This window comes from Sphaerisporangium sp. NPDC049003 (genome assembly GCF_043197795.1).
In the GTDB taxonomy this organism is placed as follows: domain Bacteria; phylum Actinomycetota; class Actinomycetes; order Streptosporangiales; family Streptosporangiaceae; genus Sphaerisporangium.
Genome location: NZ_JBICTU010000009.1, coordinates 55,502 through 111,844, shown reverse-complemented (window position 1 = coordinate 111,844; position 56,343 = coordinate 55,502). Strand labels below are relative to the sequence as shown.

Sequence of the window (56,343 nt, the reverse complement as noted above, 5' to 3'; positions counted from 1 at the left end):
CCCCACCAGGAGAGCTGCCGTGCCCAAGTCTCACACTCGCAAGAAGGCGGTCTACACCCCGCCGCAGAAGTCGCAGCAGGTCAAGGTGAGCCCCCGCTGGCTGGCACCGGTCATGGTCGGTTCGTGGATCGTCGGCATCCTGTGGATCGCGGTCTTCTACATCGCGCCGAACGCTCCGGGCATCGCCACCCTGAGCAACTGGAACCTTCTGGTCGGGTTCGTCTTCATCATCTTCGGCGTGGTCCTGTCCACACGCTGGCGATAACTCCTCACGCGCCGCCACGCCCAGCAGGTGGCGGACATTTTTCCACAGGTTTTATCCACAACCTGGGGAAGTAGCTCCGCCGGAGGGCCGCCTAGCCGCTCAAAGGCGTAAGCAACATCACGACCAGCACGTAGACGGCCAGTACCGCGAGAGCCGTGCCGAGCTGGACGGCGTTGCGGTTCTTGCTGGGCGCGTAGGCGAACAGGGCCGTCACCAGCGCGCCCGAGACCAGGCCGCCCAGGTGGCCCTGCCAGCTGATCCCCGGGATCACGAAGGTCAGCACCACGTTGATGCCGATCAGCCAGAGCACCCCGCGCACGTCGAACCCCAGGCGGCGGGCGACCACGAACATCGCCCCGAACAGGCCGTAGATCGCGCCCGAGGCTCCCACGGACGCGGAACCGGTCAGGTAGACCGCCACCGAGCCACCGAGCGCCGCCAGCAGGTACACGGCCCCGAACCGCAGCGAGCCGAGCATCCTCTCAAGCTGCGGGCCGATGACGTACAGAGCCCACATGTTGAACAGGATGTGCCAGTAGGACGGCGGCGGCGCGTGGAGGAACGCCCCGGTCAGCAGACGCCACCACTCGCCGGCGGCGACCCCGTACGCCGACATCTCGAACCGGCCGACCAGTGACGCGTTGACCACCTCGCCGAGGTAGAACAGCACGTTGATCGCCATCAGGGTCCACGTCACCACGGGCGTGGTCACGGGCCTGCCCCCGAACGGGGCCTCGGCCTGGCGGATGGTCCTGCCGCCCTCGCGCACGCACTCGACGCACTGGTGGCCGACCGAGGCCGCCCGCATGCAGTCGGGGCAGATCGACCGGTCGCAGCGCTGGCAGCGCACGTACGTCTCGCGGTCGGGATGCCGGTAGCACGTGGGGACCTCGCCCGCGTGCGGATCAGGCCGCGCCTGCCCGTGAGGCCGGTCGGACTGGTTCGGGTGATCTGGCTGAGTGGTCATCGCCTGTTCGAGGCCCCTTCGCCGGTGCGCCTATCAACAGACTGCCACCCTATTCACGCCTCCGGGTGCCCCGCGCCATGCGCGCCCCGGGGAAATCGTGGCTCCGGGCGGCCCCGGAGCTCCGGGGCCGCCTTCGGAAGCCATGGCGTGAGGACCGGCGGCTTGCCGGCCCGCGCGGCCTCAGGACTGGACGCGCTCGATGGTGACCTCCTGCAGGACGATCTCGGGGACCGGGCGATCCTGCCGGGTCTGGGCCTTGGAGATCGCGTCGACGACGTCCGCCCCCTCGATCACCTCGCCGAAGATGGTGTGCTTGCCGTTGAGGTGCGGCGTCGGGACGACCGTGATGAAGAACTGGGAGCCGTTGGTCCCCCGGCCGAAGCGCTTGCCGGCGTTGGCCATGGCGAGCAGGTAGGGCCGGTTGAACTGCAGGTCCGGGTGGATCTCGTCGTCGAAGTCGTAACCGGGGCCACCGATGCCCTGACCCAGCGGGTCGCCGCCCTGGATCATGAAGTCCTGGATGACCCGGTGGAAGATCGTGCCGTCGTACAGCTTGGCGTTGGTCTTCTCCCCGGTCTCCGGGTGGGTCCACTCCCTGCCGCCTTCGGCGAGCTCGACGAAGTTGCGCACGGTCTTGGGCGCGTGGTCAGGGAAAAGGCGGAGCTTGATGTCTCCGAGAGTGGTCCGCAGTTTCGCGATGAGATTCTCAGCCATGAGAGGACTGCCCCCTTCGATATGTCCAGTTTTTTGGGTGGATTCGTGATGTTTTGACGGCTATGGCGTATTGACCTACCACGCATCCTCCCATGCCGCGTCAGGATTGAGCCGCCTTCGAGCGGGAAGGTGAGCGTGCAGGGCCCCGAGGACAGGGGAGGTAATCGTGTCCCTGACACTGAGAAGACGCCGTGTGAAGCTGGTCATGCCCAGCACGCGGATGGGTCAGATGAAGACCCAGGCCATCCGGACGGCAGAGCAGGTCCGGCCGATGGCGAGCACCGCCCGTGAGGTCGCCGCACACCGGATCGAGGACGCTCGCGTCTGGGCCGCACCCAAGCTCGATCGTGCGGCTCACTCGGTCGAGGAGCAGATCGCGCCGAAGGTCAGCGCGTTCCTCGTCCAGGCGGCCGAGAAGATCGATCCCGCGCCGTCGGTCAAGCGAAGAGGTCGCTGGTCGACCGTCGCGTTGCTGGCCGGGTTCGCCGCGTGCGCGGTGGGCATCGTGCTCTATCGGAACAACGCCCGCCAGTGGGCCGACTCGATGAAGGACACCACGGCCGACGCCAGCAGGTGGTCCGGCGACAGGGTGGAGGACGGGAGCGAGACCGGCAGAACGGACGACACCTCGCGCAAGATGTATTGATCTAAATCGCGGAACGCGCCTCCCGAGTCCGACTCGGGGGGCGCGTTTCCGTTGTTGACGGGTGCCCAAGGCTTGTTAGAACGTGTTCCACATCACCGAACCGTGGAGCACCGATGACGCTGTCGCCGCTCGATGACTATCCGGTCCACCAAGCCCCCGAGGTGATGCGTCACGTCACCACCTCCGACCGCAACTTCTACGACCGTTACTACTTCAACTGCCACGCCGGATCCGACGAGCTCATGTTGATCATCGGCCTGGGCCAGTACCCGAACCTGGGCGTGACCGACGCGTTCGCCTGCGTCCGCCACCGCGATCTCCACCGCGTCGTCCGCGCGTCCCGCGAGCTGGGAGCCGACCGCATGGACACGCGCGTCGGCCCCTTCCGCGTCGAGGTCGTCGAAGGGCTCAAGCGCGCCGGTGGACCGGTCACATCATGGTCGGCGACGAGCGCGTCGAGGTCACCCCCGAGCGCTGGCAGGGCACCAGGGACCGATCCTGGGGCATCCGGCCCGTCGGCGAGCCCGAACCTCCCGGCATCCAGGCGCGGAACGCCGGCACCTTCTACTGGCTCTACGCCCCGATGAGGTTCGACGACCACGCCATCCTGTGCATCGTCCAGGAGGACGAGAAGGGCCGCCGGGTCCTGGAGGAGGCCGTGCGCGTCTGGCCCTCAGGCGAGGAGGAGTACCTGGGCAGGCCCGACTACCGTCCCGTGTACGCTCCCGGCACCCGGGAGGTCACCTCGGCCACGATCACCTTCTCTCCCCCGGGCGGCAAGCCGTTCGACCTGCTGTGTACGCCCTTGCTGCCCGTACACCTCATGGTGGGCACGGGGTACGGCCTTGAGCCCGGCTGGAAGCACGGCATGTACCAGGGCCCGGAGCCGGTCGTGCAGGGCGTGACCTACACCCTCCCGGAGGACGCGGCGAAGATGTGGGGGATGGTCGACGCCGTGGGCCGGTTCGAGTACGAGGGCAACGTCGGTTACGGCCTGTACGAGTACTGGGCACTCGGCCCGCATCCGTCCTTCCCCGCGTGACGCCTGAGGTCGCCGGCAGTACTGCCCTCCCAGATCAGGATTTTTCGTGACTTATCAGGACTGGAACGGCGACTAGAAGCCCTTCTGGTGGGCAGCGGGGACCCGTGTCCGAGACAGGCGGTTCCGAACGCGCGGAGATCTCCAGCGTGTTCCCCTCGTTTCCCGGCGGCGACGACCGCGCCGCCGACCCGACCGGCGACGACGACGGCGCCCACGCGACCGCCGGCAGGGGCCGCGAGAACGGTACGGCGGCGGCCGGGCTCGCCCCGAGCGACCGTCCCGCAGGGCCCCAGGTGGCCGAGCGGGAGGCGCCCGCCACCGGCACGACGCCGGACGACGATCTGCCTGCCGGGACGCGCAAGGTCGACCAGAAGGAGTACGAGCAGCCGTTCGGCCGCCCTGGACGCCCTCTGCGGAGCAACCCGTTCCTGTTCGGCCTGACCGCCGCGCTCGGCGTGCTGACCGCCTGGCTGCTGGTGCAGTCGATCGCCAGCGCCGGCTCCGCGCTCGTCCTGATCGTGGTGTCGCTGTTCCTGGCGATCGGCCTCAACCCCGCCGTCGAGGCGCTGCAGCGCCACAACCTCTCCCGCCGCCTGGCGATCACGATCGTGTTCGGGGCGGTCATCGCGTTCTTCGTGGGCTTCGGGCTGGCGATCGTGCCCCCGCTCACCGAGCAGACCACGGGGTTCTTCCAGCACCTTCCGGAGTACATGCAGCAGCTGCAGAACCACCCGCTCATCAAGTCGGTCGACGAGCGGTACCAGATCCTGGAGAAGCTTCAGCAGTACGTCAGCAGCGGCAGCCTCGCGAGCCAGATGTTCGGCGGCCTGCTCGGCGTGGCGAGCGTCGTGATCAGCGCGGTGTTCAGCGGCCTCACCATCTTGGTGCTGACGCTGTACTTCCTCGGCTCCCTGAACTCGATCAAGGAAACCGCCTACCGGCTCGTGCCGCGTTCGCGGCGCACCCGCGTGCGGCTCCTCGGGGACGAGATCATCAAGCAGATCGGCGGCTATGTCGCCGGCAACCTGATCATCTCCCTCATCGCGGGGGTCGTGACCTTCGTCTTCCTGGTCATCATGAAGGTGCCGTACGCCCTGGCGCTCGCCATCTTCGTGGCCATCACCGACCTCATCCCCATGGTGGGCGCGGTGGTCGGCGCCGTGGTGGTGTCCGGCGTGGGCTTCCTGACCTCGGTGCAGGTCGGCATCGCGTGCGTGATCTTCTTCGTCGTGTACCAGCAGATCGAGAACTACGTGATCTCGCCCCCGGTGTTCAGGTCATCGGTCGCCGTACCGCCCATCGCGACGATCGTCGGCGCGCTGCTCGGCGGGGCCCTGCTCGGCATCGTGGGCGCCCTGCTCGGCATCCCGCTGGCGGCCGCCGTCCTGCTCCTGGTCAGAGAGGTGGTCTTCCCCCGCCAGGAACGGCTGTGAGCCCGTACCGCCTCACTCCTGCCGGGGCGCTGGTGGTCAGAGCTTCCAGCGCTGGTTGCTCCAGCGGTTGCAGTCCCACAGGTGCACGCGGGTGCCGTTGCTGCCGACGCCCTTCAGGTCGGCGTCCAGGCAGCGCCCGCTGGCCAGGTTGTAGATGGTGCGGCTCTTGCGGTCGTACACCCACTGCTGGTTGGGGCGCCCGTCGCACTCCCACAGCTGGACGCGGGTGCCATTCCTATGGAGGTTCTGGCGGTCGGCGTCGAGGCAGCGGCCGTTGGACAGGCTGCGGATCATGTGGGTGGCCGGATCGTAGGTCCACGACTGGTTGGCCCAGCCGTTGCAGTCCCACAGTTGGATGCGCGTGCCGTTGGTGCCGATGCGTCCGAGGTCGGCGTCGAGGCAGCGGTCGTCGGCCCGGCTGTGGATGGGACCCGTCCCGGCGACGCCGGCCGAAGCGCCCATCGGATCCACGACGGCCGCCGCGCAGCCGGCCGCGATCGTCAGCACCCGGACCGCCATGGTGAAACTCCGTCGCATCGTGCCCGATCCCCTCTGCGCACGCCCGCAAACTACTCTGTGTAGTCGAACCTACACGGGCGGCAGGGGAGTCCAGGGGCCCGACACGACGGAGGGAACCGCACCCGGCGGCGCCGCGTCAGACCGTCCACTTCTGGTTGGCCCAGCCGTTGCACTCCCACAGCTGCACCTTCGTGCCGTTGGTGCCGATGCCGCCGAGGTCGGCGTCAAGGCAACGGCCGTTGTACATGCTGTAGATGGTGTGGCTGATCGCGTCATAGATCCACTTCTGGTTGCTCCAGCCGTTGCAGTCCCACAACTGCACCTTCGTGCCATTGCTCCCGATCGTGTTGAGGTCCGCGTCCAGGCACCGGTTGTTGTACTGGCTGTGGATCGTGTGCGTTTTCACGTCGTACGTCCACTTCTGGTTGTTCCAGCCGTTGCAGGTCCAGAGTTGGACCTTGGTGCCGTTGGGCTGGATGGTGTTCAGGTCGGCGTCCAGGCAGCGCCAGTTCGAATGACTGCGGATCGGGCCGGGGGAACCGGCCGCGGCCGACACGCCGGTTGATCCGACGACGAGCGCGGCGCATCCCGCCGCGACCGTGAACGCCTGAGTCGCCCTGGTGAAGTTCCGTCGCATCGTGCCTGGTCTCCTCTTCGCGTGACGTGCCCGACCCGAGGAGCACGTCTGACAGCTACTCTCCGTAGCTGAACTTATACGCGAAGTTAGAAGGTCGGGTGGGTTGACACGACGGCGAGCCGCTCAAGCCGTGGCTTCCGCGAGTTTCCGGAACGCGGCGGGAGGGGGAAAGACGGGGCGTCACATGTTGATCATGTGACCCGCGAGGCCGTGGATCGCCTCCTTGACCGCCTCGCCGAGCGTCGGATGCGCGTGTACGTTGCGCGCCACCTCGTTGACCGTCAGATCCCACTGCTGGGCGAGCGTCAGCTCGGGCAGCAGCTCGGTGACCTCGGGGCCGATGAGGTGGGCGCCGAGCAGCTCACCGTACGTGGCGTCGCTGAGGATCTTGACGAACCCGACGGGGTCTCCCAGACCGTGCGCCTTGGCATTCGCGGTGAACGGGAACTTCGCCACCTTCACGTCGAAGCCCTTGTCACGCGCCTGGGCCTCGGTGTAGCCGAAGCTGGCGATCTGCGGCTGGCAGTAGGTCGCCCGCGGGATCATCACGTAGTCGAGCTCCATCGTCTCCTCGTCCGCGATCGTCTCCGAGGCGATGATCCCCATGGCCTCGGCCGCGTGAGCGAGCATGAGCTTGGCGGTGACGTCCCCGATGGCGAAGATGTGCGGCACGCTGGTGCGGCACCGCCCGTCGATGTCGATGGCACCCCGCTCGGTCAGGCGCACCCCGGTCTTCTCCAGGCCGTAGCCCTCGACGCGCGGCTGGAAGCCGATGGCCTGCAGCACCTTGTCGGCTTCCAGGGTGCGCTGCTCTCCGCCCTTCGACACGGTCACGCGCACCTTGTCGCCCGACTCGTCGATGGACTCGACCCGGGTCGAGGTCAGGATCTCGATGCCGAGCTTCTTGTAGCGTCGTGCCAGCTCGGCGGAGACCTCCTCGTCCTCCAGGGGGACGACGCGGTCGAGGAACTCCACGATGGTCACCTGGACCCCGTAGTTGCGCAGCACGTACGCGAACTCGACGCCGATGGCGCCCGCGCCGGCGATGATGATGCTCTCGGGGAGCCGGTCGGTGAGGATCTGCTCCTCGTACGTCACGACGCGCTCGCTGACCGACGTGCCCGGCAGGAGCTTCGTCGTCGCGCCGGTGGCGATGACGCAGTGGTCGAACGTCACCGTCTCCGTGCCGCCGTCGACGACGGCCACCTGCAGGGTGTTGGCGTCGGTGAAGGTGCCACGGCCGTTGTACTCCGTGATGCCGTTCTTCTTCATCAGGTAGTGAACGCCCTTGACCCGGCCGTCGGCGACCTTGCGGCTGCGCTTGTACGCCTCGGCGTAGTCGAAGGTGACCTTGCCCTCCACCTGGATGCCGAACGTCTTCGCCTCCTGGGTGAACAGGTAGGCGAGCTCGGCGTTGCGCAGCAGGGCCTTGGAGGGGATGCATCCCACGTTGAGGCAGACCCCGCCCCAATAGCGTTCCTCGACGATCGCCGTGGTGAGCCCGAGTTGGGCGGCCCGAACGGCCGCGACATACCCACCGGGGCCGGCCCCGACAACCACGACGTCATAATGAGCAGTCATGCACCGGACCATATGGGGTGCGAGCGCGCGGCGCAGCACCGGGTCCTCGGGATCCCGGCAGCGCGGGACGTGGCCGCGTGCCGTCCAGTGGACGACCGGCCGCTCATTTCTCACCTGAAAGCCACCTGTAACCATCCGCAACGGACACAGGTCTGGAAACAGGCTCTATGAGGATTAAAGCCCAAGTTCGCGAAATGGATCTCGACTTGGGCTTTTCCCTTCAAAGCACCCATTCCCGGGGTGTCTGACCTGCGGAAGAGCCGCCAGGGACGGCGGTTATAGCAAGATCAAGACGAGCATGTCGGGGGAAGTCGGGAAATATCGAACCGAAGACCACAACAAGAGATTAAGCACATAGCAAAACTAGAAGTTATTCGTTTGTCAGGCGTCGGGCTAGGAAAAAAGACAAGCAGGCAGACTCACTGAGTCAACACAGCAATCACCGACAATCGCGGTGAAGCGACTATTAGTAACCCGAAGTCGTCCAAGGGGGATACGCAATGCCCGAGTTCAGGAAATTGGTGGGCACGCTCACGATCGGCGCCGCACTCGCCGGGGGCTTGGTCAGCCTGGGTGCCGTGACCACGACGAGCAGCGCGAGCGCGGCGAGCACCATGACCATGTCGCCTATGGGGGACTACAGGGACTACGACCGGGCCCGTAACCGTAACCGCAGCTGGAACCGCACCCTGGCCAGGAACTGGACGCGCAGCTGGGCCCGCAACTTCGCGCGTCACTGGAACCGCAGCCACAGCCACAGCGCCAACCGTCAGGCGCAGGCCATCAACATCAGGCTGATCTTCCCGAACCAGCTGGGTACACCGGTGACGGCCTCCGCCACCGCGACCACGCCGACGGTGACGTCGACGCCCAGGAGCTGACGACCTGAGTGCCCGTGTTCCCCGCGGTCCGCGATCCTTCCCCCGAGGACACGGTCATGCCGGGAACACGGGCCCTCGGTGCAAAAGTCCATAACTCCGGTACATGCGGTCCTAATCCGGTTTGCGGTGATAATTCATTCTTCAGGCATACGTATAGCCTTATGAACGTTAACCGCGTGCAGTTCGGCACGACGGCCGGGGCCGCCACAATCTTGCTGTTCTCCAGCCCTTGCACCGAACACGCAAGGGCTTCACTATGCCCTTATACAAGCCTTTCGTGCGACCGCACGGGCGACCCTTTTCGTACGGCTGAACGAGCCGTTCGAATGACCGCGCGGGCGGCCCGGCCGTCTGTACGGTCGCGCGGGTGAAGCGTGGCCCGGATCGGCGGTGGCACGTCCGGGCTGGGCAAGCCGACGCGTCGGGGACCTGCGCGTCCCTCCGCGCTTCGGTCGTTGGCGCGCTCGCCACGAATGCCCCCACAAGCTTTGCCGTTCCGACAAATTACCGCGTCTTGACAAGTTATTCTGTCGGTGCAATGGTTGTGGCATGTTGGATGTAGCGGTGATCGAGGATCCGGCCGCGGCCGAGGTCTCGCTGGACCCGATCAGGGCCCGGCTGCTGGCTCAGCTGGCCGAGCCCGCATCGGCCACCACCCTGGCCGCCAAGGTCGGCCTGCCGCGGCAGAAGGTGAACTACCACCTCAAGGCCCTGGAGCGTCACGGCCTGGTGGAGCTGATCGAGGAGCGCCGCAAGGGCAACGTCACCGAGCGGGTGATGCGCGCCACCGCCGCGTCGTACGTGATCTCGCCCATCGCGCTGGCCGAGGTCCAGCCCGACCCGTCTCGGTCGCCGGACCAGCTGTCGGCGCGCTGGCTGCTCGCGGTCGCGGCCCGGCTCGTACGCGACGTCGGCAGCCTCATCACCGGTGCCGCCAAGGCACGCAAGAAGATCGCGACGTTCGCGATCGACGGCGAGATCCGGTTCGCCTCCGCGGCCGACCGCGCCGCCTTCGCCGAGGAACTGGCCAACGCGGTGACCGAGCTCGTCGGGAAATATCACGATGAGACGGCCGAAGGCGGGCGCGACCACCGCGTCATCGTCGCCGTCCACCCGAGCGTCAAGCATCTGCCGGCCGAGCCCGCCGAGCCCGCCGGGCCTTCGAAGGAGACCTGAGGCACCGCCTGACCCGGCGGGCGCCGATGACCACGTATTCGCAGGCAAGACTGTCGGTGCCTCCTGTCATGCTCGCGCCATGACCCGAATTCCAGCGGATCGCCGAGCGAGCCCCCAGGTTGATCAGTGATGGCCACCTTCGTCTTGGTTCCCGGCGCCGCGAGCGGCCCCTGGTACTGGCACCTGCTGGCAACCGAGCTGCGCGAGCGCGGCCACGACGTCGTGGCCGCCGACGTGCCGTGTGACGACGACTCCGCCGGGCTGTCCGAGTACGCCGACGCGGTGGTCGACGCCATCGGCGACCGCACCGGCCTCGTGCTGGTGGCCCATTCGTTCGGCGGGTTCACCGCGCCACTCGTCTGCGACCGGATGCCGGTCGACCTCCTGGTGATGCTCCAGGCGATGGTCCCGTCACCGGGCGAGCCGCCGGGCGCCTGGTGGGCGAACACCGGCCATCAGCCCGCGAGCCCCGAACCGGCCGAGCACGAGGGCGGAGACACGGGCGGGGGCGACGACGTGATCGCCACCTACTTCCACGATGTCCCTCCAGAGCTGGCGGCCGAGGCGATCGAGAAAGGTCGCGGCCAGTCGGGCACTCCCATGGGCCGGCCTTGGCCGCTCGACAGGTGGCCCGACGTGCCCGTGAAGTTCCTGCTCTGCAGCGAGGACCGACTCTTCCCGGCCGACTTCATGCGCCGCGTCGTGCGCGAGCGCCTGGGCGTCACCCCTGACGAGATCCCCACCGGCCACCTCCCCATGCTCTCCCGCCCGAAGGAGCTGGCCGAGCGCCTGGTCGCGTACGTGAACCATCGGTAGGAGATGCTCCGAGGCCCTGCTAAGGAGTCAGCGGGCGAGCGCCGGTGCGGGCAAGTCGAGAATATCCAGCGTGTCGAGAGCGAGCAGGGCGGCGGCGAGCTCGCGGCGTTGCTCGGGGGTGAGGCGGGCCGAGAGCGTGCCGCGCGGGATGAGGATGACGTCGCCGCCGAGGCACGGAAGGAGGTCGAGCGGGAGGGACATGACCGTCATACTGCCAGGCCGAACCGACAATCCGGGGAGCGCCGCGTTCCCTCGCCTGGAACGCGGCGCTCCCCTCGGCTGGAACGCGGCGCTCCCCGCTGGCGTAGTCAGGCCACCTTGGACGACGCCGCGCTCCACGTGTTGCACGAACCCGGGTCGGCCGACTTGAAGCCTCGATCGGCCCAGTAGGTGATCGACTTACGGCTGCCCTGGTCCTTGCTCGCCCAGTCCCGTATGTAGTAGAGGAGGTCGTCCCAGTCCTTCTTGGTGCGGTCGAGGGAGTCCCACACGCTCGCGATGAAGGCCGCGGAGAAGCACTCGCTCTGCAGGTTGTACCGGCGGTTCTGCTCGGCCAGCTCGGCCTTGTTCCGGTAGGAGATGTTCTGGTAGGCGTTGTCGATGCTGGTGAGCTTCTGCACGTGCTCGGCGTAGTTCACGGCCAGCAGGTTGAACAGGAAGAGGTCGTCAGGCTCCTTCAGGAAGCGCTTCGTGAGGACGATGGTGATCGTCCGCGACTCGCCGCAGTAGTAGCTCGTCCAGTCCTTGAGCCACTTGGCGCCGCAGAACCGCTTCGGAGCCTTCGTGACGAAGACGGCCTTCGCCTTGGAGAAACTCTTACCCGCCTTGCGCACCTGAACGGCCCAGGTCCGGTTGAGGCAGGTGAGCACACCGTTCAGATAGCTCTTGGCAGAGCCGGCGTCCAGCTTCTTGATCGGCTTCTCTGGGCACTTGGTCGTAGGAAGGGCTCCCTTCGCGTACAGAGAATTGCCGGTGAGGGTCTTGTCCTTCACGGGATAGGCGACGGCCGCCGAGGCGGCGCCGATCGGCAGCAGCGCGGCGGCCGTCAGACCCACAAGAGGAATCAAGGTTCGTCTCATGACGCCAAATCTAAGAGCGAGGTAAAGAATGGGAAAGCCTCCCTCGGGAGGCATTCCTCACTGGCATCGAAGACGATTACCGGCGTCGGGGACGTCCGCCCGTCGCCCGTTCAGGCGCGGAAGACGTCGGCGTGTTCGGCGGCCCACTGGGCGAACGTGCGCGCCGGGCGGCCGACGGTGGCGGTCGCTCCGGTCACAAGAATCGTCATTGGGCTCCTCCGCTCGTTCGGACTTCGGAGCAAAGGGTAGGGAGCGTTACGGCCGGTCTCTGGCCCGAATCGCGGTCGGCTCGGCCGCCGACGAGCAAGCCCGCGGACGCCGGCACCATCTGGCATGCGCCTCGGGTCAGAGCGTTGGAAGTGGTGTGATGGTCCATGACACGCCGTACGGTCGTGCCGACGAAACAGGCGATAGCGACTGCGGCGCCGTGGGCGCACTACAGTGTTCCGCCATGACCGAACCGGCCTTCCTGAGCACAACCCGGGCGTTCTACGACGCGGTGGCCGAAGACTACGCCGATCGATTCCAGGACGATCTCCAGCACAACCCGCTCGACCGGGCCATGCTCGCCGGCTTCGCCGAACTCGTGCGGGCCGACGACGCGGGGCCGGTCGCCGACATCGGCTGCGGCCCCGGCCGCGTGGCGGCGCACCTGCACGCTCTGGGGCTGTCCGTGTTCGGCATCGACCTGTCACCTCGGATGATCGCGCTCGCCCGGCGGGAGCATCCGGGCCTGCGGTTCGACGAGGGTTCGATGCTCGCCCTGGACCTTCCGGACGGCGCCCTCGGCGGAATCGTGGCCTGGTACTCGATCATTCACACCCCGCTGGAACGGCTGCCAGAGGTGTTCGCCGAGTTCAACCGGGTGCTGGTCCCGGGCGGCCACCTACTGCTCGCCTTCCAGGTCGGCGACGAGCCTCTGCACCTGGCGCAGCCGTTCGGCCACCCTGTGTCGCTCGACTTCCAACGACGGCAACCTGACCACGTCGCCGAAGTGTTGCGCCAGGCCAAGCTGGTCCTACACGCCCGGTTGATACGCGAGCCCAATGAGGGTACGGAGACGACGCGCCAGGCCTACCTACTGGCCCAGAAACCGACCGACCGCTTGCCTGAAACATAAAGAATTCAATTCTGTGCCACCGGGTGATCCGGTGAACTCGGCTCCCGTCAGGGATCTACGCGGCCGTGCCGGCCTGATTCCCCACTGCTGGAGCCGGCCACACACGGGCCTCCTGTTGCGACTGCCTCTTTGTTATCTGGCACAGCTGTGCGCCAAGGGAGCGGACGTGGCCGCAGAGACGCAGGACCTGGAGGGTGTCGGTAGATTCGGCTGGGTCACCGATCCCGAGGGCAATCGGATCGAACTGTGGCAGCCAGCCTGACCGTGTCTTGCTCGCGCCCGGCATCAACGACACCGTGCGCGGCAACACCATCGTCTGTGACAACAAGGTCACCGGCGGATGCCTCACCAAGAAAAGGGAGTCGCACCTGACACCCCGTGTCGCCTTGGGCGGGCCCTCGTCGGCTCCGTACCGGCTGTAGGCCGTGGCGCGTCACGTGTGGACGCCTCCGGTGAGGGCGTCGTCAGACGGAGATGACGACCTTGCCGGGAACGTGGCCCTCCTCCAGGTAGCCGACTGCCCTGGGGATTTCTTCGAAGGGGTAGTGACGGTCGATGATCGGGATCACTCGTTTGTCGTTCAGGAATGCGCTCAACGTCTGCAGGTTCTGCTTGGGGCTGGGGCACTTAAGGGCGTCTGCCATCGATATCCGCTGGCCGACGAAGCGGGATACCGCCAGGGCGGAGAGCACATGGCCCATGGGTTGTATCCAGCGACCGGGCGGGCCGCCGACCACCACGTAGGCCCCCTTGGGGCGCAGGGTGCGGCGGGAGGCGGAGACCGTTCGGCTTCCGGCGATGTCCAGGAACAGGTCGTAGCGCTGGATCTCGCGGGTGAAGTCCTGGGTGGTGTAGTCGATGACCTTGGTCGCGCCAAGGGAGTGGACCAGGTCCACGTTCCGGGCGCTGCAGACGCCGGTGACCTCGGTGCCGAGGGCGCGGGCGAGTTGCACGGCGAACGTGCCGACCCCACCGGACGCACCGTTGATGAGAACACGCTGGCCGGGCAGGATATGACCCTCGTCGCGCAGGGCGAGGAGGGCGGTGTTGGCGGCCATGGGAACCGCGGCGGCCTCCTCGTACGAGAGGTTCTCCGGCTTCGGAGCGAGGTCGGATTCGCGGACGCAGACATATTCGGCGAAGCCGCCACCGCTGATGACAGCGAAGACGTCGTCGCCGGGGCGGAATTCCGTGACGTTTCTGCCGATGGATTCGACCTGGCCGGAGATGTCGGCGCCCAGGATGGTGACCTTGGGGGTGCGGAGCGCGAGCCCGCCGGGCATCAGGCGGGCCAGGTACGGCTCGCCGCGCATGTTATGCCAGTCGTACGGATTGACGGAGCTGGCACGTACCCGGACCAGGACCTCGTCGTCGCGAGGAACGGGGACGGGGATTTCGGTAAGCGTCAGGACATCGGGTGGCCCGTACGAGCGTGAGACGAACGCCTTCATCGCCATCTCCTTATGCGAGTCAATGCGGGTGGGGAGGCAGTCAAAGGCTAAGAAACGCGGCCAGACCACCGAATCAGCCGAAAGTACGCCTGATCGCTGGACGATCGGCTCACCTGAATCGGGCCGTTCGTGTGATGAGCGGACATGGGCGAAGAAGCCACGATCGCCTCATGACCGAAAGCAGTGTGAGGGCACCAAGCCCCAGAAGGCACAGCCGGCGGACGGGGACGCCAAAGACCCCGGATGAATGGGCCCCACCGGCTTGATCATTCTCGGTGTTATTCCGGTGGTCGCCGGTGCGCTGCGTTGGGAGAATTGGCAGGTGGTGCGGCGGTCAACCCAGCTAACGCGCGATTCTTCGCGACACCCCTACCTGTGGTGTTGCCTATCTTCGGAGCGTCGCTCTACGGCATTGCGGGCGCCTGCCAGTTCGCGAAGAGGTTCCGTCCTCGGAAGCCGGCTGGCACCGCATGGCAGGACGGATTATCGTTGTCCGCGGATTTGCCGCCGCACTCTCCAGCCTGTGGATGACCGTGTTCTATCCTCGCCCGAATGGCGACGGCGATCTCCTCGTGGGTCATCCGCAGACCCTAGTTTCTGACCCGATGGGTCTCGTACGCCCACATGGCGATTTCCACCCGGTTCCGGGCGCCAAGCTTGGCCATCAGGCTGGCGATATGGGTCTTGACGGTGCTGAGTGAGATGTGAAGTTCGTCAGCGATCTCACTGTTGGTACGCCCCCGGGCCACCGTGACGAGAATCTGCTCCTCACGCTCGGTGAGCGCCTCGATGGGACTGGCCGACGGCGCGGCGGGCCCGGCGTGCGCGAAGGCGGTGAGCAGGCGGGCAGTGACGCTCGGAGCGATGAGGGCGTCACCGGCCGCCGCGGCGTGAACGGCCTGGGAGAGCAACTCGGCGCCGGCGTTCTTCAGCAGGAACCCCCGGGCTCCCGCGCGCAGCGCCGCGTAGACGTACTCGTCGAGGTCGAAGGTGGTGATGACCACGACGGCGAGTGGATCCTCGACGGTGGGCCCGGCGAGCATCCGGGTGGCCTCGATGCCGTTGAGCACGGGCATCCGGATGTCAAAAAGGCACACATCCGGCCGATGCCGCCGGGCGAGTTCGACAGCTCGCCGCCCGTCGGCAGCCTCGCCGACCACCTCGATCCCCGGCTGCGCGTTGAGGATCATCACCAGTCCGGTACGGACGATCTCCTGGTCATCGGCGACCAGCACCCGGATGCTCACCTGGCCACTCCGGTACGCGGCAGCACGGCGGTGACACTCCATCCCCGCTCGGGATTGGGGCCCGCCACACAGGTCCCCCCGAGGAGATCAGCCCGTTCGATCATGCCGGTGATCCCGTAACCGGGTGTCCCCGCGGGGCGAACGGGATCGCCGTCATCGCTCACGTACAGACGGACCGACGTGTCGTCGGCGCTGACCCGAACCAGGACGCGGGTCGCGTGCCGCGCGTGGCGCCGAGCGTTGGTGACCGACTCCTGGGCGAGGCGGTAGATCGCGGCCTCGACGGAAGGGGGGAGGCCGACGGTGTCACCCTCGATCTCCACCTGGACGGACGGGCCGGATTGTCCCGGGCTTACGAGCTGGGAGAGATCAGCGATGCTCCCCCCAGGCGCCAGGTCAGCGGGCGCGTTCCGGCGGAGGACGTGAACCATGGCGCGCATCTCGGCGAGCGCCTGGGCGGCCTCGGCCTCGATCACCTGCAACGCCTCGGTGGCGGCGTCCGGCCGCGACGCCGCCGTCGCCAACCCTGCCTGCGCCCGGATCGCCATCGCCGAGACGTGATGGGCGACGGTGTCATGCAGATCTCGGGCCAGTTGCTCACGTTCGAGCAGCTTGACCTGGTCAAGCTCCCGCGTCCGCGCCCTTGTCCGGTACCGGAGCGCCGCTCCCACGGCGATCACCGAGAACGTGACGGCGAAGGCGGCGGCGGTGTCGGCGGGACCTGGATAGTCCATAACCACGGAGAACGTGGCTTTGACGAGAATGATCGTCAACCCGATGATCGCCTCTCGCCCGGACCCCCACCGGAACAGCGCATAGGGCAGGAGAAGCAGATAAATCATGGTGTTGGACTCGGGCGACTCGCCACCCGCCAGCACCTGGGCCACACCTGACACGCCGAACGCGATCACGACCATCAGCAATGGCTGGGTGCGGCGCCACAACAAGGTGGGTACCAGCCCGACCGCGAGGCTCACCGAAATGACCCGTGAGGGCATGTCAGGCCGCACCACTCCTTCGAGCAGCGCGACCGGCAGTAACACCCCCGCGAGCACCCAGTCTCGCCACACCCGCCGCGGTGCGTTGGGGGAACGGGGCTCGTACCACACGGAGCGAATGAGGCCGTGCACGAATTCATGGTACGAGAGCCCCCGCCATCCACAATCAGCCCAAAGTACGAGACATTTCGCTCACAGGACTGGCAGTCGCCGCGGACGACGTCTGAAAAGTGGATCAACCGCTTCGTTGGACGAGGGTGACGAAGCCCAGGATGCCGCGGTAGCCGTTCAGCCTGCACTGCTTCAAAAGTCGTCGCAGGGGACTTGACCTGCGGATCAACCCGAGACGGCGGCTCAGACAAGATCGGTTCTTGCCAGCGGGGCTGCGGGCTCACCGGCTGATGACTCCGGGCACGCCACTGGTCTGGCACCACCACTTGGCCCGACGCCGGTAGACGTATCCGCGCCGGTCCGCCCTCCCTCGGGTGAGCAGGGAGATCTGGGAGTTGGTGGTACGGTTGGCGAAGGGGTACCCCGACGTGGGATATCGCCGGGTGCACGCTGAGCTGCGTCACCCAGCTGGCGCCGCTGCTGGAGGCCATCCCGCTCGTCCGTGACGGAGCGGCCGGCCTCGTCGGCGCCCCGATGTCGTCCTCAGTGACCGCGGCTACGACCGCGAAGAAGTGCCGACTAAAGCGAGAAACCCAGGCAGGGATAAGCATCCCTGACCTGGGTTTTCTTGTCGGTGGAGCCTAGGAGATTCGAACTCCTGACATCCTGCTTGCAAATCGGCCTGATCTTCAGCCGCAACGGCCTCGACCTGCACAGAGACCAGTCCGTGATTGACCGCTGTTCACCGCCCTTAATGGCACGCTAATGGCACGGCGATCACCCCGGCGACCTGCGGGCGGCGTGGCATGTGCGGCCCGTTCCCTGGTCCGCCCCCGTTGCTCCGCACCACAACCGCGACGGCGGATTCTGGGTCGCGGCCCCTGATCCGCTCGCCGCCGAGCAAGCGCTCACCGGAACACTGCCCGCCGACCAGATCCGAGCGGCGGCGCTCCTCAGCGATGGCGCGTCACGCTTCGTCGATCGCTTCGGACTCGCCACCTGGCGGCAAGTCCTCGACATCCTCGCCCAGGACGGCCCCGCCGAACTCATCCGCCAGGTCCGCCAAGCCGAACGATCCGACCTTCACGGCAAGCGCTGGCCGCGTGGCAAGATCTTGACAACGCCATGGCGGCACTGATGGTCAGTTCTCCTGGGAAATGAAAGAAATGCGGTACCGCCGATCAGCCGCGCAAATTGACGTCTGATTCGACGGTACCGTCTGAGTCTTGTTCAGTTGCATCGGCGATTGCTAGGCGCCGACGAGCTTCCAGTGCCAGGTGTTGCTGGGGTACCGGACGCACTTGTAGCGCGTCGTGTGGGCGGCGGCCCGCATGGAGTATCCGTAATCGTTGTACTGGGACTCGGCGCAGAAGGCGCCGGGCGAGATGCAGTCCCAGTGCTTCTTGTGCTTGTAGTAGTACCTGCCTGAGGGTTGCTTTTGTCCGCACCAGCGAGCCGAGGCTGTGTGCGAATGAGTGTCGGTGGCCGCGAAGGCGGGAGTACCGGCGGTGAACAGCAGACTTGCTGCGGCAAGAGCCGCAATGATCGACTTACGCACGGTGATCACACTAGAGCCCTATGTTCACATTTAGGACACTTTCGGGGTGGGCCAGGCGGTCGCCAGGGCAGCTTGAGAGGAGGTGTGCTGCTGTACGCGTCAAAAAGGGCCACTTCCCGATCTTGGGATGTGGCCTTTGAGCTGGGGTGGAGCCTAGGAGATTCGAACTCCTGACATCCTGCTTGCAGATACGTACGCCGATCTTGCTCGGCCCTAGCCGCCGTAGGCCGGTATCTCGGCCTCGGCCCCCTTCCGCCACTCTCCGTCCTCAACTAAAGCATCGAGGGGACGGCCAAGCTGCCGCGTCGATAACGCGTTTGTCTGACCGCTGGATAGCACCGGAGACCGTCCTCACTCCTGCGTAACAGGGAGCCAGCCGACTCGGAAACCTGCGGATTAAGGAAGACGATTCAATCAAGGTCTACGGCTCTCACCTGGGCGTACGGCGTCCGTCATGGTTCGCCGGAATCCGTAGTCATCCGTGCTCTTGGCTGTACCGGTGGCTGTACAGCCAAGCTGCCGAACTAGCAGGTTGGAGGATGTCCATGCGAGATCATGTGAGCTACGCACCGCTACGGAGGAACCAGGAGCAATCGTCGGTTGCGTCCACGGAGGTGGTGTACGAGTTTCCGCTGGTAGTCAGCGTGGCGTCGTGAAATGAGGACGGCCATCGCGTGATCCTTCGAGTGCGAAGATCAAGATCGAAGGAGAACAGGATGGCCGTCAACGACAGTGTGGATCCTGCGAGCTGGCTGGCGAAGCAGATCGAGTCCGGGGATCGGGATCTGTTGCGATCCATGGTGAAGACCATGGCCGAGTCGTTGATGTCGGCCGAGGCCGACGGGGTGTGCGGTGCCGAGTACGGGCAGCGCAGCGGGGAGCGGACCAACCGGCGTAACGGCTACCGCACTCGCGAGTGGGACACCCGCGCCGGCACCGTGGAGTTGGCCATCCCCAAACTGCGGCAGGGCTCCTACTTCCCCGATTGGCTGCTGGAACGCCGGCGCCGGGCCGAGCAGGCGCTGATCAGCGTGGTCGCCACTTCCTATCTGCTGGGCGTGTCGACCCGGCGGGTGGACAAACTGGTCGAGCAGCTGGGGATCAAGCACATCTCCAAAAGCCAGGTCTCGGAGATGGCCAAAGTGCTGGACGGCCAGGTGGAGGCGTTCCGCAGCCGGCCGCTGGACGCCGGCCCGTACTGCTTTGTGTGGCTGGACGCCCTGACCCAGAAGGTCCGCGAGGGCGGCCGGACCATCAACGTGCACGTGCTGGTGGCCACCGCGGTCAACAGCAACGGCAACCGCGAGATCCTCGGTCTGGAGGTCACCTCGGCCGAGGACGGCGCCGAGTGGCTGACCTTCCTGCGTGGCCTGGTGGCCCGCGGACTATCGGGCGTGCAACTGGTGATCTCTGATGCCCACACCGGTCTGGTGTCCGCGGTGGCTGCTGCCCTGCCCGGCGCGTGCTGGCAGCGATGCCGGACGCACTGGAGCCGTCAAGAAATAAGGCGTTGCTTTCCGATCTTTGATTCGTTGGGAGGATATGCCCATCCCGAGCGAGGTCCGCGAGCAACTCTCGGTGAAGTTCGACGTGCTGCTGCCTCATCTGAACGAACGACAGCGGCGGTTGCTGCTGGCGACCGAAGCCCGGCTGCTCGGTCACGGCGGGGTGCGGACTGTCGCCCAGGTGGCCGGTGTCAGCGAGACCACCGTCCGCAACGGCGTGTTCGAACTTGAGGCTGGCGACAATCCACTCCCATACGGTCGAGTCAGGAAGCCAGGAGGAGGACGAAGGGCTGCTGAGGATCAAGATCTGCAGCTGGTTCCGGCGCTACTGGCTTTGGTAGAGCCAGACGAGCGCGGGGATCCGATGTCGCCGCTGCGCTGGACCACCAAGTCGCTGCGGAACCTGGCCGAGGCACTGGCCCGGCAAGGGCATCCGGTCTCCGCCCCGACGGTGGGCAGGCTGTTGAAGGAGCAAGGCTTCAGCCTGCAGGCCAACACCAAGACGCTGGAGGGCAAGCAGCATCCCGACCGAGATGCCCAGTTCGGCTATGTCAACGAGCAGGTCAAGGAGCACCAGGCCGCCGGGCAGCCGGTGATCAGCGTCGATACCAAGAAGAAGGAGCAGCTTGGGCAGATGCCCAATGCCGGGCGGCAGTGGCGCCCCAAGGGCGACCCGGTTCAGGTCGAAGACCACAGCTTCTTCTTCTCCGGCCCGGATGTCCCGCATGCCATCCCCTATGGCATCTACGACCTGTCCGCCGATCGGGGCTGGGTGAACGTCGGGGTGGACCACGACACCTCGGCGTTCGCGGTGGCCTCGATCCGCCGCTGGTGGCACTCCCGCGGCCGAGCAGACTATGCGGACGCCTCCCGGTTACTGATCACAGCAGACTGCGGCGGCTCCAACAGCTACCGCTACCGGGCCTGGAAGGCCGAACTTGCCGACTTCGCCGCCGAGACGGGGTTGACCATCACGGTCTGCCACTTCCCGCCGGGCACCTCCAAATGGAACAAAATTGAGCATCGATTGTTCTCCCACATCACGATGAACTGGCGGGGCAGGCCCCTGACCAGCCACGAAGTCGTCGTGAACAGCATCGCCGCCACCCGCACACGCACCGGGCTGCGCGTCGAGGCCGAACTCGATTCCGGCGCCTACCCGCTGGGCGTGTCGGTCAGCACTGAGCGCATGAACGCACTGCCGATCAGGTCCCACGCCCAGCGCGGAATGTGGAACTACACCATCGGCCCGGCCGCAGACCACAAGACTGCTGTCATCCAAGCCAGTGACCGCGACCAGATCCGGGCCTGCGCCCTGCGCACCCTGGCCGACCCTCGCCTGACCGGCATGAGCCGCCAAGCATTGGGTGAGCTGGCCACCTCCCTGGCCCCGGCGCAGGCGGCCCGTGCCGAACAACGCTACTTCCAGCAGCGCGGCGGCCCGCGCCGCCAAGCCAAGGGCAATCACGGCCGACCCCTGCTCAGCGACGCCGACAAGGTCTTGCTCACCGTCGTCTACCAGCGGCAGATCTGCTCTCAGCGGGTCTTGTCCGAGATGATCGAAGTCAACACCTACTCCATCGGCATGGCGATCGCTGAGACCGCCAAGCTCCTGGCCGAGCATAAGCACACGACCAACCCCACCGTCCTACGCTTCACCAGCGTGGCCGCCCTTCGGGCCTTTCTGGACAGCGACACCATGCCGGCCCGGCCGAACCGGCTGGACGCCCTCGGCGATCCGGCTCTGACCGGCATAAGTCGACCTGAGCTGGAACGGCTGATCAAGCGGTTGTCGAAGCGCCAGGCCGCCGAGGCTGAGCGGCGCAAGCATCGCCAGCGCGGCGGAGATCGACAGCAGACAGCCCGCGGTGGTGTCTTCAACGAGAAGATCACCGACGCCGAGCGTGTCCTCGCGGTCATTCTCGGCCTACGCAAGGTCTGCAGCTGGGATGTGGTGGCGGAATTGTTTCAGGTGAGCAGACGCACCATCGGCAACGCCAGAGCATGGGTCCGCCCGCTGCTGGAGCAGGAAGGCCACCTTCCCGACCGAGCACCTACCCGCTATCGCAGCGCGGCCGATCTCCTCGCTACAGCACCAGAGCACCGCGACACGCCGACAGGTTGATTCCTTACGGCTTCTGTGAAACCAGCAGCGCTGCTGGTCTGCAATCGGATTAAAAGCTCGGACGATCATGGTTCCAGACGGTTCAATGCAGGTCAGTGGGCATGCGCGGTCTGCTCTGAACGCCCCTGGATCACCCTGAACTGCAACCCGCGATGCCCGGACGACTGCTCGGCGACCGCTTCCTTATCAAGACGGACACCAGCCCTCGCCACGCAAAGAAGCGCTGACGTTGACGTCGAATCCCTCGCGGGACTCCTCGCGATCCGTACTGGGGAATTTTACGGAAAGGTATATATCCTTCCCCTCGATGGATTTGATGAAGCAACTCAGTTCCCCACCTTGATTATCCGGGGCCGGACTCCAGCCTTCCTTGATTGCGAAGTCTTGATAGAAGGACAGCAAATCGACTCGCGAGCCAGAGTGGCGGTAGGACTGCCATACAGCCACTACTCGGTCGTCAGTTTCGCAAGCAGAATCGCGTTTCCCTTCGGGGGTCGCCGTCGGCGGATGAACATCGAGGATACCGAGCGTGGCCAGAGATGCGGCGAGCTGGTCGTCATCAGCGGTGCAGCCAGAGGTCAGCAGATGTTTGCGGTAGGAGCGATCACAGCTGTGCCGATTCCCAAGCAAGCAACCACGAGCATCGCGACCGTCGAACGCTTCATGATCAGAACCCTAAGTCGCCGCCTGTTGGGGTGTCCAGAAACCTTCACCGGTTCGGAGCACGATGTCGATGAGCTGACGTCTTCCTTATCAGGACCGTTCGCCCCATGATCCGGGGACCGCGGCCTGGCTCGCGACGGTGGCCGACGGGCGTGATCGTGAGCGGTTGTGTAGGGCTGTTGCAGTACGCGTTTGCAGTACCCCGCGCGTCCCCTGGTCCTCTCCCGTCCTCCTCGTAGCTGCCGATCCCCAGGGCGAGGCCGCCGTGTCAAGGGTCAACGAAGTTGATCGCGTAGCGACGCCGAAGGCGCTTGACTCGGCGGCCTCAACCGGGACACTCGACCAGCGAGGAGGACGGGACCCGTGCCATGCTTCCATGCGAGTATGAACACATGGTCGGCACAGAGTGCTCGCATGAAGGACTCGCATTGCTCGTGGGACGCGAAGTGAGTGCGATCTGTTTTGTGCGTGACTACGTGGAGCTGCATTTTGATGGCATGGTCCTGCGAGCACTCGCAGATCCTTTCGGTCTGTATGGATGCTCGGGTTGGCGGTTTCCCAAAGGAAATGAGCCTGTCGTTATGCGCTACTACATCGGCAAGGTGATCGACGAATACGAGCTGGTACCGGACAGGTTCTTTGCGGTGGACTCCGGTGAGCACCGGTTTGCCGTTCCATTGGACTCTGACTCCCGCAAAGGTCCGGAGGCCGCGCATCTCGTGATCCCTGAAAACGCTGCTGAGGGCCGTCAACACGCTTTGTGGATCTGGTAGGCCAGTCGCTACGGGAGTGCGCAGGATGGCGTGCTATGCCGTGTCTGATCGACAAAGGACCCGCATCGCGATCAGTGGTGTGGGTAGCGGGGTCGGCGACGGCGCGCCCTGGGGTGGCGGGTCGCGTTGGTGTGGCGGATGCTCCGGGCGGCGGGCGGCCCGTGTTCCCGCCGCCGGCCGGGACCGGCGCCTACGCCGCACGCCCGGCCGAGCAGGCGGGCGGCGGGCCGTGCGGCGGCGCGGAGCGCCGTCGCCTTGATAACTCACAAGAACAATTCGGCAATGCTCCCGGTGGGGCTTAGAGCAGGTGGGTGCCGTCGTGTGGCGGATGGCCGGCGTGTCGCCGTGGTGTATGGCGTCCAGGACGCGGATGGCGAAGGCTTCGGATGCCAGTGAGCTGGAACAGCAACTTCAATCGGCGATTCTGGGGCAAGGCGCTCGCCGATGCCGGACTACCGAAGATCCACTTTCACGACCTACGCCATACCGGCAACACCCTCGCTGCGAACGCCGGGGCGTCGATCCGGGAGCTGATGGATCGCATGGGCCACTCCAGCACTCGGGCCGCCATGGTCTACCAACACGGCTCGAACGAGCGTCAGCGTCAGGTCGCCGACAAGCTCGACAGCCTCGCCAGAGACCAGCTACAGAAGGCATCGGGCACGCAACGGGCACGGAAGCGAAAAGCGGCCGATTAAAGCGAGAAACCCAGGCAGGGAAAAGCATCCCTGACCTGGGTTTTCTTGTCGGTGGAGCCTAGGAGATTCGAACTCCTGACATCCTGCTTGCAAAGCAGGCGCTCTGCCAACTGAGCTAAGGCCCCGTGCTGGAGGACAGCTTACCGGGAGGAAGTGGCTACCGGTGCCCGGCTCGGTTCGCTGTTGAGGATGAGGCTGGGGAAGTCGGCGATGGAGTCGATTATCTGTGTCGCGCCGCCGCGCATGAGGCGTTCGTGGCTGTGGACGCCGGTCAGCACGCCGGCCACGATCGAGGCGCCGGCGCGGCTCCCGCAGAGCATGTCGCTCTCGGAGTCGCCTGCTACCGCGACGTGACGGACGTCGTCGATGCGGAGCCGGAGCACCGCGGTGAGCACCATGTCGGGCCAGGGACGCCCCCGTCCGGCGTCCTCAGGGCAGAGGGCGAGGTCGATCTTGTCCATCCAGCCGACGGAGCTCAGCACCCGGCCGAGAGTCGCGCGGCTGAAGCCGGTGATCACGCAGATCTTCACCCCGGAGGCCCGTAACTTCTCCAGGGCCTCGACGGTGCCGGGCACGGGGACGAGGCCGGACCGCTCGATCGCGTCCTCGTAGGAGCGCTCGAACGTGAGGTTGGCCGCCTGGGCCTGGGCCTCGTTGCCGGGGAAGATGCCCCGGAAGACTTCGATCTTGGGACAACCCCGGGACCGATGCACGTGCACCATGGCCCGCGCATATGCCCCGGTCCCGGGGACTATGCCCTGCGTCGCGATCGCCTCTGCGAACGCCCGCTCCACCATGGCGATGTCACCGATCGTGGTGCCGGCCAGATCGAGGCAGGCAAGTTTGATGGGTGAGGCGCTGGTCATGCCATCACCTCCGCCTTGATCCGGAACCATTTCACGCACCCGCATCGGCAGCCCAGATGGTCAGTTCTCGCTGCCGGTTGCCTCAGTCCACAGATCAAGCTCGGCGCGGTCAGCCTGCACCTTGCGCCAGACCAGTAGCCCCCCGAGGGCAACGAGCGCGAGAACGAGCAGCTTCTTCACGGTGTAACCCCACTTCTCAACGGTCTCATCAGCCGAGGATGAGACGACGCCGGGTTCGTAACAGATGCTTGCAGCCTAGCAAGGGATCGGCTCCCTCCCCGGGTCGCACGAGAAGCGGTTGTCCACAATCTTCCGATACGGAAGCCTCTTTGCGACATCCGTTACGAGCTTCAGCCCTTCAGGTAAGAGCCGACCAACGGCCTGATCAGGCATTACTCCGTACGGAGATCGGACGGCCCACCTCGGAGGTTTCGTCCGAGAGCGGACATCGGCCCGTACGGGAGCCGGTCAGCCGCCCACCATGCCCTCGGCCGACACGTCGGTGAGATAGGCGGAAAGGCGAGGGATGTCGGGTGCGAGCATGTGGCGTACCCAGGCCGCTCTCTCGTGCTCCAGAGGCGGAAGCTCCCAGACGCAGCCGATCCACGGCTTCGGGAGTTCCTTGAAGTTGGCCGGGTCCGTGTCGTCGCAGCCCAGGAAGGGCATGCCGGCCGCGGCCGTATGGCACTCCAGCACGTTGTCCCACACCCAGGTGTAGGCGTTGAGGTACGCGGCCTCCTTCGCCCGGTGCAGGACGGTGAAGGCGACCGGCGGGGTCTCGTCCAGTTCGGGCAGCAGCCGGGGCAGGAACGCGTAGGCCGCTCGCTGGATCGTCTCCTCGATCTCGGTGTCGAGGGTGCTGACGTGATAGCGCTTGATCTGCCTACCGGCCGTCTCGATCACGGGCGATATACGAAGGTACTTTTCGGTAAAAGCCACTATTGGACCGTAGGCCGCGCATACTGACACGTATTGTCAGCGATATGCGCGCGAGTCGGCTGCTTTCCATCCTTCTCCTCCTCCAGACCCGAGGCCGGCTCACCGCGCGCCAACTGGCCGAGACCCTTGAGGTCTCCGTACGGACCATCTACCGCGACGTCGAGTCCCTGCACGCGGCGGGCGTCCCGCTGTACGGAGACGCGGGCCCGGCGGGGGGCTACCAGTTGCTGAACGGCTACCGCACACGTCTGACCGGGCTGACCCCTGACGAGGCCGAGGCGCTGTTCCTGGCCGGGATGCCCGGGCCGGCGGCCGAGCTCGGGCTCGGTGCGGTGGTGACGGCGGCCCAGCTCAAGCTCCAGGCGGCACTCCCGGCCGAGTTGCGTGACCGGGCGGCCCGCATCCAGGAGCGGTTCCACCTGGACGCGCACGGCTGGTACTACGACGGAGAGCAGTCACCCCATCTCGCCCCGATCGCCGACGCGGTGTGGAACGAGCGCGTGATCCAGGTTTGCTACCGCCGCTGGAAGGAGCCGACGCGGGTCACGCGGATCCTGGAGCCCTACGCCGTCGTGCTCAAGGGCGGGAAGTGGTACCTCGTGGCGCGCGGCGGCGAGCACGTGCGCACGTACCGCGTGCATCAGGTTCTCAGCCTGACCGTGCTGGACCAGACTTTCGAGCGGCCACCGGACTTCGACATCGCCTGCTACTGGCGGTCCTTTCTCGCGGAGTTCCGCGCCCGGCTCTATCAGGGCGAGGCGACCATACGGCTCTCGCCTCCCGGACGGCGGCGTATGGGCGAGCTGATGAGCACCGCCGTGACGCAGGCCGTCGACGCGACCTCAACCGCCCCCGACGAGGACGGCTGGGTGACGGCCGTGGTACCGATCGAGTCCCTTGACCACGCCCAGACCGAGTTCATGAAGCTGGGCGCGCTGGTCGAGGTGCTCAAGCCGTACGAGCTGCGCGAGCGCTTGGAGTCCACCGCGCGCGAGCTCGCGGGGTTGTATCTCAGCTCCTGACCCACGCGTCGGAGCAGATCGGGAGGCGTGGGTGGGTCTCTCCTGAGTGCTACGACACGGCCGCGCTCCCCAGAATGGACACTCAGAGTTGGAGATGATTACTGTGAGTGACGAAGTGAGCACTTCCCGCTCCGGTAGAACGCCTGCCGGAAACCGCCTGGGGGCTCGCCTCGGGTGGACGGGGGACTATCCAAGGAGAACAGATGCAAGCCAGATGGCTTACGACTCTCGCACTGACCGCGGTGGTCAGCAGCGCGGGTGTGGCGGCGGTGGCGGTGCCGGCGTCGTACGCGGACTCCACGCCGGCAGGTCCCGGCGCCGTCGCGGACTTCAGCGGTTACCAGCTCCTCAAACTGCCCAACGCCAACGTCGCCAACTTCGCACGGCGTACGATCCGGTGCCCGAGCGGTAAGAGGGCGATCGGAGGTGGCGCCGAGGCCCAGGGCAACGACGCCATCCTGGTCGGTTCCTTCCCCACCGACGACGCCGGTGGCTGGATCGGCCTCGGCCGCCAGAACAACTTCGCCACGGTCGGGATCAGCGTGTACGTGATCTGCGCCGACGCGAGCTGAGACAGATGACGCGAGCTGAGACAGGTGGAGTATCCGGTCTAGCCGGCGTTTCCGGCCTATTCCGCATCTAGATCGAGCTTGACCGGTTGGCGCGCGCACCGGCGGAGAGTCGCGCGCCGACGGTACGAGGCGGGCTGGACGGCCGGCTCGGGTGGGACTGGCGACCCGACCCGAGCCGGCCGTACTCCATTGGGGGCCCCGTCCGGTCGTACACGGTCAGACGACGGCCGTACGTCCCGGGGGACCCCGGCCGTGGCAATGGTGCCGCAGGGCGTTTGTGGTCAGTCCAGCTCGTAGTCCAGGTGGAAGAAGTGCTCGCCGTCGTCGGGGATGATCTGGCCCCCGCCGCGGATGCCCAGCAGCTCACCGGTTCCGGAGTCGGGCAGGATGGTCCAGCTCAGCGACTGCTCGCCGGCGGAGCCCGTAGCGGTGTGGTGCAGCACGAAGCTCCCTTTCCGCCCGTGGACGCCACCGGTGAAGCGCTCGAACCCCACGTAGGCCGCCGAGCCCTCGACCTCTTCTCCGTCGTCTGATCCCCCGCGCCGCGAGAACATCCCGCCGCGAAGAACATCCGGGGGCACCACGCCTCCCCCTTGTCCACATGCTGTGGATATTGCGCGTTGGCTTCCACTCATACGTGGGCCGGCCGTACGGACCGGAGGAGTGAGCCCCCTGACCAGCTACTATGCCGCCCCCGAGCCGAGGCGATGCCGTCCCGTGTGCTTAACCTGAAATATCAGGAGACGGGGGGGATTGAGATGCCCGACGCAGCAGAAGCGAGTGTCTTCTTCATCGGAAACGCCACAACGCTGATTCGCTCTCATGGCTTCACCCTGCTGACCGATCCGAACTTCCTCCATCGCGGCCAGCGCGCCTATCTCGGATGGGGCATCAGCACCCGCCGTCGCACCAATCCGGCGATCGAGATCAGCCTGCTTCCGGAAGTCGACGCCGTCGTGCTGTCCCACATGCACGGCGACCACTGGGATCGCGTGGCACGCGACGGGCTGGACCCGGACTTGCCGATCATCACCACCCCCCACGCCGCCGAGCGGCTCACGCGCCAGGGGTTCCGCAACGCGATCAGCCTGGAGACCTGGCAGGACCGCAGGCTGCGCCGCGGGGACAACACCCTGACGATCACCTCTCTGCCGGCACGCCACGCGCCGGGGTTCGCCGAGAAGCTGCTGCCACCGGTCATGGGGAGCATGCTGGAGTTCGGCCGGGGCGGCGGCGAGGTGGGCCTTCGCCTCCACATCAGCGGGGACACTCTGCTGGACGAACGCCTCGCGGCGATCCCCAAGCGCTTCCCGGAGATCGACCTCGCGATCGTCCACCTGGGCGGCACCAAGCTGCTCGGGACGCTGCTGGTGACCATGGACGGCACGCAGGGCGCCCACTGGGTGGAGCTGATCAACCCGAGCTACACCCTGCCCGTCCACTACGACGACTACGAGGCGTTCTCCTCGGGGCTGGACGACTTCCGCCACCACGTCAACCGTCTCGGGCTGTCCGGCCGGGTCCGCTACATCACGCGCGGCGAGACCTACCACCTCCTCGGGCGCCGCACGGGGCACGGAGCCCGGTAACGGCCGCCCTCGTGGGGGAGATCCTGGTCGGCACGGCGTCGTGGACGGACAAGACGCTCCTGCGGTCCGGCTGGTATCCGCCGGACGTCACGACGCCCGAGGAGAGGCTGCGGTACTACGCGCGCGTCTTCCCGCTTGTGGAGGTCGATTCGACCTACTACGCGACGCCCGCCGAGGAGACGGCGCGGCTGTGGGCGGAGCGGACACCGCGGGACTTCACCTTCGACGTCAAGGCGTTCTCACTGCTGACCTGTCATCCGACCCGTCCCGCGGCGCTGCCGAAGGACCTGCGGGTCGAGATGGCGCCCGGCAAGAAGAACCTCTACGTAAAGGATCTGGATCCGGCCCTGGTGGACCAGGTGTGGGAGCGCTTCGTGTCCGCGCTGATGCCGCTCTGGAAGGCGGAGAAGTTCGGGGCGGTGCTGTTCCAGTTCCCGCGCTGGTTCCCGATCAGCAAGCGCAACAAGCACTACATCCTGGAGTGCAAGCGACGCTGCGAACCGCTGAGGATCTCGGTCGAGTTCCGCAACAGGACCTGGATGACCGAGGAGAACCAGGCCGAGACCCTCGATTTCCTGCGCTCGTATGCCATCCCGTACGTCTGCCTCGACATGCCACAGGGGTACCCGTGCTCGATCCCTCCGGTCGTCGCGGCCACGTCCGATCTGGAGATCGTGCGGTTCCACGGCCACAGCGACAAGTGGACCAGCCGGGACATCTACGAACGGTTCGGCTACCTCTACTCTCCCGAGGAGCTGAAGGAGTGGACGCCGAAGTTGTGCGAGCTCGCAAGGGAGACCGCCAGCACGCATGTGCTCATGAACAACTGTTACCGCGACTACGCCCAGACCAACGCCCGCCAGCTCGCCGACCTGCTCAGGAACATGCCGTCCTGCCCCGTGCGCCCACCGCCCGCCGAGTGAACGCTCACTCCGGCGCGGCGGGCACGGTGGGCACCCTGTCGAGGGTGATGCCGAAGTACGTGCGGTAGGCGGTGAGGACGTCGGCGTCGCCGTCCAGGACGAACTCCCGGCGCTCTCCGTCGACGGTGTTGATGAGCTTGGCGCCGCTCAGGGTGATCCGCCCGGAGTCGGTCATCAGGGAACACGTCAGCGACCGGGTGAAGTGGGACCGCGGCGAGGTCTGCTGCCACCAGCAGGTCGGGACGAAGTCGCTCAGCTCGTACGGCCGCAGGTCCAGCCGGTACTCGGGCCTGCCGTCCAGGATGACGTCCACGTCCCCGTGCCGGCCGTTCTCGATGATCCGGAACACCCCGTCCGGATCGTGCTGGTCATCCCGCGCCGCCAGGCGCAGCGGGTGCCGGCTGAACTTCCCGAAACCGACGTCGACCAGCCACGGCTCGTCCAGATCGACCCGCAGGGCGAGGTGGTCGAAAGGAGGCCCGGCACGATCACCGTCGAAGACCCGGGCTTGCAGCAGCGTCACCCGGTAGCCGAGCGCGGTGAGCAGCGTGCCGAACGCCCCGTTGAGTTCGTAGCAGAACCCGCCCCTCCGGCGATCGACGATCTTCTCCACGAGCGACCGCTCGTCGAGCACGATCGGTTCGCCCAGGTGGATGCTGAGGTTCTCGAACGGCACCGACAGCAGATGCGCCTGCTGCAACCGCCGCAGCGCCTCGGCGTCGGGGCGATCGGGCCGCGCGGCACCAATCCGGGCCAGATAGGCCCCCACCTCTGAGTCCTTCATGCGGCTCTCCACGTCCAGCGCGCCGTCGCACGTCCCACCGGCCATACTGCCGCAGATCAACTCTTGAAGGCGGCTTTGCCGGCCCCGGGCGGTCTGGGCCGGTCAGGTCAGATAGGCGTAGACGATCACGTTGCCCGTGTAGTGGCCGGTCTGCCGGTTGAAGGTGCCGCCGCACGTCACCAGGCGGAGACCCGCGTGACCGAGCGGGCCGTACACGCGCCGGCTGGGGAACTTGTTCTTGGGAACGAGTTCGACCGACTCCACCACGAACCGGGCCACCGAGCCGTCCGTACGGGTCACGGAGACGGCGTCACCGGCGCGCATGCGCCCGAGGTCGAAGAAGACGCCCTTGCGACCTCCTCCGTCGACGTGGCCGAGGATCACCGCCGCCCCTCGCTCCCCGGGAGAGGCCCCTTTCTCATACCAGCCCGCCCACTCGGGGTGCTCGACCGGCGGGATCCGCACCGTGCCGTCCGGCTTGAGCCCGAGCCTGCCGAGGGACACGTGGACGCCGATCTTCGGTATGTCCAGGCGCCGGGGCTCGGACCGTACGAGAACGGGGTCGGCTGAGACGGGACGGCTTCGGTACGGGCCGGGGGGCGACGGCGCGCCCACCTGTGCGGATACGGGTGGCGGCGCGGGGGGATCTTCCGGGGGCAGCATGACCAATACGGCCCCTGTCAGGATGGCGGCGGCGGCCGTGAGGCCCAGGGCATGACGGCCGCCGACGCGTCGCACTCGGGGCATTTCAGGCTTGATCGTGCGCACGACGGCGCAGCACCAGCACGCCCGTCCCGGCCCCCGCGGCGAGAAGGGCTCCACCGAGCGGGAGCAGGGGGTTCGCGCCGGGGCCACCGCCGGTCTCCGGAGCACCCCTCGGGATTTCCACGACCTGCCGCGGATCCTCCGTACGGGAGCCGGCCACCGGCACGGCACTCGGGCGGGTGACCTGCCTGCTCGGCACGGCACTCGGGCGGGCGGCCTGCCTGCTCGGCACCGGACTCGGGCGGGCGGCCTGCTTGCTCGGCACCGGACTCGGAGTGGCGTGGGGCCTGTCATCGGCCATGGCCGGTCCGGCCACGGTCAGCATGGCGACGCCGAGAGCGGCCGCCATCAGGGCGGTACGGGCGAATCGCATACATCCTCCTCAGCGGTGACGGGTCGGAACAGCTCCACCGACACGCACCGGACACAGACGTCACTGGTCAGGAACGGGCTCGATGCTGGCAGCGGAATGTCCGCTGATCATGACCGGAATGTCATGAGCCTGTAATAGATGTCCCAATTGCGGGTAAGCCGTCGGGCTCCGCCGGATAATTGAGCGGTGGCCAGAGTGATGGTGATCGAGGATGACCCGTCCGTACGGGAGGGCCTTCGCCTCTCACTCGGCCGGCACGGGCACGACGTCGACGTGGCCCGCACCGGCGAGGACGGCCTGAAGCGGCTGTCGCAGGCTCCGGCCGACATCGTCGTGCTCGATCTGATGCTTCCAGGACTCGACGGGTTCGAGGTGTGCCGCCGGATCCGGGCGGGCGGCCCCACGCCCATCGTCATGCTCACAGCCCGCGGCGATGACCTTGATGTGGTGAGCGGGCTGGAGGCGGGGGCCGACGACTACGTCGTCAAGCCGGTCCGCCCGCGCGTGCTGGAAGCGCGGATCCGCGCGGTCCTGCGCCGTGTGGGCCCTGCGGCGTCGGCGGTCACCGTCCAGGAGACCCATGGTGACCTGGTGATCGACCGTGGTTCGCTCACCGTGTCCAAGGCCGGGGTCCCGCTCACGCTGCCGCCCATGGAGTTACGGCTGCTCCTGGAGCTGTCCGCCGCGTACAGCCAGGTGTTCAGCCGCCAGCAGCTGCTGGAGTCGGTCTGGGAGCTCGACTTCCTCGGCGACTCGCGCCTGGTGGACGCGTGCGTGCAGCGGTTGCGCACGAAGATCGAGGACGTCCCGGCCAGGCCTCGTTACGTGCAGACCGTACGCGGGTTCGGGTACCGGTTCGGACCTCTGTGAACCCGGTGTCCCGGCGGCTCCGCCTCCCGATCTCGGTACGGGGCCTGCGCGCCCGCCTGGTGGTCGTCTTCGTCCTCCTCGCCGGGCTCAGCGCGCTCACCGCCGCCGGGCTGATCTACCGTCAGGCGCGCGACCTCATGCTCACGCGTACGGAATGGTCGGTCGTCAACGACTTCCGGCTGCGCGTCGCGACCCTCACCGAGAACATGCAGCACCCGCCCGACCGCGCGGCGCTGCAACAGCTGGCCAACCGGGTGGCGCCGTCGTTCCTGGAGGCGACCGGCGCCGCCGCCTACCGCGACTCGGGGCTGATCGCCTCCCGGGACGACATCGGCGCCGTCACCCCTCAGTTGCGCCGCACCGTCGTCGAGCGGAACCGGCTCTTCTACCAGCGGGTGATCAGCTCCGGCACTCCGTACCTGGTGGTCGGCACGCCGGTGATGCTGGGCAAGAAGGCGGCCCCGTCGGGCGTGGAGGTCTACCTCGTGACGCCGCTCACCAAAGAGGAAGGGGACGAGGCCGCGCTGGTCACCGCGGCACAACAAGGTGTGATCCCCGTTGTGGTACTGGCCGTGGTGCTCGCCCTGGTCGCCGCCCGTGGGGTGCTGCGCCCGGTACGCGATCTCGACCGGGCCGCGCGCAGGCTCGGTGAGGGCGAGCTGGACACGCGCCTGAAGGCGAGCGGCAGCGACGAGCTGGCCAGGCTGGTGAACACCTTCAACGCCACGGCGGCCGCCCTTGAGACCAACGTCTCGGAGCTGCGGGGCATGGAGGTCAAGGCCCGCAGGTTCGTCGCCGACGTGTCCCACGAGTTGCGTACTCCCCTGGCCTCCATCCTGGTGATGGCGGACATGTTCGAAGAGGAGGCCGGTCGCCTCGAAGGTGATCTCGGAAAGGCCGCCCGCCTGATGAACCTGGAGGTCGGGAGGCTGGTGCGGCTCGTCGAGGACCTCATGGAGATCTCACGGTTCGACGCCGGAGCGGCCACGCTGATCCTCAACGACATCGACGCGGCCGACGCCGTCCGCGCCTGCCTGCGCACCCGTGGCTGGACCGATCGGGTCGGCCTGGACCTGCCCCCGGGGATCCGGGTCCGGCTGGACCCGCGCCGCTTCGACGTGATCGTCGCCAACCTCGTGGGAAACGCGCTCGACCACGGGGCTCCTCCGGTGACGGTGCGACTCAGCGATCTGGGAGAGGACATCCTCGTCGAGGTGGAGGACAGCGGCCAGGGACTTGACCCGCGGATCCTCCCCCACGTCTTCGACCGGTTCTACAAGGCCGACGTGGCACGGGTGAGATCCGAGGGCAGCGGGCTCGGCCTGGCCATCGCCCACGAGAACGCGCGCCTGCACGGCGGCGTCATCGAGGTGGCCAACCGGCCCGGCGGCGGAGCCGTTTTCACGCTGTCCCTGCCCCGAGGCGGGGAGGAGGGACCATGACCGGAATGCGCCGCGCACTGGCCGCGATGGCGATGGCACTGGTGGCAGGCTGCGGCATCACTCCGACCGACGTCATGGACGGGGGCGAGCCGGCGATCGGCTTCCGCCCGAGCACCCGGCTCTATTTCGTGTCGGGCTCACATCTGCAGGTCGTGACCCGTCCCATCCCGTGGCCGCCGCTCAAGGAGACGCTCGACCTCCTGCTCGACGGGCCCACCTCCGCGGAGCGTGAACGAGGCATCGTCAGCGAGCTGCAGCCCGCCCACGCGCCGACCAAGGTCACCGCGGGCCAGGCGAAGGTGCGTATCTCGCTGCCCGTCCCCAAGCCGGTGGCCGTGCCGCAGGGCGCCACGCGGTCGATCCTGTGGATCGGGCAGCTCACCTGTACGGCCGCGAGCGCCCTGGCCGCACGTACGGACATCGACCCGGACGCGATCACCGTCGTCATCACGCAGTCCGGCGCCGGCGCCCTCGGCTCCTTCCGCTGCTCCCAGTTCCCGCGCAGCTCGGAGTGACCTGTCCTTCGAGCCACTCGGTCGCCAACCACCGTGTTCACATAACTTATCCAGCTATGTGGCGATAGATAGTCTTCGCTGTCGTGGCTCGACGATCATGGGTTCTGTGGGCGGCGGCCTTCGTGACAGCGCTGGGCCCCAGCCTCTGCGACTGGATCGGATCGCTGTTCGGGAATGACAACACTTGGCGCTACGCGTGGACGTCCTGGGACCAGTGTCTGGGCAACCGGATCCACGAGCTGATCGAGTATCCGCAATCCGTGATCACCGATCTGCCGGTCTTCTGGTACGGCGGAGCTCCCCTGATCGTCTTGGCCTTCGCGGGCCGACAGCTGAGCGTCCGGAGCGGACATAGCCTGCTCGGCGGAATCATCGCCCGCTCCGCCGCCGTGGCGCTGCTTCTCCTCCTGCTCCCTGAGCTGCTGCTGATCACATTCGACTTGGCGCTCGGCCCGGAGTGCGCGGACGCGTGGGGACCGCCGGACCTGGTGAACTGGCAGGCAGGCATGGACCTCTACTGCCTGGCGCCCCCGCTCCTGGTGCTGCTCGCCGTACGTTCTCCCCGGCGGGAGTTCGTGCGGCGGGGCCCCCTCGCCCGCACGACGGTAGCCGTCCTGACGGTCACGGCGACACTCCTTCTCGCAGCGAAGTCCGCCCCTCCCCCCAGGGTGAGCAGCGCGTATGAGCTCGACTGCGCAGGATTCGGTGACGTGACGGCCAGGGGACCGAGCCAGGGGGAGAAGGACTTCCTGTGTGACGTCCGCGGCTACTCCCTCGGACACCGGTGGAGTGTCACCGAGTGGAACGAGGTTGCTGACCGAGATGTGCTGGCCCAGGGACGTCACTTGTGCGGCCTGGCCGTACAGCATGGGGGCGATGTCGGCGCGCGGGCCGTACGGGAGGCGCCGCAGACGTCCTTGACCGGAGTGCTGGCAAGCCTGTGCCCCGAGGTGGCACGGAAGCAGGAGGCGGACGCCCAGCAGGAGAAGGCCGAAAATGACGCCTACGTCGCCAGAAAGGAAAGGGCCTGTGCGGCGCATCCGGCGCACCGGCCGAAGATCGGGCCCGTACGGCAGAAGCGGGCCACCATGTGGACGGAGTTCTGGACCATCGACGGATGGGAGGACGGATACGAGGGCACCGTCCCCGAAATGGTGGAGAACCTGGTCGGAAGCGAGCGGGGAGCCCTGTCGATCTGGGCGGCCGACGAGATCGGGCATGCCTGCGTGACCGTCGAGTCCTACACCAGGCGACCGCCGATGGAGCTCAAGGGCTGGGAGGAGGTGGTCGAAGTCGGCTACGAGAGTCCGAACGGCTCGCTGGAACTCGTCGACGGTGACGGAAAGCGTCTAACCGGTCTCACGTCCGCTGGCCCGGGGTCCTACCGGGTCCGGGTCCACCTGCGGGGCCGCGAGCTCGTCACCCAGGTCGTCGATGCCCCGGCCGGCGCCGTACAACTGCTGATCATGATCTTCCCCGGCAAGGAGAAGAAGCCCACCGTCTACAGATGACCCGCCCGGCCCCGCCACCGGCCGCGCGTTCGAGGGCAGAGAGAGACCGGGCCGTAAGCGAGGGGAGGAAGACCGGGGCCCGTAAGCGAGCGGAGGAAGGCTCTCGCCAATTGAGCGGGAATGAGCGGTCCGAATGTGTACGGGTCTGGGATGCTGCCCGTATGCGGAACTGTTCGCGGACGCAGGTCGTACGATCGCGAGCCGTGTGGGCCGCGGTCGCTCGGCTGGGCCAGGTTCACTGGTTCTTCGGCAACGTCTACTGCAACTGGAACTGCAAATACGGAGGCATTTCCCTTGCGGTCCCGCACGTCTCCCCCACCTCCGACTCCCCGCTGTTTCCCCTTGTTTCCCGTCTCATCGGGCACGCGCCGAGGACGGCGGTACCCTCCTTTAGGACAGTCTCCGGCATTGCGCCGCCCCTCTCCGCAGGGGTACGGCTTGGTGCGCCAGGCCGTAGGCGATCGGGCACGACGCCGGGAGGCTGGATAGCACCGGAGACCGTCCTCACCTGCAAAACAGGGAGTCAGCCGACTCGGAAACCTGCGGTCAAAAGCTCGGCCGATCCAGGCGGCGAGATAGATCCAGGCTGCGACCAGGCATAGAGGGTTCCCTGGGCCATCCCGCAATATCGTTGCGGCATGAACACCCCGGCGACAGAAGTCGACATCGACGACGACCTTGTTGACCGCTTGATTCACACGCAGCACCCGGATCTGGCGGGACCGCTCACCCTCGTTGCCAACGGCTGGGACAACGTCATCTATCGCCTTGGCACGGACCTGTCCGTACGGCTGCCGCGCCGCCAGGTGGCCGTCGACCTCCTTGTCAACGAGCAACGCTGGCTGCCGGTCCTGGCCGAGCACGTCGAAGTCGCGCTGCCCGTACCCCTCAGGGCTGGCGAGCCCGGCGAGGGCTACCCATGGCCGTGGACGATCGCGCCCTGGTTCGAAGGCCGTACGGTCGCCGACGTTCCGCCGTGCGATCGCTCCGGCATCGCCGTCCCGCTGGCCAACTTCATGACAGGCTTCCACCGGCCTGCACCGCCTGATGCACCGCATAACCCCGTCCGTGGCGTCCCGCTCGCCGCCCGCGACGAAGCGGTACGGCAACGCCTGCAGTTCATTTCCCGAACAGCTGAGCTCCTGCCCCTCTGGGAGAGGTTGGCGGCCCTCCGGCCCTGGCAAGGTCCCGCGCTGTGGCTCCACGGCGACCCGCACCCGGGGAACCTCTTGCTCAACGGGGAAGGGCTGGTGGCTGTTCTGGACTTCGGTGATCTCACCAGCGGTGACCCTGCCACCGACCTGGCCGCCGCGTGGCTGGTTTTCGATGAGAACGCCCGTGAGGTATTCCGATCACACATGGACGCCGATGAAGTGACCTGGGAGCGTGCACGGGGCTGGGCCCTTGCCATGGGCACTGCCCTGGCCGCCTACTCGGCCGATAATCCCAGCATGGCGGCTATCGGCAACCACGTCCTTGACCAGGTGCTTATTGCCTAGAGGCGCTGCTCATTGCCCGATAGTGCCCATGGTTGAGGAGTCGGGTGTCTCCCTGTTTCACAGGCGACCACCTATGGATGGCGCCGCGGTCGGGGGCGTCCCGGACGATCACGGGGTGAATGATCGATCCGGCTTCGTGATCTCCGGCATACGGCGGTCTCGCTGCTCACAAGCTCGGCGTGGCTTCTCGGGACGCGATGGAGATCCTCGGCCACAGCCGGATCTCGGTCACGATGGAGATCTACACGCACGGGGACGAGGAGAGCCGGGAAAGCGAGATTCGCAAGGTCAACGACCTGTTTGAATAGGCCGTTGCAGTAGTGGTTGCGCTAAAACGCCCCGAACGGAGATCCGTACGGGGCGCTTCGGCTGGTGGGGCTACCAGGACTTGAACCTGGGACCTCTTCCTTATCAGGGAAGCGCTCTAACCGTCTGAGCTATAGCCCCGCTGTCGCGGTGCAGAGAAGGTTATCGCCTCCGCGGAGCGGAAGCGAACCGTCTCTCTGACACGGAAAAGCTTACCGTGCTCTGAGGCCGCCCGCGCCAACGGGATGCACTCGTTATCGTCGGATGCCAGAAAGCAGGCGGATGCGAGGGGTGCCGTTGAGGGCTCCTGGCCGAGCCCTCAACGGCCCCTGCGGACCTATTCGGCCTCGCTGAAGGTCACTTCGACCCCGCCCACCAGGTCGGAGGCGACGTTGTAGATGACGGATCCGAGCGTGGAGAGAGCGGTGATCAGGACGACGTTCACCGCGCCGAGCAGGGCGGTGTAGCCGAGGATCCTCACGGGCTCGAACCACGACTTGATGTCGATGCCGCTGGTCGTCTTCCCGTCGGGAACGGTGAGCTGCGTCACGGTGTTCACGATCGAGTCGAAGACGCCGAGCGCCGACAGAACGCCGTACAGGACGGCGACGGCCACGAACAGCACCACGAAGCAGACGAGCGAGACGACGAAGCTGAACTTCATCGCCGACCAGGGCTCGATCCTGCGCAGCACCAAGTGGGCCTTGCGGGGAGCCTTGACCGGCGAGGGCTTGTCGCGTTGCTCGGTGCGTCCGAGGGCCGGCTCCGGGGTGGACAGGGCCGACACGGCCCCGAGACCGCCCTGCTTGGACCCGGAACCCGAGGCGGACTTCCCGGCACCGGGACGTGAGCCGGGCTGCGAAGCGCCGCCCGCACCCGGTACGCCTCCGGAACCGGGCCGGGTACCTGGCTGCGGCGCGCCGCCGGGCCGGGGGCTGCCGGAACCCGGTTGCGGTGCGCCGGGCCGGGGGCTGCCGTCCGGGCCCGGCCTCGGGGTGCTGTCGGGGCGGGGTCGTGGAGCGCCGCCGGCACCCGGCCTCGGGTTGGCATCAGGGCCGGGGCGCGGAGTGGTCGACGGGCCCACGGGCGTCGCCGGAGCCGAGGCTGGCGGGGCCGGCGGCTTCTGAGCGGGCCTGGTCGGGCCGCCACCCGGGCCGTCAGGAGAGGGCGACCAGGAATTGTCGGGAACCGACGAGGAACGGATGCGCAGGGTCGCGTCTCCGTTCTCGCCGTCACCGCCAGGGGTCACCGCGTCATCGTCACTGGACACGACGACAACCCTGTCATCACTCGGGCCGGCCGGAGGTCGCGCCGTGCCCGTACTTTCCGAGGAGTTCACGCTCTCCGTCACCTGATTGCGAGTGGAGGAGTTCACCGAGGAGGCGGGGCGGACCCCCTTGGGCGGGTTCCGCTTTCGATTTCCCGAAGTACTGGGCGATTTACCGGAATCACCGATACCACCGGAGTTGGCCTGAGGGCTCATTCCTCCTCATCCCCCCCGTTGTCCTCGCTTTCCAGCGCTTCGGCGTTGCGGGCGAGGGCAACCACGCTGTCTCCCTCCGAGAGGTTCATCAGACGCACTCCCATGGTCTGGCGGCCGGACTGCTTGATCTCGCCCGCGCTGGTGCGGATCACCCCGCCTGCGGAGGTGATAGCGAACACCTCGTCCTCGGGACTCACCATTACTGCTCCGACCAGCTTGCCACGAGCACTGACAATCTTTGCAGTCAGCACACCCTGCCCGCCCCTACCTTGAACGGGATACTGATCCACCGGAGTGCGCTTCGCATACCCGCCCTCGGTCGCGATAAGCACGTCGGCGCCGTCGCTAAGGACGTTCATCGCCAGCAGCTCGTCCCCATCGAGGAACCTCATGCCGATGACACCGCTGGTCGCGCGGCCCATCGGGCGCAGGGCCTCGTCGGAGGCGGTGAAGCGGATGGACTTGGCGCCCCGGGACACCAGCAGGATGTCGTCCTCTTCCGAGACCAGCTTGGCGGCGATGACCTCGTCGTCCTCGCGGAGGTTGATCGCGATCAGGCCACCCGACCTGGGGGAGTCGTACTCGGAGAGCCGGGTCTTCTTCACCAGGCCGCTGCGGGTCGCCAGCACGAGGTAGGGCGAGACCTGGTAGTCACGAAGATCGAGGATCTCCATGACGTGCTCGTCGGGCTGCATCGCCAGGAGGTTCGCCAGGTGCTGGCCGCGCGCGTCACGGCCGGCGTCGGGGAACTCGTACGCCTTGATCCGGTAGACGCGGCCCTTGTTGGTGAAGAACAGCAGCCAGTGGTGGGTCGTCGTGACGAAGAAGTGCTCGACGATGTCGTCCTGCCGGAGCTGCGCGCCGCGCACGCCCTTGCCGCCGCGCTTCTGCGCCCGGTAATGGTCGGTCTTGGTGCGCTTGGCGTAGCCGCCACGGGTGATCGTGACGACCATGTCCTCCTCGGCGATGAGGTCCTCAATGGACATGTCGCCGTCATAGGCGATGATCTCGGTCTTGCGCTCGTCGCCGAACTTGTTGACGATGTCGCCGAGCTCGTCGGCCACGATCTGCCGCTGCCGCGGCTCGGAGGCCAGGATCGCCTGGTATTCGGCGATCTGCGTCATCAGCGCCTCGTACTCGTCGATGATCTGCTGGCGCTCCAGCGCGGCGAGCTTGCGCAGCTGCATGTCGAGGATGGCCTGCGCCTGGATGTCGTCGATCTCCAGGAGCTCGATCAGCCCGCCGACCGCCTGCGCCGCCGAGGGCGACCTGCGGATCAGCGCGATGACCTCGTCCATGCGGTCCATGGCCTTGAGCAGACCGCTCAGGATGTGGGCGCGCTCCTGGGCCTTGCGCAGGAGGTAGCGGGTCCGGCGGACCACGACCTCGATCTGGTGGGCGACGTAGTACTTGACGAACTGGTCGAGGCGGAGCGTCCTCGGCACACCGTCGACCAGCGCCAGCATGTTCGCGCCGAACGTCGTCTGGAGCTGGGTGTGCTTGTAGAGGTTGTTCAGCACGACCTTGGCGACGGCGTCACGCTTGAGGACGATCACGAGGCGCTGGCCGGTGCGCGAGGAGGTCTCGTCGCGCACGTCGGCGATGCCGGTGATCTTGCCGTCCTTCACCAACTCGGCGATGGTCAGCGCAAGGTTGTCGGGGTTGACCTGGTACGGCAGGGCCGTGACGACCAGGTTCTGCCGGCCCTTGGCGTCCTCCTCGACCTCGACGATCGCCCGCATGGTGATCGAGCCGCGCCCGGTGCGGTAGGCGTCGTCGATGCCGCGGCGGCCAACGATCAGCGCGCCGGTGGGGAAGTCGGGGCCCTTGACCCGGGCGATCAACGCTTCGAGGAGCTCCTCGTCGGTCGCCTCGGGGTGCTCCAGGCACCACTTGACGGCCTCGGCGACCTCGCGCAGGTTGTGCGGCGGGATGTTGGTGGCCATGCCGACCGCGATGCCGGCGGCGCCGTTGACCAGCAGGTTGGGGAACCTCGCCGGCAGGACGATGGGCTCCTGGGAGCGCCCGTCGTAGTTGGGCTGGAAGTCGACGGTCTCCTTGTCGATGTCACGGAGCATCTCCATGGCGATCGGCGCGAGCCGGCACTCGGTGTACCGCATGGCGGCGGCCGGGTCGTTGCCGGGCGAGCCGAAGTTGCCCTGGCCGTCGACCAGCGTGTAACGCAGCGCCCAGGGCTGCGCCAGTCGTACGACGGTGTCGTAGATCGACGCGTCGCCGTGCGGGTGGTAGGAGCCCATCACGTCGCCGACGACGCGGGAGCACTTGAAATATCCGCGGTCGGGCCGGTAGCCGCCGTCGTACATGGCGTAGAGCACACGCCGGTGTACTGGCTTCAGACCGTCACGCACGTCGGGCAGCGCCCGCGACACGATGACCGACATCGCGTAGTCCATGTAGCTGCGCTGCATCTCGGACTGGATGTCGACGGGTTCGATGCGGTCAGCGGGAGGTCCCGGCGGGATGTTCACTTCGGTCACGAGTGGTATGTCCTTTTGGAAGATGAGTCTCTACGGCTGCCGCTACACGTCCAGGAATCGGACATCCCTTGCGTTTCTGATGATGAACGATCTCCGTGCCTCGACGTCCTCACCCATGAGCACGGTGAACATCTCGTCGGCCTGGGCCGCGTCGTCGAGCGTGACCTGAAGAAGAACCCGGGTCGCCGGGTTCATCGTGGTCTCCCAGAGCTGGGAGGCGTTCATCTCGCCCAGACCCTTGAAGCGCTGGACACCGTCGTGCTGGCGCGGGTCACGCCGGCCCTGGTCGATGCCACCCTGGATGATGGCGTCCCGCTCGCGGTCGGAGTAGGCGTAACTGGCGTCCTCGCCCTTCCTGTCCCACTTGATCTTGTAGAGCGGGGGCTGGGAAAGGTACACGTGGCCCGCCTCGATCAGGGGGCGCATGAAGCGGAAGAGCAGCGTCAGCAGCAGCGTGGTGATGTGCTGGCCGTCGACGTCGGCGTCCGCCATCAGGATGAGCTTGTGGTAGCGGAGCTTCTCGATGTCGAACTCGGCGTGCACACCCGTGCCGAGAGCGGTGATCAGCGCCTGGACCTCGTTGTTCTTGAGGACCCGGTCGATGCGGGCCTTCTCGACGTTGAGGATCTTGCCGCGGATCGGGAGGATGGCCTGGAACTTGGGATCGCGGCCACCCTTGGCCGAGCCGCCGGCCGAGTCGCCCTCGACGATGTAGAGCTCACACTTCTCGGGCTCGGTCCACTGGCAGTCGGCCAGCTTGCCGGGGAGCCCTGAGCCCGCCTCCAGCAGCGACTTGCGCCGGGTGAGGTCACGGGCCTGGCGCGCGGCGATGCGGGCGCGGGAGGCCTGAAGGGACTTGCTGAGGATCTCCTTGGCCTCGCCGGGGTTCCGCTCGAACCAGTCGCGGATGTAGTCGTTGCACGCCTTCTGCACGAACGACTTGGCCTCGGTGTTGCCGAGCTTGGTCTTGGTCTGGCCCTCGAACTGCGGGTCGGCCAGCTTCACCGAGATGATGGCGGTCAGGCCCTCACGGATGTCGTCACCGGTGAGGTTGTCGTCCTTGCCCTCCTTGAGGAACTTCTGCTCCCGGGCGTAGCGGTTGACGATGGTCGTCAGCGCCGCGCGGAAGCCCTCCTCGTGGGTGCCGCCCTCGGCGGTGTTGATCGTGTTGGCGAAGGTGTAGACCGACTCGCTGTAGGAGGCGTTCCACTGCATCGCGATCTCGACGGAGATGCCGTCGCCCTCGGACTCGAAGTCGATGACCGAGCTGTGGACGGCCTCCTTCTTGGAGTTGATGTGCTTGACGAAGTCGGAAATACCGCCCTCGTAGTGATAAGTCACGATGGTGGGGTCACCGTTGACGTGATCCGGCCGCTCGTCGCGGAGGATGATCGTGAGCCCCTTGTTCAGGAAGGCCATCTCCTGGAACCGGCGCGACAGCGTCTCGAAGTTCCAGGTCGTGGTCTCGAAGATCGTGCCGTCGGCCCAGAACGTGATCGAGGTGCCGGTCTCGTCGGTCGGCTCGCCCTTGACCAGCGGACCGGTCGGCTTGCTCTCGGAGTAGGACTGCCGCCAGTAATGGCCTTCGGTCCTGATCTCGACCTCAAGGCGCGAGGACAGGGCGTTGACGACCGAGACGCCGACGCCGTGCAGGCCGCCGGAGACGGCATAGGACTTGCTGTCGAACTTGCCGCCCGCGTGCAGGACGGTGAGGACGACCTCGACGGCCGGGCGCTCCTCACCGGGGACGATGCCGACAGGGATGCCGCGGCCGTTGTCCACTACCCGGACGCCGTTGTCGGCGAGGAGGGTGACCTCGATGTGATCGGCGTGCCCCGCGAGTGCCTCGTCGACGGAGTTGTCCACAACCTCTTGGACGAGGTGGTGGAGGCCACGCTCACCCGTCGAGCCGATGTACATGCCAGGGCGCTTACGAACCGCCTCAAGTCCTTCGAGAACGGTGATTGAGCTAGCGTCGTAGGACAAGTGCGAAATCCTCCTGCCGCGGACACGCGGCAGGGAAGACCAACAATCGGCTGCCCCTGCCGTGCCCGTCACCGTCGTGAGTGCCTCGATGCGACCACCCAGGGAGATCGGCGCGCGGCCGGGGGTGACTCGCATGCGGACGTGTCCGGAATCCGATTTCATTCTACCGGTCAGAAGCGCATCAGGTGGCATTGACGGCCGCTGTGATGGCCTGTCGGGCGTTGGATGTGCTCTAGAGCATCCCCCCACGGGGAAGGGGGTCACTACCGCCAACGTGATTCTGATCGGTTTCCCCGGGGGTCTCCACCTGAGTTTCGCTGATCGGACGACCCTGTGAAGCCCGGCTCAGCCGTAGGTGTCACCCGGGCCGCGGCTGCCCGTCACCCGGAGCCCGCCCGTCGGCCTTGGCCCGTTCTGGGGGCCGCGCACCTTCACCCGGCGGACCGTGCCGTCTCCGAGCTCCTCGTTCAGGCGTCTGACCAGGGTGGATGCCAGCAGGCGCACCTGCGTGGCCCAGGCGGTGGAGTCGGCGACGACCAGGACCTCCCCGTCGGCGAAGGTCTCCGGCTTGGTGTGGGCCGCCAGATCGGGCCCGACGATCTCGTGCCAGCGCCCGAACACCCCTCCGACGGCCAGCGGCTGCTCCCACCCCCGGTCGGCGAGAAGGTCGCGGATGGCACGGCCGAAAAGCTGTGGATCGCCGACGTCGCGCCGGACGGAGGACCGGCGGCGAGGCTCACGGCGGGGGAGTTGCCCGCGCCTGGCCGCGTCGGCCTTCGCCTGGGCGAGCTTCTCGCGGGCCATGGCGGCCCCGCGCGCCGCGACCCCGTCGGGGGACTGGATTCCTGATGGCTCACCTGACACGGGTGACGCTCCCTTCCGCGACGTCGAACCGGGCACCGGCGAGCTGCGCGGGGACGTCCTCGGGCACGGCCGCGGTGATCAGGACCTGCTCGGCGGGCGCCACGATCTCGGCCAGGCTGCGGCGCCTGCGGCTGTCGAGCTCGGCGAACACGTCGTCGAGGATCAGCACAGGATCGCCGCCCTCGGCCCTGAGCAGGTCGTACGCGGCGAGACGCAGCGCCAGCGCGAACGACCAGGACTCGCCGTGGCTGGCGTAGCCGCGCGCGGGCAGGTCGCCGAGACGCAGGAGCAGGTCGTCGCGGTGGGGCCCGACGAGCGTCACACCGCGCTCCAGCTCGGCCTGCCGTACCTCGATCAGGCTCGCGCGCAGCGCCTCCTCCAGCCCCGTGCGGTCGACCACGGCGGGCCCCGGGACCGCGGACGGCGTCGGGGCCACGACCCCCCGCGAAGCCCCCGGCTCTGTGGACAACGAGTCGCGGTACTCCATGTCGGCGGGGGCCGACGAGGGGGCCAGCAGGGCGTACGCCTTGGCCACGAGCGGGCGGAGCGCCTCGACGAGCTCCAGCCGCGCGGCGAGCAGCTCGGCGCCGTGGCGAGCCAGGTGGGCGTCCCAGACCTCCAGCGTGCTGAGCGCGTCACCGGCGCCGGCCGCGGAGAACCCCGCCTCGGCCTCCTGTCGGCGGGGGCTCTGCCGCCGCCCCGGCCGCGCCTGCATGGCGGTGCGCAGCAGGGCGCCGCGCTGCTTGAGCACCCGGTCGTAGTCGGCCCGCACCCCGGCGAAGCGAGGAGCGCGGGCGACGAGCAGATCGTCGAGGAACCCGCGCCGGTCGGACGGGTCGCCCTTCACGAGCGCGAGATCCTCGGGGGCGAACAGCACGGTGCGGAGCAGTCCGAGGACGTCGCGCGGCCGGGGGACCGGCGAACGGTTGAGCCTGGCGCGGTTGGCCCGGCCCGGGTTGATCTCGATCTCGACCAGCGCGCGGCGGTCGTCGCGGACCACCACGGAACGGATGATGGCCCGCGCGGCGCCCTGCCGCACGAGCGGGGCGTCGGTGGCGACGCGGAAGCTGCCCAGGGTCGCCACATAGCCGAGGGCCTCGACGAGGTTGGTCTTGCCCTGCCCGTTGGGACCGACGAGCGCCGTCACCCCCGGCTCCAGGGCCAGCTCCACGGCGGAGTAGGACCGGAAGTCGGTCAGCGACAGATGGGCGACATGCACCCCACGAAGGTTAGTGGGCCACTACGACAACATCTGCACAACCGGCATCCGACGCCAAATCCGTGCCATGGGCAGCACCGGGCACGGGCTCAGAGGACGTCTGAGGGCGATCGTGGCGCCGAGGAGACATCCGGGGTGCCAGAGAGGGCGCCGGGACCGGTACGGGGACGTGCGGGCCCGCCGCCGGCCCTCGTACGGCGATCAGTGCCGGGACGGCCCGGCGGCCTCAGCGCTGCGCTTCCAGGGGAGGAGTGACGTCCGCGCCGGGAGCGTCGGCGCCCTTGGCGTGCTGGCCCTCGGCGGAGGAGACGGCGTGGCCGCCGAACTGGTTGCGCAGGGCCGCGACCATCTTCATCGCGGGAGAGTCCTCCTGGCGCGAGGAGAAGCGGGCGTACAGCGCGGCCGTGATGGCCGGCAGGGGCACCGCGTGGTCGACCGCGGCCTGGACGGTCCAGCGGCCCTCGCCGGAGTCCTCGGCGTAGCCCTTGAGCTCCGACAGGTCGGCGTCGTCGTCGAGCGCCCGTACGAGCAGGTCGAGCAGCCACGAGCGGATCACCGTGCCGGTGCGCCAGCTCCTGAACGCGCCCGGCACGTCGGTGACGATGTCGGTGGCCTCCAGCAGCTCCCAGCCCTCGGCGAACGACTGCATGATGCCGTACTCGATGCCGTTGTGGACCATCTTGGCGAAGTGGCCGGCGCCCACGGTGCCCGCGTGGACGAAGCCGTCCTCGCCCTCGGGCTTGAGCGCCTCGAAGATCGGCATGAGCTTCTGGACGTGCTCGGCGTCGCCGCCGACCATCAGGGCGTAGCCGTTCTGGAGACCCCAGACTCCGCCGCTGACGCCGACGTCGACGAACCCGATGCCCTTGGGCTCAAGCTCCTCGGCGTGCTTCTTGTCGTCGAGATAGTGGGAATTGCCCCCGTCGATGACGACGTCGCCCTCGGAGAGCAGCTTGCCGAGCTCCTCGATCGTCTTCCTGGTCGGCTCGCCGGCCGGGACCATGACCCAGACCACGCGGGGGGCCTGGAGCCGCTCGACCAGCTCCTGCAGGCTGCCGGCGTCGCTGGCCTTGGGATCGCGGTCGTAACCGATCACCTCATGGCCGGCGCGGCGGAGCCGCTCGGCCATGTTGCCGCCCATCTTGCCCAGCCCGACCATGCCGATCTGCATCCCAGCCACCCCTCGTGAAGGTCTCCATCATCCACGACGCAACGCACGCGCCATACCCCGCCCCGCCGGGTCCAATCAGGCGGACGACGGGGATCCTAACTCGACAGGCGGATGGGCATGATGAGGTAGCGGTAGTCGGGCGTGAGGCCGTCGTCCACAGGCTTGCCACCGGTGAGGATGGCCGGCTTGGTGGACGTGGTGAACTGCAGCCGGGCCACGTCGGAGTCGATGGCGCCGAGGCCTTCGAGCAGGAACTGGTGGTTGAAAGCGATGTTGATGTCGTCGCCTTCGAAGTCGACCGGGAGCACCTCGACGGCCTGCGCCTCGTCGCCGCTGCCGGCCTCCAGCACGACCTCGCCCCCGTGGAAGGCCAGGCGCACCGGGGTGTTGCGCTCGGCCACCAGCGCGACGCGCTTGACCGCCTCGACGAAGGCCGAGGTCGCGAGGTCGGCGTGGGCGGAGAACTCCGTGGGCAGCAGCGAGCGGTACTTGGGGAACTCGGGGTCGAGAAGGCGGGTGGTGGTGCGGCGGCCCGCGCTGGAGAACCCGATCATGCCTTCGCCGGTGCCGCCCGTGGAGCTGAGGGCGATCTCGACCTCGGCGCCCGTGGTCAGCGACTTGGCCGTGTCGGCGAGGGTCCTGCCGGGGATCATCGCGATGGACGAGAAGTCGGGCTGGTCGGGCTGCCACTTCAGCTCGCGCACGGCGAGCCGGTAGCGGTCGGTCGCGGCGAGGGTCACGGTCTCGCCCTCGATCTCCATGCGGACGCCGGTGAGCATGGGCAGCGTGTCGTCCTTGCCCGCGGCGACGGCGACCTGGGCGACGGCGGAGGAGAAGATGTCGCTGCCGACCCGGCCCGCGGCCGGGGGCATCGCCGGCAGCGAGGGGTAGTCCTCGGCGGGCATCGTCAACAGGGTGAACCTGGCGCTGCCACACGTGACGACGGCCTTGGCACCCTCGACCAGGAAGTCCACAGGCTGTGCGGGAAGGGCACGGGTGATCTCGGCGAGCAGGCGGCCGGACACGAGCACCAGGCCCGGGTCACCGGTCTGCAGCTCCAGGGTCACCTCGGCGGAGACCTCGTAGTCGAAACCTGAGAGCTTGAGCTGCTGCTGGTCGGTGACCTCCAGCCGCATGCCGGCGAGCACCGGCACGGACGGCCGCGCGGGCAGGCTGCGTGCGGTCCACGCGACCGCCTCTGCGAGCACGTCTCGGTCGACACGGAACATCACGTGGATCCGCCTCCTGTTGGTTCGTCTGTGTCTTGATCGCGGTCTTCATCCCGGCTCGACTGCTCCGCGCCGTTGATTCAAGTGTTCACCCTCCCGCACGGGAGGACCGCCAGAACCCTTCTATGGGTCTTGAGTTCTTAATAGAGAGAGATACAGGTCATCTCATTAGGGGGGGTGGATACTGTGGAAGTCTAATATCTTCGCAGCTCAGCGGCGGTTTTTTGTCCACCGGCCCTGTGGGTGGGCGGTGCATTTCCGCGCGCGGCCTGGGGACAACCGAGCGTTGCGCACAGGCCGTCCCCAGTTTGGGGGGTCTTCATCCACCGGTCATCCACGAGGTTTCCACCGGTTATCCACGGGGTAAGAGCAGTGCTCCGGGTCGCCGTCCGACCCTACCCACAGGGCGTCCCCAGGTCGTCCACCGGTAGTCCCCAGGTCTTCCCCAAGTTGTCCCCAGAGTTGTCCCCAGGCCGCGGACCGGCGCGAACCGGCCGTACGCTTGCTTGGTTGCGCTTCTTGGGCGGTATTCGTGGTATTCACCGGCACTGTGCCCTGATCCACAGAGATATCCACAGGCTGTGGATCATCAGGCGTTGCGTGAGTTCTGCTTGATGCGGTTCGTCAGCTCTGTGACCTGGTTGTACATCGACCTGCGCTCGGCCATCAGCGAGCGGATCTTGCGTTCGGCGTGCATGACCGTCGTGTGGTCACGTCCGCCGAACTGCTGGCCGATCTTGGGGAGTGACAGGTCGGTGAGCTCGCGGGCGAGGTACATGGCGATCTGACGGGCCGTCACCAGCACGCGCGAGCGGGAGCTCCCGCAGAGGTCGTCGATCGAGAGCCCGAAGTAGGCCGCGGTCTGCGCCATGATCGTGGCGATCGTGATCTCGGTGCTGGAGTCCTCGGTGATGAGGTCCTTCAGCACGACCTCGGCGAGTTGCAGATCGACCGACTGACGGTTGAGGCTCGCGAAGGCCGTGACGCGGATGAGCGCGCCCTCCAGCTCGCGGATGTTCGTGGAGATCTTGCTCGCGATGTATTCGAGCACGTCACCGGGGGCCGCGAGGCCTTCCTGGATCGCCTTCTTGCGGAGGATCGCGATGCGCGTCTCCAGCTCGGGCGGCTGGACGTCGGTGATCAGACCCCACTCGAAGCGGTTGCGGAGCCGGTCTTCCAGGGTCACCAGCTGCTTGGGAGCCCGGTCGCTGGAGATGACGATCTGCTTGTTGGCGTTGTGCAGCGTGTTGAAGGTGTGGAAGAACTCCTCCTGCGTCTGCTCCTTGCCCTCCAGGAACTGGATGTCGTCCACAAGCAGGATGTCGACCGCGCGGTATCTGGCCCTGAACCCGTCGGCCTTGTGGTCGCGGATCGAGTTGATGAAGTCGTTGGTGAACTCCTCGGAGCTGACGTACCGCACCCGGGCCCCGTCGTAGAGCCGCTGCGCGTAGTGGCCGATCGCGTGGAGCAGGTGGGTCTTGCCCAGCCCCGAGTCTCCGTAGATGAACAGCGGGTTGTACGCCTTGGCCGGCGCCTCGGCGACCGCGACGGCGGCCGCGTGCGCGAAGCGGTTCGACGCGCCGATGACGAAGGTCTCGAAGGTGTACTTGGGGTTCAGCCTGGCGGGCTCGCTGGGCTTGCCGCCACGGCTGTCCCACCGGTTCTGCACAGGGCGGTCGTAGGTCTCGGGCTCCTGCCGGGGGCGCGGCGCCTGGCTCTCCGGCCTGCCGGAATACGGGGGTTGCGCCCCATATCCCCCGGTCTGCTGAGGGTACTGCTGCGACGCGTCGCCCCGGGGGTAGGCCTGAGGGGACTCGCCACGGGGGTACGGCGGCTGGGCCTCGCCGCGCGGGAACGGCGGGGGCGTCTCACCGCGAGGGTACGGCTGCTGGGCGTCGCCACGGGGAAAGGGCTGCGCGGCGTCGCCGCGCTGAAAGGACTGCGACCCGTCGCCGCGGGGGTACGGCTGGGACGGCGGGGCTTCCTGCTGGGGGGCCGGGGGCTGCTCCTGGCCGGCCTGGCCCTGAGTCTGGTAGCCGTCCTGGGGATACGGCTGGGAGGGCACCCCGGGGTTGCCCTGATAGGGCTCCTCGGAGTTGCCCCCATAGGAATAGGAGAAGGGCTGCCCCTGTGGCCGGCCCTGTGGATAGTCGGTGGACGCGCCCTGGTCGGGAAAGGGCTGCTGGCCCATGAGGCCCTGCCTGCCAGGCTGTCCGTACCCGGGCTGCGGTTGTCCACCATGGGGATAACCGGTCGGGGATGCCTGTGGATATCCGTCGGCCCTCGGCTCAGGGTCCTCACCCGCGCCGGTCATCGGGTCGACCATGACGGCCACGCGCATCGGCCGGCCGAACTCCTGCGAGAGCGCCTGCGCGATCAGGGGACGGAGCTTGGTCTCAAGGACGTCCTTGGCGAAGTCGTTCGGCGCCGCGAGGATGATCGTGTCGTTGGCCAGCCCGAAAGGCCGGGTCATGTTGAGCCAGGCGCGCTGCTGAGGCGGGACGCTTCCTTCGGCGAAGCTCTCCAGCGCCCGGGCCCACAACGGACCGAGGTCGACGCCATCCATTGGTCGGCCCCTCCTCCCTTACGCGGCCCCCGCACGCTCGCCGCGATTCGTTATCCACATGAACGCCTGCCGGAGCAAGCTCCGTCGGCGCCGGGCCTCGCGGCTGTCCCCACAGCGTTGTCCGCAGGCTCCTTTCGGCGGTCCACACCGGGTCCACACGCTGTCCACATACGGTCCACACAGTGTCCACAACACTCAGACGTGCGTACAAGCACATCGATGACATGGAGGGGAAAGGTCTGGAGGGCCGACAGTAGCGTTGTGCACATCCCTGTTCAAGACGTTGTCCACAGCCTAGTGGCAGGTTGGGGGCGGCATGGTGCACATACTGTGGACGACGCGGCGGCGGTGGATACAGGGGCTGTGGAATAGTGGATAACCTTGGGCGAGACATGCTGCTCGGCCGTTCTGGTTTGACCTTTGGCCTGTTCGCCCCGTAACGTACGACGGTCGGCTTGTCGCGCGACGGCACTTTGGCGTGCCCACGCATTCGATAGGCCTTGCCCTGTGTGTCAATCGCTCGCACCGTGTGCGGGTGAACTCAAGCCTGGAGCCCACTCGTGAGCAAGCGTACTTTCCAGCCGAACAACCGTCGCCGCGCGAAGACCCACGGCTTCCGGCTGCGCATGCGCACGCGGGCCGGCCGTGCCATCCTCGCCGCCCGCCGTCGCAAGGGCCGCGCGGAGCTCTCCGCCTGACAGCGCGGAGAGCCCGGTGCGTGGTTTCCTCGCCCGTCGGAACTGACCGGCGGGCGATAGCCGTACCCGGGCCCGTGTCCGTCCGAAAGCAGGTCCATTCGTGCTGCCGTCCGCTTCCCGTATGCGCCGTGGCGAGGAGTTCGCGAGCGCCATCCGGGGAGGAAAGCGCGCTGGACGCCCCACCTTGGTCGCCCACCTGAGCACCCGGGGAAACCCGCAGGATCCGCCCTTGGTGGGTTTCGTGGTCAGCAAGGCCGTCGGCGGCGCGGTCGTCAGGAACCGCGTCAAGCGCCGGCTGAGGCACCTGATGCGCCACCGCCTGCACTCCCTACCGCGAGGTAGCCTGCTTGTTGTACGCGCCAATCCACAGGCGGCGTCCGCGCGAAGCGAGCACCTCGCCGCCGAGCTCGACGTCGCGCTGGATCGTTTGATCGGGCGACGGGTGCCTGGGCGACGATCCGATCGTCCGGCCGCGACGGATGGACAGGCATGAGCAGCGGTGACCCGGAGGCGAGAGAGCGGGACGCGGGCGGAGCGAGCCTCCCTCTGCCGAGTGCGACCGTGAGCACGCAGTCTCCGGAGATCTCTCCGGCGGCCCGGGTCCTCATGCTCCCGATCCGGTTCTATCGAGCCTTCATAAGCCCCCTCCTTGGGCCGCGATGCCGCTTCGAACCATCCTGCAGCGCCTACGGCCTCGAAGCGATCGCCGTCCACGGCGCGTTGCGGGGGCTGTGGCTGACCTCCAGGCGAATCGGGCGTTGCCACCCCTTCCACCCGGGAGGTTACGACCCGGTGCCTCCGCGCCCGGTCCGGTCCCACGACGAAACGCAAGGGAGCTAGCTCGGTGGAGCTGTCATTCCTGGAGCCGCTGTATACAGCGGTCGCTACGGTGATCGCCTGGATTCACGCGGCTTACAGCGTCATCATTCCCCCAGACAACGGGCTCAACTGGGCCCTCACCATCATCACGCTGACCGTGCTGATGCGTCTGCTGATCTTCCCGCTCTTCCTCAAGCAGATGCGCTCGTCGAAGAAGATGCAGGAGCTCGCCCCCAAGGTGCAGGAGCTTCGCAAGCGGTACAAGAACGACAAGCAGCGCATGAACCAGGAGGTCATGAAGGTCTACCAGGAGGGGGGAGCCAACCCCCTCGGTGGCTGCCTCCCCGTGGTGGCGCAGTTCCCGATCTTCATCTCCGTGTTCACCGTGCTGAGGGCGATCGCCGAGGACAAGGCCGCCCACGGCATGACCCAGCAGCTCGTGGACAGCGCTCGTGCCGGGCACATCTTCGGGGCGCCGATCCCGGCGACGTTCTTCACCAGCTCCGCCGAGATCCACGCCTTCGGCGCCGACCCCATCCTCACGAAGATCGTCCTTGGCATCTTCGTGGCGATCAGCTCGACCACGACCTTCCTCACGGTGCGCCAGAGCGTCACCCGGTCGATGGCGCAGATGCCGGACAACCCCATGGCGCAGCAGCAGAAGATCCTGATGTACATCTCGCCGCTGTTCGCGATCTTCAGCTTGAACTTCGCGCTCGGGCTTATCCTTTACTGGGTCACCACCAACCTGTGGACCCTCGGTCAGCAACACTGGTTCTACAGCCGGCATCCGATGCCGGTCGTCGACGCCAAGGGCAACGTGGTGGAGCCTGAGCCCAAGCCAGGGCTGCTGAGCAAGATCCTGCCGAGCAAGGCCGCCAAGGAGCCCGAAGACGCTCCGCAGCCGGAGCCCGAGCAGAAGGTCATCCGCCAGCAGCCCACCCGGCAGCCGCGCAGCAAGCGCACAGGTACTAAGAAGCCGTAGCCGGTTGTCTTGAAGGAGAGTCCGGACGTGACCGAAGTCAACGAGGAGCAGGCCCCCCAGGCCGCCGCGCCCGACATCGCCGCCCTCGAACAGGAAGGTGAGATCGCGGCCGACTACCTCGAAGGGCTGCTGGACATCGCCGACCTCGACGGCGACATCGACATGGACGTCGAAGGCGACCGCGCCCTCGTGTCCGTCGTCGACATCAAGGGAAGCGACCTCGTCGGTGCCAACGGTGAGGTGCTGGAGGCGCTGCAGGAGCTCACGCGTCTCGCCGTGCACCGCCGTACGGGCGAGCGGTCGCGCCTGATGCTGGATGTCGCGGGCTACCGCCAGGGGCGCCGCGTGGAGCTGAGCAAGCTCGGCGCCAAGGCCGCCGAGGACGTCAAGCGCTCAGGAGAGGCGAAGTCCCTCCAGCCGATGACGCCCTTCGAGCGCAAGATCGTGCACGACGCCGTCGCGGCGGCGGGGCTGAGGAGCGAGTCCGAGGGCGAGGAGCCCGAGCGTTTCGTCGTCGTCCTGCCCGCGTAGCGCCGCCGCCCGTCCGCCGCAGGGGGTTTCCGGCAGGGTGGGGTGAGACCCTTCCCGCTCGGGGCCGGAGCGATCGCCAGACGTGCGCATTCAGGCCGCCGATCCATCGGATCGGCGGCCCTTCGGCTTTCCAGGCTCTCCTGGTCGAGGCGAGGCCGGGCTTCCGATGCGTCTCCTCCGTTCTAACGGTCCCGTCGTGTCGGTCGGCGGTGGCCTTCTCCCGGTTTCCGGAATCTCGTACTCTTCTTGAGCCGCCCATTGCCTTCGCCATTCCCTGCGTGCCGCAGGGCGTTCCTGCGTGCTCGTCCAGGTGCGGGGGCTCGCGGCCCGCGGTCCAGAGACCCGGTAGCGACAGGACATACGGCTCCAGGTCGTACGACCGACGCGTCGCAGGCGGGGAGGAGTGCCAGGACGGCTACCCTTACGCGGAGATGTTGTGACCGTTCTAGTTGAGTGAGTGATGGCGGAAAGCGACGAACTGCCCGACGCGCCCGCTGTGGCGCGCGAGGTTTTCACCGGTGAGGCCTGGCCCCGGGCCCAGGCGTTCGCGGAAATGCTGGCCGGCCCCGGCGTGGTGCGGGGGCTTCTCGGGCCGAGGGAGATCCCTCGAATCTGGGACCGGCACCTGCTGAACTGCGCGGTGGTGGCGGAAGCGGTGCCCGAGGGTGCCCACCTCGTCGACATCGGCTCCGGCGCGGGGCTTCCGGGCATCGTCCTGGCGATCGTACGGCCCGACGTGCGGGTGACCCTCCTGGAGCCCCTTCTCCGCAGGACGACGTTCCTCAGGGAGTGCGTGGACGAGCTGAAGTTGACCAACGTGGAGGTGGTGCGCGGGCGCGCCGAGGAACTGGCGGGGAAGCAGGTCTTCGACGTCGCTTCGGCTCGCGCCGTGGCGCCGCTCGACCGTCTTCTGTCGTGGTCGATGCCACTTCTCAGGGAGGGCGGCCAGCTTCTGGCGATGAAGGGAGAGCGTGCGGCCGAGGAACTGGACGCCGCCGCGCGGCAATTGCGGTCCTATGGTGCTGCGACCGCCGAGCTTGTCACGGTCGGGCGCGGTAAGGTCGATCCGCCCGCGACTCTCGTCCGGGTGGTCGCCGGACACTCGCCAGCTCGAATTGCGCAGGGTACGCGGCGCCGACGGAAGAGGTGACGGTTATGCCGGATGCGGCAGGCGGCCTTGGCTGGCCGGTCGGTCATGTCTCCTCTTCTGGCGGCAGGCCTTCGGGTCTCGGCTGGCCTTCCTCCCCTGCTGCTGCCACGCCGGTTGAAAGGACGACGACCGTGTCACAGCCCCCCCTTAACCCCGGCGATTCGCCGCTGGTCCGAGAGGCGCTCAGCTCAGTGGTTTCACGTGAAACAGCTCCATCCGCTCCCGTGGCCGCCGCTTCCATCGGCTATTCCTCACCCATGCAGGAGGGCGACTGGCCCCGCCCTCCCAAACAGCGCGTCATCACCATCGCCAACCAGAAGGGCGGCGTCGGCAAGACCACGACGGCCGTGAACCTGGCGGCCGGGCTGTCGATGCACGGCCAGCGAGTGCTCGTCGTCGACCTGGACCCGCAGGGCAACGCGTCGACCGCCCTGTCGGTGGAGCACCGGGGCGACATCCCCTCGGTCTACCACGTGCTGGTCGATGACCTCGCCCTCGGGGAGATCGTCAGCCCGGTCCCCGACATGCCGAACCTCTACTGCGCGCCGGCGACCATCGGCCTGGCCGGCGCCGAGATCGAGCTGGTGTCGCTGGTCGCCAGGGAGGCCCGGCTCAAGCGGGCCCTGGAGGCGTTCGACACGATCGAGCTCGACTACATCATCATCGACTGCCCGCCCTCGCTCGGACTGCTGACCGTGAACGCCATGGTCGCGGCGGAGGAGGTGCTCATCCCGATCCAGTGCGAGTACTACGCGCTGGAGGGGGTCAGCCAGCTCCTTCAGAACGTGGAGCTCGTCCGCGTCCACCTGAACCAGGCGCTCCGGGTCTCCACGATCCTGCTCACGATGTACGACGGCCGTACGCGACTGGCCTCGCAGGTGGCCGAGGAGGTCCGTACGCACTTCGGTGACACGGTGCTCAAAACGGTGATCCCGCGCAGCGTCCGCGTGTCCGAGGCGCCCAGCTACGGTCAGTCCGTGCTGACCTACGACGCGGGCTCCAGCGGTGCCATGGCCTACATGGATGCGGCGAGGGAGATCGCCTTCCGCGCCGCGGCGATGGCGGGAAGCTGACCCCGCCCGGCAGCGGTACTCTCCTGGGAGTGTCCCGCGCCGGGTTCGATCGAACGTCAGGATCAATTAGGACGCGGCGGGCAGAGACGG

The 56,343-nt window shown here is 67.3% G+C and carries 57 protein-coding genes, 2 tRNA genes and 1 pseudogene; 32 read left to right on the top strand and 28 right to left on the bottom strand.

Features of this window, described 5'->3' with window-relative positions; all coding sequences use genetic code 11:
• The first annotated feature begins 19 nt into the window (after positions 1-19).
• The gene (locus ACGFIV_RS12255) at positions 20-265 is read left to right on the top strand and encodes a cell division protein CrgA (RefSeq protein ID WP_358557105.1); all 246 of its coding nucleotides are present in this window, start codon (positions 20-22) and stop codon (positions 263-265) included.
• 91 nt (positions 266-356) lie between these two features.
• Here ACGFIV_RS12255 and ACGFIV_RS12250 read toward each other — a convergent pair whose 3' ends face one another.
• Positions 357-1,232 carry a rhomboid family intramembrane serine protease gene (locus ACGFIV_RS12250; protein ID WP_358557107.1) on the bottom strand — a complete coding sequence of 292 codons (876 nt, stop codon included), beginning with the start codon at positions 1,230-1,232 and terminating at the stop codon, positions 357-359.
• A gap of 180 nt (positions 1,233-1,412) precedes the next feature.
• Entirely contained in the window at positions 1,413-1,946 is a 534-nt protein-coding gene (locus ACGFIV_RS12245; protein ID WP_358557110.1) for a peptidylprolyl isomerase, read from the bottom strand.
• Positions 1,947-2,112: 166 nt separating this feature from the next.
• Here ACGFIV_RS12245 and ACGFIV_RS12240 point away from each other — a divergent pair, with 166 nt between their 5' ends.
• From ACGFIV_RS12240 to ACGFIV_RS12230, 3 genes are all read left to right on the top strand, one after another.
• Positions 2,113-2,592: a DUF5324 family protein gene (locus ACGFIV_RS12240; RefSeq protein WP_358557113.1), complete on the top strand. Its 480-nt coding sequence runs from the start codon at positions 2,113-2,115 to the stop codon at positions 2,590-2,592.
• A 436-nt stretch (positions 2,593-3,028) separates the two neighbouring features.
• Positions 3,029-3,634: a hypothetical protein gene (locus tag ACGFIV_RS12235; RefSeq protein WP_392834324.1), complete on the top strand. Its 606-nt coding sequence runs from the start codon at positions 3,029-3,031 to the stop codon at positions 3,632-3,634.
• 104 nt (positions 3,635-3,738) lie between these two features.
• Positions 3,739-5,067, top strand: coding sequence for an AI-2E family transporter (locus ACGFIV_RS12230; RefSeq protein WP_358557119.1), 1,329 nt, complete (start codon positions 3,739-3,741; stop codon positions 5,065-5,067).
• 36 nt (positions 5,068-5,103) lie between these two features.
• On the opposite strand, the gene ACGFIV_RS12225 is transcribed toward ACGFIV_RS12230, so the two are convergent.
• The 3 genes from ACGFIV_RS12225 to lpdA all read right to left on the bottom strand — a co-directional run bounded on the left by ACGFIV_RS12225 (position 5,104) and on the right by lpdA (position 7,804).
• A complete protein-coding gene (locus ACGFIV_RS12225; RefSeq protein WP_358557121.1) occupies positions 5,104-5,604 on the bottom strand; it encodes an RICIN domain-containing protein in 501 nt (166 codons plus the stop codon).
• A gap of 118 nt (positions 5,605-5,722) precedes the next feature.
• Positions 5,723-6,223 (bottom strand): RICIN domain-containing protein, encoded by a 501-nt coding sequence (locus ACGFIV_RS12220; protein WP_358557124.1) that lies wholly within the window; start codon positions 6,221-6,223, stop codon positions 5,723-5,725.
• A gap of 180 nt (positions 6,224-6,403) precedes the next feature.
• Complete coding sequence (gene lpdA, locus ACGFIV_RS12215) at positions 6,404-7,804, bottom strand: dihydrolipoyl dehydrogenase (protein WP_358557127.1); 1,401 nt, start codon at positions 7,802-7,804, stop codon at positions 6,404-6,406.
• Between the two features lie 500 nt (positions 7,805-8,304).
• On the opposite strand from lpdA, the gene ACGFIV_RS12210 reads away from it, so the two are divergent.
• The 3 genes from ACGFIV_RS12210 (at position 8,305) to ACGFIV_RS12200 (ending at position 10,677) form a co-directional block, all read left to right on the top strand.
• Positions 8,305-8,685, top strand: coding sequence for a hypothetical protein (locus tag ACGFIV_RS12210; RefSeq protein WP_358557130.1), 381 nt, complete (start codon positions 8,305-8,307; stop codon positions 8,683-8,685).
• Between the two features lie 549 nt (positions 8,686-9,234).
• Positions 9,235-9,861 carry a helix-turn-helix domain-containing protein gene (locus ACGFIV_RS12205; protein ID WP_358557133.1) on the top strand — a complete coding sequence of 209 codons (627 nt, stop codon included), beginning with the start codon at positions 9,235-9,237 and terminating at the stop codon, positions 9,859-9,861.
• A gap of 129 nt (positions 9,862-9,990) precedes the next feature.
• A complete protein-coding gene (locus ACGFIV_RS12200; RefSeq protein ID WP_358557136.1) occupies positions 9,991-10,677 on the top strand; it encodes an alpha/beta hydrolase in 687 nt (228 codons plus the stop codon).
• Between the two features lie 27 nt (positions 10,678-10,704).
• Here ACGFIV_RS12200 and ACGFIV_RS12195 read toward each other — a convergent pair whose 3' ends face one another.
• Both ACGFIV_RS12195 and ACGFIV_RS12190 read right to left on the bottom strand, forming a co-directional pair.
• Entirely contained in the window at positions 10,705-10,878 is a 174-nt protein-coding gene (locus ACGFIV_RS12195; RefSeq protein WP_392834316.1) for a hypothetical protein, read from the bottom strand.
• 107 nt (positions 10,879-10,985) lie between these two features.
• Positions 10,986-11,756 carry a hypothetical protein gene (locus tag ACGFIV_RS12190; RefSeq protein WP_392834313.1) on the bottom strand — a complete coding sequence of 257 codons (771 nt, stop codon included), beginning with the start codon at positions 11,754-11,756 and terminating at the stop codon, positions 10,986-10,988.
• Positions 11,757-12,207: 451 nt separating this feature from the next.
• Between ACGFIV_RS12190 and ACGFIV_RS12185 the strand changes: the two genes are divergently transcribed.
• Entirely contained in the window at positions 12,208-12,876 is a 669-nt protein-coding gene (locus ACGFIV_RS12185; protein WP_392834310.1) for a class I SAM-dependent DNA methyltransferase, read from the top strand.
• A gap of 269 nt (positions 12,877-13,145) precedes the next feature.
• Positions 13,146-13,298: a hypothetical protein gene (locus ACGFIV_RS12180; RefSeq protein WP_358554526.1), complete on the top strand. Its 153-nt coding sequence runs from the start codon at positions 13,146-13,148 to the stop codon at positions 13,296-13,298.
• 42 nt (positions 13,299-13,340) lie between these two features.
• Here the strand turns inward: ACGFIV_RS12180 and ACGFIV_RS12175 are convergent, their stop codons facing one another.
• The 3 genes from ACGFIV_RS12175 to ACGFIV_RS12165 form a co-directional block, all read right to left on the bottom strand.
• Positions 13,341-14,327 (bottom strand): NAD(P)-dependent alcohol dehydrogenase, encoded by a 987-nt coding sequence (locus tag ACGFIV_RS12175; RefSeq protein WP_358554523.1) that lies wholly within the window; start codon positions 14,325-14,327, stop codon positions 13,341-13,343.
• Positions 14,328-14,917: 590 nt separating this feature from the next.
• Positions 14,918-15,574, bottom strand: a complete 657-nt coding sequence (locus ACGFIV_RS12170; RefSeq protein ID WP_358554521.1) for a response regulator transcription factor — start codon at positions 15,572-15,574, stop codon at positions 14,918-14,920.
• The gene (locus ACGFIV_RS12165; RefSeq protein WP_358554518.1) at positions 15,571-16,704 is read right to left on the bottom strand and encodes a histidine kinase; all 1,134 of its coding nucleotides are present in this window, start codon (positions 16,702-16,704) and stop codon (positions 15,571-15,573) included. The genes ACGFIV_RS12170 and ACGFIV_RS12165 overlap by 4 nt, the downstream gene beginning before the upstream one ends.
• Positions 16,705-17,491: 787 nt before the next feature.
• Here ACGFIV_RS12165 and ACGFIV_RS12160 point away from each other — a divergent pair.
• Complete coding sequence (locus ACGFIV_RS12160) at positions 17,492-17,821, top strand: hypothetical protein (RefSeq protein ID WP_358554515.1); 330 nt, start codon at positions 17,492-17,494, stop codon at positions 17,819-17,821.
• A gap of 111 nt (positions 17,822-17,932) precedes the next feature.
• Here the strand turns inward: ACGFIV_RS12160 and ACGFIV_RS12155 are convergent, their stop codons facing one another.
• Entirely contained in the window at positions 17,933-18,241 is a 309-nt protein-coding gene (locus tag ACGFIV_RS12155) for a hypothetical protein (RefSeq protein WP_358554512.1), read from the bottom strand.
• A gap of 716 nt (positions 18,242-18,957) precedes the next feature.
• Between ACGFIV_RS12155 and ACGFIV_RS12150 the strand changes: the two are divergent.
• The 5 genes and pseudogenes from ACGFIV_RS12150 to ACGFIV_RS12130 form a co-directional block, all read left to right on the top strand.
• Positions 18,958-19,734: pseudogene (locus ACGFIV_RS12150) on the top strand (IS256 family transposase); the annotation flags it as partial.
• A 49-nt stretch (positions 19,735-19,783) separates the two neighbouring features.
• Positions 19,784-21,871 (top strand): ISAzo13 family transposase, encoded by a 2,088-nt coding sequence (locus tag ACGFIV_RS12145; protein WP_358554509.1) that lies wholly within the window; start codon positions 19,784-19,786, stop codon positions 21,869-21,871.
• 507 nt (positions 21,872-22,378) lie between these two features.
• A complete protein-coding gene (locus tag ACGFIV_RS12140; protein WP_358554506.1) occupies positions 22,379-22,645 on the top strand; it encodes a hypothetical protein in 267 nt (88 codons plus the stop codon).
• A gap of 281 nt (positions 22,646-22,926) precedes the next feature.
• Positions 22,927-23,307 (top strand): hypothetical protein, encoded by a 381-nt coding sequence (locus ACGFIV_RS12135; RefSeq protein ID WP_358554504.1) that lies wholly within the window; start codon positions 22,927-22,929, stop codon positions 23,305-23,307.
• Between the two features lie 392 nt (positions 23,308-23,699).
• Entirely contained in the window at positions 23,700-24,005 is a 306-nt protein-coding gene (locus ACGFIV_RS12130; protein ID WP_358554501.1) for a tyrosine-type recombinase/integrase, read from the top strand.
• A gap of 52 nt (positions 24,006-24,057) precedes the next feature.
• On the opposite strand, the gene ACGFIV_RS12125 is transcribed toward ACGFIV_RS12130, so the two are convergent.
• From ACGFIV_RS12125 to ACGFIV_RS12110, 4 genes are all read right to left on the bottom strand, one after another.
• A tRNA-Ala gene (locus ACGFIV_RS12125) sits at positions 24,058-24,130 on the bottom strand.
• A gap of 15 nt (positions 24,131-24,145) precedes the next feature.
• Complete coding sequence (locus ACGFIV_RS12120) at positions 24,146-24,871, bottom strand: HAD family hydrolase (RefSeq protein WP_358554498.1); 726 nt, start codon at positions 24,869-24,871, stop codon at positions 24,146-24,148.
• A 60-nt stretch (positions 24,872-24,931) separates the two neighbouring features.
• A complete protein-coding gene (locus tag ACGFIV_RS12115; RefSeq protein WP_211264163.1) occupies positions 24,932-25,051 on the bottom strand; it encodes a DLW-39 family protein in 120 nt (39 codons plus the stop codon).
• Positions 25,052-25,339: 288 nt separating this feature from the next.
• Positions 25,340-25,810, bottom strand: a complete 471-nt coding sequence (locus ACGFIV_RS12110; protein WP_392834299.1) for a hypothetical protein — start codon at positions 25,808-25,810, stop codon at positions 25,340-25,342.
• 44 nt (positions 25,811-25,854) lie between these two features.
• Between ACGFIV_RS12110 and ACGFIV_RS12105 the strand changes: the two genes are divergently transcribed.
• Complete coding sequence (locus tag ACGFIV_RS12105; RefSeq protein ID WP_358554491.1) at positions 25,855-26,832, top strand: YafY family protein; 978 nt, start codon at positions 25,855-25,857, stop codon at positions 26,830-26,832.
• A 203-nt stretch (positions 26,833-27,035) separates the two neighbouring features.
• Positions 27,036-27,404: a hypothetical protein gene (locus ACGFIV_RS12100; protein WP_358554488.1), complete on the top strand. Its 369-nt coding sequence runs from the start codon at positions 27,036-27,038 to the stop codon at positions 27,402-27,404.
• 281 nt (positions 27,405-27,685) lie between these two features.
• Here the strand turns inward: ACGFIV_RS12100 and ACGFIV_RS12095 are convergent, their stop codons facing one another.
• Positions 27,686-27,985, bottom strand: a complete 300-nt coding sequence (locus ACGFIV_RS12095; protein WP_358554485.1) for a DUF3224 domain-containing protein — start codon at positions 27,983-27,985, stop codon at positions 27,686-27,688.
• Between the two features lie 177 nt (positions 27,986-28,162).
• Between ACGFIV_RS12095 and ACGFIV_RS12090 the strand changes: the two genes are divergently transcribed.
• Both ACGFIV_RS12090 and ACGFIV_RS12085 read left to right on the top strand, forming a co-directional pair.
• Positions 28,163-28,993 (top strand): MBL fold metallo-hydrolase, encoded by an 831-nt coding sequence (locus tag ACGFIV_RS12090; RefSeq protein WP_392834294.1) that lies wholly within the window; start codon positions 28,163-28,165, stop codon positions 28,991-28,993.
• Between the two features lie 11 nt (positions 28,994-29,004).
• Positions 29,005-29,916, top strand: coding sequence for a DUF72 domain-containing protein (locus tag ACGFIV_RS12085; RefSeq protein ID WP_358554479.1), 912 nt, complete (start codon positions 29,005-29,007; stop codon positions 29,914-29,916).
• A gap of 4 nt (positions 29,917-29,920) precedes the next feature.
• Here ACGFIV_RS12085 and ACGFIV_RS12080 read toward each other — a convergent pair whose 3' ends face one another.
• The 3 genes from ACGFIV_RS12080 to ACGFIV_RS12070 form a co-directional block, all read right to left on the bottom strand.
• Positions 29,921-30,700 (bottom strand): arylamine N-acetyltransferase, encoded by a 780-nt coding sequence (locus ACGFIV_RS12080; RefSeq protein ID WP_358554477.1) that lies wholly within the window; start codon positions 30,698-30,700, stop codon positions 29,921-29,923.
• A gap of 102 nt (positions 30,701-30,802) precedes the next feature.
• Complete coding sequence (locus ACGFIV_RS12075; RefSeq protein WP_358554474.1) at positions 30,803-31,447, bottom strand: class F sortase; 645 nt, start codon at positions 31,445-31,447, stop codon at positions 30,803-30,805.
• Between the two features lies 1 nt (position 31,448).
• The gene (locus tag ACGFIV_RS12070; protein ID WP_358554471.1) at positions 31,449-31,838 is read right to left on the bottom strand and encodes a hypothetical protein; all 390 of its coding nucleotides are present in this window, start codon (positions 31,836-31,838) and stop codon (positions 31,449-31,451) included.
• A gap of 186 nt (positions 31,839-32,024) precedes the next feature.
• On the opposite strand from ACGFIV_RS12070, the gene ACGFIV_RS12065 reads away from it, so the two are divergent.
• The 6 genes from ACGFIV_RS12065 (at position 32,025) to ACGFIV_RS12040 (ending at position 37,983) form a co-directional block, all read left to right on the top strand.
• Entirely contained in the window at positions 32,025-32,708 is a 684-nt protein-coding gene (locus tag ACGFIV_RS12065) for a response regulator transcription factor (RefSeq protein WP_358554468.1), read from the top strand.
• Positions 32,705-34,150, top strand: a complete 1,446-nt coding sequence (locus tag ACGFIV_RS12060; RefSeq protein ID WP_358554465.1) for a HAMP domain-containing sensor histidine kinase — start codon at positions 32,705-32,707, stop codon at positions 34,148-34,150. The genes ACGFIV_RS12065 and ACGFIV_RS12060 overlap by 4 nt, the downstream gene beginning before the upstream one ends.
• Entirely contained in the window at positions 34,147-34,665 is a 519-nt protein-coding gene (locus ACGFIV_RS12055) for a hypothetical protein (protein WP_392834287.1), read from the top strand. The genes ACGFIV_RS12060 and ACGFIV_RS12055 overlap by 4 nt, the downstream gene beginning before the upstream one ends.
• Before the next feature lie 83 nt (positions 34,666-34,748).
• Entirely contained in the window at positions 34,749-36,176 is a 1,428-nt protein-coding gene (locus ACGFIV_RS12050) for a hypothetical protein (protein WP_358554459.1), read from the top strand.
• Positions 36,177-36,814: 638 nt separating this feature from the next.
• Positions 36,815-37,675: an aminoglycoside phosphotransferase family protein gene (locus ACGFIV_RS12045; RefSeq protein WP_358554456.1), complete on the top strand. Its 861-nt coding sequence runs from the start codon at positions 36,815-36,817 to the stop codon at positions 37,673-37,675.
• 179 nt (positions 37,676-37,854) lie between these two features.
• Positions 37,855-37,983 (top strand): hypothetical protein, encoded by a 129-nt coding sequence (locus tag ACGFIV_RS12040; protein WP_392834281.1) that lies wholly within the window; start codon positions 37,855-37,857, stop codon positions 37,981-37,983.
• A 62-nt stretch (positions 37,984-38,045) separates the two neighbouring features.
• On the opposite strand, the gene ACGFIV_RS12035 is transcribed toward ACGFIV_RS12040, so the two are convergent.
• The 9 genes from ACGFIV_RS12035 to dnaA all read right to left on the bottom strand — a co-directional run bounded on the left by ACGFIV_RS12035 (position 38,046) and on the right by dnaA (position 50,997).
• Positions 38,046-38,122, bottom strand: a tRNA-Ile gene (locus ACGFIV_RS12035).
• 196 nt (positions 38,123-38,318) lie between these two features.
• Positions 38,319-38,768, bottom strand: coding sequence for a DUF3566 domain-containing protein (locus ACGFIV_RS12030; RefSeq protein ID WP_358551183.1), 450 nt, complete (start codon positions 38,766-38,768; stop codon positions 38,319-38,321).
• 692 nt (positions 38,769-39,460) lie between these two features.
• Entirely contained in the window at positions 39,461-41,962 is a 2,502-nt protein-coding gene (gene gyrA / locus ACGFIV_RS12025) for a DNA gyrase subunit A (protein WP_358551185.1), read from the bottom strand.
• A gap of 42 nt (positions 41,963-42,004) precedes the next feature.
• Positions 42,005-43,948 (bottom strand): DNA topoisomerase (ATP-hydrolyzing) subunit B, encoded by a 1,944-nt coding sequence (gyrB, locus tag ACGFIV_RS12020; RefSeq protein WP_358551187.1) that lies wholly within the window; start codon positions 43,946-43,948, stop codon positions 42,005-42,007.
• Between the two features lie 345 nt (positions 43,949-44,293).
• Positions 44,294-44,812 (bottom strand): DUF721 domain-containing protein, encoded by a 519-nt coding sequence (locus ACGFIV_RS12015; protein WP_392834276.1) that lies wholly within the window; start codon positions 44,810-44,812, stop codon positions 44,294-44,296.
• Positions 44,802-46,031, bottom strand: coding sequence for a DNA replication/repair protein RecF (recF, locus tag ACGFIV_RS12010; protein WP_358551191.1), 1,230 nt, complete (start codon positions 46,029-46,031; stop codon positions 44,802-44,804). The genes ACGFIV_RS12015 and recF overlap by 11 nt, the downstream gene beginning before the upstream one ends.
• A 226-nt stretch (positions 46,032-46,257) precedes the next feature.
• Entirely contained in the window at positions 46,258-47,211 is a 954-nt protein-coding gene (gene gnd, locus ACGFIV_RS12005) for a phosphogluconate dehydrogenase (NAD(+)-dependent, decarboxylating) (protein WP_358551193.1), read from the bottom strand.
• An 86-nt stretch (positions 47,212-47,297) separates the two neighbouring features.
• Complete coding sequence (dnaN, locus tag ACGFIV_RS12000; protein ID WP_358551195.1) at positions 47,298-48,434, bottom strand: DNA polymerase III subunit beta; 1,137 nt, start codon at positions 48,432-48,434, stop codon at positions 47,298-47,300.
• A 586-nt stretch (positions 48,435-49,020) separates the two neighbouring features.
• Positions 49,021-50,997 carry a chromosomal replication initiator protein DnaA gene (gene dnaA, locus ACGFIV_RS11995; protein ID WP_358551197.1) on the bottom strand — a complete coding sequence of 659 codons (1,977 nt, stop codon included), beginning with the start codon at positions 50,995-50,997 and terminating at the stop codon, positions 49,021-49,023.
• A 560-nt stretch (positions 50,998-51,557) separates the two neighbouring features.
• Between dnaA and rpmH the strand changes: the two genes are divergently transcribed.
• The 7 genes from rpmH to ACGFIV_RS11960 all read left to right on the top strand — a co-directional run bounded on the left by rpmH (position 51,558) and on the right by ACGFIV_RS11960 (position 56,253).
• Positions 51,558-51,695 (top strand): 50S ribosomal protein L34, encoded by a 138-nt coding sequence (gene rpmH, locus ACGFIV_RS11990; protein WP_010849920.1) that lies wholly within the window; start codon positions 51,558-51,560, stop codon positions 51,693-51,695.
• 100 nt (positions 51,696-51,795) lie between these two features.
• Positions 51,796-52,188 carry a ribonuclease P protein component gene (gene rnpA / locus ACGFIV_RS11985; protein ID WP_358551199.1) on the top strand — a complete coding sequence of 131 codons (393 nt, stop codon included), beginning with the start codon at positions 51,796-51,798 and terminating at the stop codon, positions 52,186-52,188.
• Between the two features lie 113 nt (positions 52,189-52,301).
• Positions 52,302-52,535, top strand: a complete 234-nt coding sequence (gene yidD / locus ACGFIV_RS11980; protein ID WP_358551242.1) for a membrane protein insertion efficiency factor YidD — start codon at positions 52,302-52,304, stop codon at positions 52,533-52,535.
• Positions 52,536-52,539: 4 nt separating this feature from the next.
• Complete coding sequence (yidC, locus tag ACGFIV_RS11975) at positions 52,540-53,499, top strand: membrane protein insertase YidC (RefSeq protein WP_358551201.1); 960 nt, start codon at positions 52,540-52,542, stop codon at positions 53,497-53,499.
• 27 nt (positions 53,500-53,526) lie between these two features.
• Positions 53,527-54,030, top strand: a complete 504-nt coding sequence (locus ACGFIV_RS11970; RefSeq protein ID WP_358551203.1) for a R3H domain-containing nucleic acid-binding protein — start codon at positions 53,527-53,529, stop codon at positions 54,028-54,030.
• Positions 54,031-54,490: 460 nt separating this feature from the next.
• Complete coding sequence (gene rsmG, locus ACGFIV_RS11965) at positions 54,491-55,180, top strand: 16S rRNA (guanine(527)-N(7))-methyltransferase RsmG (RefSeq protein ID WP_358551205.1); 690 nt, start codon at positions 54,491-54,493, stop codon at positions 55,178-55,180.
• A 257-nt stretch (positions 55,181-55,437) separates the two neighbouring features.
• Entirely contained in the window at positions 55,438-56,253 is an 816-nt protein-coding gene (locus ACGFIV_RS11960; protein WP_358551244.1) for a ParA family protein, read from the top strand.
• Positions 56,254-56,343 lie beyond the last annotated feature (90 nt).

What these genes read in the sequence shown, in the direction of transcription:
- ACGFIV_RS12250 (WP_358557107.1), bottom strand. Translation starts at nt 1,232, where the DNA reads ATGACCACTCAGCCAGATCACCCGAACCAGTCCGACCGGCCTCACGGG.
- ACGFIV_RS12245 (WP_358557110.1), bottom strand. Translation starts at nt 1,946, where the DNA reads ATGGCTGAGAATCTCATCGCGAAACTGCGGACCACTCTCGGAGACATC.
- ACGFIV_RS12235 (WP_392834324.1), top strand. Translation starts at nt 3,029, where the DNA reads ATGGTCGGCGACGAGCGCGTCGAGGTCACCCCCGAGCGCTGGCAGGGC.
- ACGFIV_RS12225 (WP_358557121.1), bottom strand. Translation starts at nt 5,604, where the DNA reads ATGCGACGGAGTTTCACCATGGCGGTCCGGGTGCTGACGATCGCGGCC.
- ACGFIV_RS12220 (WP_358557124.1), bottom strand. Translation starts at nt 6,223, where the DNA reads ATGCGACGGAACTTCACCAGGGCGACTCAGGCGTTCACGGTCGCGGCG.
- lpdA (WP_358557127.1), bottom strand. Translation starts at nt 7,804, where the DNA reads ATGACTGCTCATTATGACGTCGTGGTTGTCGGGGCCGGCCCCGGTGGG.
- ACGFIV_RS12210 (WP_358557130.1), top strand. Translation starts at nt 8,305, where the DNA reads ATGCCCGAGTTCAGGAAATTGGTGGGCACGCTCACGATCGGCGCCGCA.
- ACGFIV_RS12205 (WP_358557133.1), top strand. Translation starts at nt 9,235, where the DNA reads ATGTTGGATGTAGCGGTGATCGAGGATCCGGCCGCGGCCGAGGTCTCG.
- ACGFIV_RS12200 (WP_358557136.1), top strand. Translation starts at nt 9,991, where the DNA reads ATGGCCACCTTCGTCTTGGTTCCCGGCGCCGCGAGCGGCCCCTGGTAC.
- ACGFIV_RS12195 (WP_392834316.1), bottom strand. Translation starts at nt 10,878, where the DNA reads ATGTCCCTCCCGCTCGACCTCCTTCCGTGCCTCGGCGGCGACGTCATC.
- ACGFIV_RS12190 (WP_392834313.1), bottom strand. Translation starts at nt 11,756, where the DNA reads ATGAGACGAACCTTGATTCCTCTTGTGGGTCTGACGGCCGCCGCGCTG.
- ACGFIV_RS12185 (WP_392834310.1), top strand. Translation starts at nt 12,208, where the DNA reads ATGACCGAACCGGCCTTCCTGAGCACAACCCGGGCGTTCTACGACGCG.
- ACGFIV_RS12175 (WP_358554523.1), bottom strand. Translation starts at nt 14,327, where the DNA reads ATGAAGGCGTTCGTCTCACGCTCGTACGGGCCACCCGATGTCCTGACG.
- ACGFIV_RS12145 (WP_358554509.1), top strand. Translation starts at nt 19,784, where the DNA reads ATGCCCATCCCGAGCGAGGTCCGCGAGCAACTCTCGGTGAAGTTCGAC.
- ACGFIV_RS12140 (WP_358554506.1), top strand. Translation starts at nt 22,379, where the DNA reads ATGAACATCGAGGATACCGAGCGTGGCCAGAGATGCGGCGAGCTGGTC.
- ACGFIV_RS12135 (WP_358554504.1), top strand. Translation starts at nt 22,927, where the DNA reads ATGGTCGGCACAGAGTGCTCGCATGAAGGACTCGCATTGCTCGTGGGA.
- ACGFIV_RS12120 (WP_358554498.1), bottom strand. Translation starts at nt 24,871, where the DNA reads ATGACCAGCGCCTCACCCATCAAACTTGCCTGCCTCGATCTGGCCGGC.
- ACGFIV_RS12105 (WP_358554491.1), top strand. Translation starts at nt 25,855, where the DNA reads ATGCGCGCGAGTCGGCTGCTTTCCATCCTTCTCCTCCTCCAGACCCGA.
- ACGFIV_RS12100 (WP_358554488.1), top strand. Translation starts at nt 27,036, where the DNA reads ATGCAAGCCAGATGGCTTACGACTCTCGCACTGACCGCGGTGGTCAGC.
- ACGFIV_RS12090 (WP_392834294.1), top strand. Translation starts at nt 28,163, where the DNA reads ATGCCCGACGCAGCAGAAGCGAGTGTCTTCTTCATCGGAAACGCCACA.
- ACGFIV_RS12080 (WP_358554477.1), bottom strand. Translation starts at nt 30,700, where the DNA reads ATGAAGGACTCAGAGGTGGGGGCCTATCTGGCCCGGATTGGTGCCGCG.
- ACGFIV_RS12075 (WP_358554474.1), bottom strand. Translation starts at nt 31,447, where the DNA reads ATGCCCCGAGTGCGACGCGTCGGCGGCCGTCATGCCCTGGGCCTCACG.
- ACGFIV_RS12070 (WP_358554471.1), bottom strand. Translation starts at nt 31,838, where the DNA reads ATGCGATTCGCCCGTACCGCCCTGATGGCGGCCGCTCTCGGCGTCGCC.
- ACGFIV_RS12055 (WP_392834287.1), top strand. Translation starts at nt 34,147, where the DNA reads ATGACCGGAATGCGCCGCGCACTGGCCGCGATGGCGATGGCACTGGTG.
- ACGFIV_RS12045 (WP_358554456.1), top strand. Translation starts at nt 36,815, where the DNA reads ATGAACACCCCGGCGACAGAAGTCGACATCGACGACGACCTTGTTGAC.
- dnaA (WP_358551197.1), bottom strand. Translation starts at nt 50,997, where the DNA reads ATGGATGGCGTCGACCTCGGTCCGTTGTGGGCCCGGGCGCTGGAGAGC.
- yidD (WP_358551242.1), top strand. Translation starts at nt 52,302, where the DNA reads ATGCTCCCGATCCGGTTCTATCGAGCCTTCATAAGCCCCCTCCTTGGG.
- rsmG (WP_358551205.1), top strand. Translation starts at nt 54,491, where the DNA reads ATGGCGGAAAGCGACGAACTGCCCGACGCGCCCGCTGTGGCGCGCGAG.
- ACGFIV_RS11960 (WP_358551244.1), top strand. Translation starts at nt 55,438, where the DNA reads ATGCAGGAGGGCGACTGGCCCCGCCCTCCCAAACAGCGCGTCATCACC.